This window comes from Streptomyces sp. NPDC051561, assembly GCF_044454195.1.
Classification (GTDB): domain Bacteria; phylum Actinomycetota; class Actinomycetes; order Streptomycetales; family Streptomycetaceae; genus Streptomyces.
This window is the reverse complement of record NZ_JBITDM010000005.1, coordinates 115,343-173,013: the sequence shown is the minus strand read 5'-3', so window position 1 is coordinate 173,013 and position 57,671 is coordinate 115,343. Positions and strand designations below refer to the sequence as shown.

At 69.8% G+C, this 57,671-nt stretch carries 55 protein-coding genes (2 of these 55 running past the window's edge); 50 read left to right on the top strand and 5 right to left on the bottom strand.

The annotated features are described in order from the left end of the window. Positions 1 to 783 carry the final stretch of a threonine--tRNA ligase gene (gene thrS / locus ACIA73_RS14215; protein WP_399438745.1) on the top strand. 1,194 nt of this gene lie to the left of the window's left edge, so the window shows 783 of its 1,977 coding nt (coding positions 1,195-1,977); its start codon lies beyond the left edge, outside the window; its stop codon occupies positions 781 to 783. Between the two features lie 96 nt (positions 784 to 879). Continuing rightward, positions 880 to 1,434: an HIT family protein gene (locus ACIA73_RS14210; RefSeq protein WP_399438744.1), complete on the top strand. Its 555-nt coding sequence runs from the start codon at positions 880 to 882 to the stop codon at positions 1,432 to 1,434. Between the two features lie 3 nt (positions 1,435 to 1,437). On the opposite strand, the gene ACIA73_RS14205 is transcribed toward ACIA73_RS14210, so the two are convergent. Both ACIA73_RS14205 and ACIA73_RS14200 read right to left on the bottom strand, forming a co-directional pair. Further along, a complete protein-coding gene (locus ACIA73_RS14205; protein WP_399438743.1) occupies positions 1,438 to 3,093 on the bottom strand; it encodes a hypothetical protein in 1,656 nt (551 codons plus the stop codon). Between the two features lie 217 nt (positions 3,094 to 3,310). Further along, positions 3,311 to 5,515: an elongation factor G-like protein EF-G2 gene (locus ACIA73_RS14200; RefSeq protein ID WP_399438742.1), complete on the bottom strand. Its 2,205-nt coding sequence runs from the start codon at positions 5,513 to 5,515 to the stop codon at positions 3,311 to 3,313. 316 nt (positions 5,516 to 5,831) lie between these two features. Here ACIA73_RS14200 and pgsA point away from each other — a divergent pair, with 316 nt between their 5' ends. The 15 genes from pgsA to ACIA73_RS14125 all read left to right on the top strand — a co-directional run bounded on the left by pgsA (position 5,832) and on the right by ACIA73_RS14125 (position 21,106). Further along, positions 5,832 to 6,485: a phosphatidylinositol phosphate synthase gene (gene pgsA, locus ACIA73_RS14195; RefSeq protein ID WP_399438741.1), complete on the top strand. Its 654-nt coding sequence runs from the start codon at positions 5,832 to 5,834 to the stop codon at positions 6,483 to 6,485. Next, complete coding sequence (locus tag ACIA73_RS14190; protein ID WP_399438740.1) at positions 6,485 to 7,462, top strand: phosphatidylinositol mannoside acyltransferase; 978 nt, start codon at positions 6,485 to 6,487, stop codon at positions 7,460 to 7,462. The genes pgsA and ACIA73_RS14190 overlap by 1 nt, the downstream gene beginning before the upstream one ends. Beyond that, positions 7,459 to 8,634 (top strand): glycosyltransferase family 4 protein, encoded by a 1,176-nt coding sequence (locus tag ACIA73_RS14185; RefSeq protein ID WP_399438739.1) that lies wholly within the window; start codon positions 7,459 to 7,461, stop codon positions 8,632 to 8,634. The genes ACIA73_RS14190 and ACIA73_RS14185 overlap by 4 nt, the downstream gene beginning before the upstream one ends. Positions 8,635 to 8,721: 87 nt before the next feature. Then, positions 8,722 to 9,267: a hypothetical protein gene (locus tag ACIA73_RS14180; protein WP_399438738.1), complete on the top strand. Its 546-nt coding sequence runs from the start codon at positions 8,722 to 8,724 to the stop codon at positions 9,265 to 9,267. 149 nt (positions 9,268 to 9,416) lie between these two features. Next, positions 9,417 to 10,325, top strand: a complete 909-nt coding sequence (gene pdxS, locus ACIA73_RS14175; RefSeq protein ID WP_399438737.1) for a pyridoxal 5'-phosphate synthase lyase subunit PdxS — start codon at positions 9,417 to 9,419, stop codon at positions 10,323 to 10,325. Positions 10,326 to 10,330: 5 nt separating this feature from the next. Then, positions 10,331 to 10,924, top strand: coding sequence for a pyridoxal 5'-phosphate synthase glutaminase subunit PdxT (gene pdxT / locus ACIA73_RS14170; RefSeq protein WP_399438736.1), 594 nt, complete (start codon positions 10,331 to 10,333; stop codon positions 10,922 to 10,924). Positions 10,925 to 10,986: 62 nt separating this feature from the next. Beyond that, a complete protein-coding gene (locus ACIA73_RS14165; RefSeq protein WP_399438735.1) occupies positions 10,987 to 11,742 on the top strand; it encodes a YebC/PmpR family DNA-binding transcriptional regulator in 756 nt (251 codons plus the stop codon). Positions 11,743 to 11,873: 131 nt separating this feature from the next. Continuing rightward, positions 11,874 to 12,452, top strand: a complete 579-nt coding sequence (ruvC, locus tag ACIA73_RS14160) for a crossover junction endodeoxyribonuclease RuvC (RefSeq protein WP_399438734.1) — start codon at positions 11,874 to 11,876, stop codon at positions 12,450 to 12,452. Next, positions 12,449 to 13,078 carry a Holliday junction branch migration protein RuvA gene (gene ruvA / locus ACIA73_RS14155; RefSeq protein ID WP_399438733.1) on the top strand — a complete coding sequence of 210 codons (630 nt, stop codon included), beginning with the start codon at positions 12,449 to 12,451 and terminating at the stop codon, positions 13,076 to 13,078. Before ruvC ends, ruvA begins: the two co-directional genes overlap by 4 nt. A 91-nt stretch (positions 13,079 to 13,169) precedes the next feature. Next, positions 13,170 to 14,240 carry a Holliday junction branch migration DNA helicase RuvB gene (gene ruvB / locus ACIA73_RS14150; RefSeq protein ID WP_399438732.1) on the top strand — a complete coding sequence of 357 codons (1,071 nt, stop codon included), beginning with the start codon at positions 13,170 to 13,172 and terminating at the stop codon, positions 14,238 to 14,240. Between the two features lie 164 nt (positions 14,241 to 14,404). After that, on the top strand, positions 14,405 to 14,878 hold the full coding sequence (gene yajC, locus ACIA73_RS14145; protein ID WP_399438731.1) for a preprotein translocase subunit YajC: 474 nt from the start codon (positions 14,405 to 14,407) through the stop codon (positions 14,876 to 14,878). A 153-nt stretch (positions 14,879 to 15,031) separates the two neighbouring features. Next, positions 15,032 to 16,789, top strand: a complete 1,758-nt coding sequence (gene secD, locus ACIA73_RS14140; protein ID WP_399438730.1) for a protein translocase subunit SecD — start codon at positions 15,032 to 15,034, stop codon at positions 16,787 to 16,789. Position 16,790: 1 nt separating this feature from the next. Beyond that, positions 16,791 to 17,897, top strand: a complete 1,107-nt coding sequence (gene secF, locus ACIA73_RS14135; RefSeq protein ID WP_399438729.1) for a protein translocase subunit SecF — start codon at positions 16,791 to 16,793, stop codon at positions 17,895 to 17,897. Further along, on the top strand, positions 17,894 to 18,436 hold the full coding sequence (locus ACIA73_RS14130) for an adenine phosphoribosyltransferase (protein ID WP_399438728.1): 543 nt from the start codon (positions 17,894 to 17,896) through the stop codon (positions 18,434 to 18,436). Before secF ends, ACIA73_RS14130 begins: the two co-directional genes overlap by 4 nt. 198 nt (positions 18,437 to 18,634) lie before the next feature. Then, positions 18,635 to 21,106 (top strand): RelA/SpoT family protein, encoded by a 2,472-nt coding sequence (locus tag ACIA73_RS14125; RefSeq protein ID WP_399438727.1) that lies wholly within the window; start codon positions 18,635 to 18,637, stop codon positions 21,104 to 21,106. Positions 21,107 to 21,176: 70 nt separating this feature from the next. Here the strand turns inward: ACIA73_RS14125 and ACIA73_RS14120 are convergent, their stop codons facing one another. Then, a complete protein-coding gene (locus tag ACIA73_RS14120; RefSeq protein ID WP_399438725.1) occupies positions 21,177 to 22,406 on the bottom strand; it encodes a DUF349 domain-containing protein in 1,230 nt (409 codons plus the stop codon). A 159-nt stretch (positions 22,407 to 22,565) separates the two neighbouring features. Further along, positions 22,566 to 23,375, bottom strand: a complete 810-nt coding sequence (locus ACIA73_RS14115) for a peptidylprolyl isomerase (RefSeq protein ID WP_399438723.1) — start codon at positions 23,373 to 23,375, stop codon at positions 22,566 to 22,568. Between the two features lie 182 nt (positions 23,376 to 23,557). On the opposite strand from ACIA73_RS14115, the gene ACIA73_RS14110 reads away from it, so the two are divergent. The 21 genes from ACIA73_RS14110 to nusB all read left to right on the top strand — a co-directional run bounded on the left by ACIA73_RS14110 (position 23,558) and on the right by nusB (position 43,834). Next, a complete protein-coding gene (locus ACIA73_RS14110) occupies positions 23,558 to 24,253 on the top strand; it encodes an MBL fold metallo-hydrolase (RefSeq protein WP_399438722.1) in 696 nt (231 codons plus the stop codon). 6 nt (positions 24,254 to 24,259) lie between these two features. Beyond that, the gene (gene hisS, locus ACIA73_RS14105) at positions 24,260 to 25,522 is read left to right on the top strand and encodes a histidine--tRNA ligase (RefSeq protein WP_399438721.1); all 1,263 of its coding nucleotides are present in this window, start codon (positions 24,260 to 24,262) and stop codon (positions 25,520 to 25,522) included. Positions 25,523 to 25,845: 323 nt separating this feature from the next. Further along, entirely contained in the window at positions 25,846 to 26,127 is a 282-nt protein-coding gene (locus tag ACIA73_RS14100) for a hypothetical protein (RefSeq protein WP_399438719.1), read from the top strand. 131 nt (positions 26,128 to 26,258) lie between these two features. Beyond that, a complete protein-coding gene (locus ACIA73_RS14095) occupies positions 26,259 to 26,915 on the top strand; it encodes a vitamin K epoxide reductase family protein (protein WP_399438718.1) in 657 nt (218 codons plus the stop codon). 60 nt (positions 26,916 to 26,975) lie between these two features. Beyond that, positions 26,976 to 28,328 (top strand): replication-associated recombination protein A, encoded by a 1,353-nt coding sequence (locus ACIA73_RS14090; RefSeq protein ID WP_399438717.1) that lies wholly within the window; start codon positions 26,976 to 26,978, stop codon positions 28,326 to 28,328. A 52-nt stretch (positions 28,329 to 28,380) separates the two neighbouring features. Continuing rightward, positions 28,381 to 29,109 (top strand): HNH endonuclease family protein, encoded by a 729-nt coding sequence (locus ACIA73_RS14085; RefSeq protein ID WP_399438716.1) that lies wholly within the window; start codon positions 28,381 to 28,383, stop codon positions 29,107 to 29,109. Between the two features lie 355 nt (positions 29,110 to 29,464). Continuing rightward, the gene (gene rpsD / locus ACIA73_RS14080) at positions 29,465 to 30,079 is read left to right on the top strand and encodes a 30S ribosomal protein S4 (RefSeq protein WP_345224933.1); all 615 of its coding nucleotides are present in this window, start codon (positions 29,465 to 29,467) and stop codon (positions 30,077 to 30,079) included. 226 nt (positions 30,080 to 30,305) lie between these two features. Next, positions 30,306 to 30,746 carry a DUF948 domain-containing protein gene (locus ACIA73_RS14075; RefSeq protein WP_399439033.1) on the top strand — a complete coding sequence of 147 codons (441 nt, stop codon included), beginning with the start codon at positions 30,306 to 30,308 and terminating at the stop codon, positions 30,744 to 30,746. 6 nt (positions 30,747 to 30,752) lie between these two features. Next, positions 30,753 to 31,121 (top strand): DUF6167 family protein, encoded by a 369-nt coding sequence (locus ACIA73_RS14070; RefSeq protein WP_399438715.1) that lies wholly within the window; start codon positions 30,753 to 30,755, stop codon positions 31,119 to 31,121. Further along, positions 31,121 to 33,790, top strand: coding sequence for an alanine--tRNA ligase (gene alaS / locus ACIA73_RS14065; protein WP_399438714.1), 2,670 nt, complete (start codon positions 31,121 to 31,123; stop codon positions 33,788 to 33,790). Before ACIA73_RS14070 ends, alaS begins: the two co-directional genes overlap by 1 nt. Continuing rightward, positions 33,790 to 34,254, top strand: a complete 465-nt coding sequence (ruvX, locus tag ACIA73_RS14060; protein WP_399438713.1) for a Holliday junction resolvase RuvX — start codon at positions 33,790 to 33,792, stop codon at positions 34,252 to 34,254. The genes alaS and ruvX overlap by 1 nt, the downstream gene beginning before the upstream one ends. Before the next feature lie 125 nt (positions 34,255 to 34,379). Further along, positions 34,380 to 36,164: an endolytic transglycosylase MltG gene (gene mltG, locus ACIA73_RS14055; RefSeq protein WP_399438712.1), complete on the top strand. Its 1,785-nt coding sequence runs from the start codon at positions 34,380 to 34,382 to the stop codon at positions 36,162 to 36,164. Beyond that, entirely contained in the window at positions 36,161 to 36,997 is an 837-nt protein-coding gene (locus ACIA73_RS14050; RefSeq protein WP_399438711.1) for a shikimate dehydrogenase, read from the top strand. The genes mltG and ACIA73_RS14050 overlap by 4 nt, the downstream gene beginning before the upstream one ends. Positions 36,998 to 37,131: 134 nt before the next feature. Beyond that, entirely contained in the window at positions 37,132 to 38,316 is a 1,185-nt protein-coding gene (gene aroC / locus ACIA73_RS14045) for a chorismate synthase (RefSeq protein WP_399438710.1), read from the top strand. Positions 38,317 to 38,345: 29 nt separating this feature from the next. Further along, a complete protein-coding gene (locus tag ACIA73_RS14040; protein ID WP_399439032.1) occupies positions 38,346 to 38,828 on the top strand; it encodes a shikimate kinase in 483 nt (160 codons plus the stop codon). Further along, the gene (gene aroB, locus ACIA73_RS14035; RefSeq protein ID WP_399438709.1) at positions 38,825 to 39,928 is read left to right on the top strand and encodes a 3-dehydroquinate synthase; all 1,104 of its coding nucleotides are present in this window, start codon (positions 38,825 to 38,827) and stop codon (positions 39,926 to 39,928) included. The genes ACIA73_RS14040 and aroB overlap by 4 nt, the downstream gene beginning before the upstream one ends. A gap of 5 nt (positions 39,929 to 39,933) precedes the next feature. Further along, positions 39,934 to 40,371: a type II 3-dehydroquinate dehydratase gene (aroQ, locus tag ACIA73_RS14030; protein ID WP_399438708.1), complete on the top strand. Its 438-nt coding sequence runs from the start codon at positions 39,934 to 39,936 to the stop codon at positions 40,369 to 40,371. Between the two features lie 188 nt (positions 40,372 to 40,559). After that, on the top strand, positions 40,560 to 41,516 hold the full coding sequence (locus tag ACIA73_RS14025; protein WP_399438707.1) for an AAA family ATPase: 957 nt from the start codon (positions 40,560 to 40,562) through the stop codon (positions 41,514 to 41,516). A gap of 137 nt (positions 41,517 to 41,653) precedes the next feature. Then, positions 41,654 to 42,769, top strand: a complete 1,116-nt coding sequence (locus ACIA73_RS14020) for an aminopeptidase P family protein (protein ID WP_399438706.1) — start codon at positions 41,654 to 41,656, stop codon at positions 42,767 to 42,769. A 61-nt stretch (positions 42,770 to 42,830) separates the two neighbouring features. Next, on the top strand, positions 42,831 to 43,397 hold the full coding sequence (efp, locus tag ACIA73_RS14015; RefSeq protein ID WP_399438705.1) for an elongation factor P: 567 nt from the start codon (positions 42,831 to 42,833) through the stop codon (positions 43,395 to 43,397). Between the two features lie 2 nt (positions 43,398 to 43,399). Beyond that, the gene (nusB, locus tag ACIA73_RS14010; protein ID WP_399438704.1) at positions 43,400 to 43,834 is read left to right on the top strand and encodes a transcription antitermination factor NusB; all 435 of its coding nucleotides are present in this window, start codon (positions 43,400 to 43,402) and stop codon (positions 43,832 to 43,834) included. Between the two features lie 230 nt (positions 43,835 to 44,064). Here nusB and bldD read toward each other — a convergent pair whose 3' ends face one another. Next, the gene (gene bldD, locus ACIA73_RS14005; RefSeq protein ID WP_185030598.1) at positions 44,065 to 44,565 is read right to left on the bottom strand and encodes a transcriptional regulator BldD; all 501 of its coding nucleotides are present in this window, start codon (positions 44,563 to 44,565) and stop codon (positions 44,065 to 44,067) included. Between the two features lie 262 nt (positions 44,566 to 44,827). On the opposite strand from bldD, the gene pyrR reads away from it, so the two are divergent. The 12 genes from pyrR to coaBC form a co-directional block, all read left to right on the top strand. Then, positions 44,828 to 45,415, top strand: a complete 588-nt coding sequence (pyrR, locus tag ACIA73_RS14000) for a bifunctional pyr operon transcriptional regulator/uracil phosphoribosyltransferase PyrR (protein WP_399438703.1) — start codon at positions 44,828 to 44,830, stop codon at positions 45,413 to 45,415. A gap of 95 nt (positions 45,416 to 45,510) precedes the next feature. Next, entirely contained in the window at positions 45,511 to 46,494 is a 984-nt protein-coding gene (locus ACIA73_RS13995; RefSeq protein WP_399439031.1) for an aspartate carbamoyltransferase catalytic subunit, read from the top strand. 2 nt (positions 46,495 to 46,496) lie between these two features. Then, entirely contained in the window at positions 46,497 to 47,783 is a 1,287-nt protein-coding gene (locus ACIA73_RS13990) for a dihydroorotase (RefSeq protein ID WP_399438702.1), read from the top strand. Continuing rightward, positions 47,780 to 48,364, top strand: a complete 585-nt coding sequence (locus tag ACIA73_RS13985; protein WP_399438700.1) for a hypothetical protein — start codon at positions 47,780 to 47,782, stop codon at positions 48,362 to 48,364. The genes ACIA73_RS13990 and ACIA73_RS13985 overlap by 4 nt, the downstream gene beginning before the upstream one ends. Further along, positions 48,361 to 49,497 carry a glutamine-hydrolyzing carbamoyl-phosphate synthase small subunit gene (carA, locus tag ACIA73_RS13980; protein WP_399438699.1) on the top strand — a complete coding sequence of 379 codons (1,137 nt, stop codon included), beginning with the start codon at positions 48,361 to 48,363 and terminating at the stop codon, positions 49,495 to 49,497. The genes ACIA73_RS13985 and carA overlap by 4 nt, the downstream gene beginning before the upstream one ends. Beyond that, on the top strand, positions 49,490 to 52,804 hold the full coding sequence (carB, locus tag ACIA73_RS13975) for a carbamoyl-phosphate synthase large subunit (protein ID WP_399438698.1): 3,315 nt from the start codon (positions 49,490 to 49,492) through the stop codon (positions 52,802 to 52,804). The genes carA and carB overlap by 8 nt, the downstream gene beginning before the upstream one ends. 76 nt (positions 52,805 to 52,880) lie before the next feature. Then, positions 52,881 to 53,993 (top strand): quinone-dependent dihydroorotate dehydrogenase, encoded by a 1,113-nt coding sequence (locus ACIA73_RS13970; RefSeq protein WP_399438697.1) that lies wholly within the window; start codon positions 52,881 to 52,883, stop codon positions 53,991 to 53,993. Then, complete coding sequence (pyrF, locus tag ACIA73_RS13965; protein WP_399438696.1) at positions 53,990 to 54,826, top strand: orotidine-5'-phosphate decarboxylase; 837 nt, start codon at positions 53,990 to 53,992, stop codon at positions 54,824 to 54,826. Before ACIA73_RS13970 ends, pyrF begins: the two co-directional genes overlap by 4 nt. Positions 54,827 to 55,128: 302 nt before the next feature. Next, positions 55,129 to 55,452, top strand: coding sequence for an integration host factor (locus ACIA73_RS13960; RefSeq protein ID WP_014157387.1), 324 nt, complete (start codon positions 55,129 to 55,131; stop codon positions 55,450 to 55,452). A gap of 59 nt (positions 55,453 to 55,511) precedes the next feature. Beyond that, complete coding sequence (gmk, locus tag ACIA73_RS13955) at positions 55,512 to 56,105, top strand: guanylate kinase (RefSeq protein ID WP_399438695.1); 594 nt, start codon at positions 55,512 to 55,514, stop codon at positions 56,103 to 56,105. Positions 56,106 to 56,186: 81 nt separating this feature from the next. Then, the gene (gene rpoZ, locus ACIA73_RS13950; RefSeq protein ID WP_028814064.1) at positions 56,187 to 56,459 is read left to right on the top strand and encodes a DNA-directed RNA polymerase subunit omega; all 273 of its coding nucleotides are present in this window, start codon (positions 56,187 to 56,189) and stop codon (positions 56,457 to 56,459) included. A 126-nt stretch (positions 56,460 to 56,585) separates the two neighbouring features. Beyond that, a protein-coding gene (gene coaBC / locus ACIA73_RS13945; RefSeq protein ID WP_399438694.1) for a bifunctional phosphopantothenoylcysteine decarboxylase/phosphopantothenate--cysteine ligase CoaBC crosses the window boundary here: on the top strand, positions 56,586 to 57,671 show its 5' portion. Its footprint extends 144 nt past the window's final position; only the first 1,086 of its 1,230 coding nucleotides appear in the window; the start codon lies at positions 56,586 to 56,588; its stop codon lies beyond the right edge, outside the window.

The following is a 57,671-nucleotide window of genomic DNA, read 5'->3' as shown; positions in this document are numbered from 1 at the left end:
ACGCAGGACGACGCGCACATCTACTGCACCAAGGAGCAGATGGCGGAGGAGCTCGACAGGACTCTCACCTTCGTCCTGGGGCTGCTGCGCGACTACGGTCTGACCGACTTCTACCTGGAGCTCTCGACCAAGGACCCGGAGAAGTTCGTCGGCTCGGACGAGATCTGGGAAGAGGCCACCGAGACCCTGCGTCAGGTCGCCGAGAAGCAGGGGCTGCCGCTGGTTCCGGACCCGGGTGGGGCCGCGTTCTACGGGCCGAAGATCTCGGTGCAGTGCAAGGACGCCATCGGCCGCACCTGGCAGATGTCGACCGTGCAGCTGGACTTCAACCTGCCGGAGCGCTTCAACCTGGAGTACACCGGTCCGGACGGCACCAAGCAGCAGCCGGTCATGATCCACCGCGCGCTGTTCGGTTCGATCGAGCGCTTCTTCGCCGTGCTCCTTGAGCACTACGCGGGTGCGTTCCCGGCGTGGCTGGCGCCCGTGCAGGCGGTCGGCATCCCGATCGGTGACAGCCACATCCCGTACCTCCAGGAATTCGCCGCCGAGGCGAAGAAGAAGGGGCTGCGGGTGGAGGTGGACGCATCGTCCGACCGGATGCAGAAGAAGATCCGCAACCAGCAGAAGCAGAAGGTCCCGTTCATGGTCATCGTCGGTGACGAGGACATGGCCGCCGGTACGGTCTCTTTCCGCTACCGCGACGGGTCGCAGGAGAACGGCATCCCGAAGGCCGACGCGATCGCCAAGCTGGTCGATGTCGTGGAGCGTCGGGTCCAGGTCTGAGCATCGCGGATCGGCTGAAGGGGCGGCTCCTCGTGGGGCCGCCCTTTTCGCTGACCTCCCCACTGTCCGCCCAGCTCGTCCGCCTATGCTTTGTCCATGACGACTGAGCCGGAGCAGCAGAGTGGACCGGTGGGTGAGCCGGACGGGTTCGGGCGGCTGTGGACGCCCCACCGGATCGCGTACATCCAGGGTGAGAACAAGCCGACCGGGCCCGGGTCCGAGGACGGCTGCCCCTTCTGCGTGGCTCCCGCGCACAGCGACGAGGAAGCGCTGATCGTCGCACGCGGTACGAGTGTGTACGCGATCCTCAATCTCTACCCGTACAACGGCGGCCACATGATGGTCCTCCCGTACCGGCACGTCGCCGACTACACCGGGCTCGACGACGCCGAGACCGCCGAGCTCGCCGACTTCACCAAGCGGGCGATGACCGCGTTGCGCAAGGCCTCCGGGGCGCACGGCTTCAACATCGGGATGAACCAGGGCGGTGCGGCGGGCGCCGGTATCGCCGCCCATCTGCACCAGCACGTGGTGCCCCGCTGGGGCGGCGACACCAACTTCATGCCGGTGATCGGGCACACCAAGGTGCTGCCGCAACTCCTCGCCGACACCCGCAAGATGCTCGCGGACGTGTGGCCCGAAAACCCGTAGTCCTTACGCGTCGTACACGTCGGCCCTGCGCGGGGCCGGGTCCTGGACCATGCCGCTGAGGAACGTCGAGCGCCCACTGAAGCGTTCGGTGTCGACCCCGTGGTCCTCCAGGACCTTGATGGCGGCGGTGTGCACGACCCGCAGCACCGGGGCGGCGGTGCGCATCGCGTCGTCCGCCATGAAGCGGTGCCGCCACGGCTTCTCCGCCCAGGCGTGCCGCAGGCCGAACGGCTCCGGCAGGGTGAGCTTGCCGCCGAGGAAGTCCAGGACGTTCGGGAACCAGGTCAGGGGCGCGCGGACACTCAGGCGTACCACCTCGGTGGTGTCGATCAGCGGCAGCGCACGGGACGTCGTCTCCCAGAACTTGACCGTCTTGTTGACCGTCACCGTCTTGGGAGCCGGCTTGGTGGTGAACAGCGCGTGCACCGGGCCGAGCGCGTGCCCGGTGACCTCGATGCGCAGGGTCTCGTACAGCACGGTCACCGTGATCAGCATGGTGATCACCAACTGGCCGTCCCAGAGCGTGAACTGGACGCCCAGGTAGTGCCGGTTGCCGGAGCCGAACTGCTGCTCGTTGCAGATCCGCTGTATCTCGTGGTTCTTGATCTGGTACGCGTCGACGTCCGCGCCCTCGGGGCGGCTGACCGAGCCCGCGTTCTCGCCGACCGGGGCGACGATCCAGTGCTTGACCGTGGGGGCGGGGAAGCCGCCGGTGTTGAGCGGGCCGCGCTTGAGCATGCGCAGCTGGTCGTGGATGGCGCGGATGACGTCCCAGCTGCGGAAGCCGTGGATCTCCTTGGTGGGATCCGCGCGGTTGAGTTCCTCGGCGAGCTGCCAGCTGCCCCAGCGGGTTCCCATGCCGAGTATGCCCTTGGGGCCGGCGTAGAAGACCGAGTTGGACTCCTGCTCGGCGGAGAGCCGGGCGAGGCCCTGGCGGAGGGTCTCGGCGGAGATCTCACCCGGGCTGCGCGGGACGGCCTCGGGGATCTTGGGGCCGACGCCGCCGCCGGAGAGCAGCGCGGACCAGCGCTCCCTCAGGTCCTTGGCGGTGGACTCGCAGATCTGCTTGGCCAGCACCCAGCCGATGACGGGGGCCACCAGCATCGCGCGCAGGTAGATGCCGAGGACACCTGTGAAGGGGAGCTTGATCATGAAGACGACGACCAGGCCGGCGACGGCGACCAGGAGGATCGTGGCGAGGGCTCCGGCCTTCTTGTCCTTCGACCCGGCGATGGTGCGGCGGAGCTGGAAGACCGCCATCCAGATCAGCAGGCCGGGCAGGAAGAGCACGCCGAAGACACCCATCACCACGGTGAGTTTGGTGTCGCGGGCCTTACGGATGTTGTTGGCCGCCAGGCAGTGCTCGACGACGGTCTGCGGCTCGGTGCCGAAGGACTGGATGAGCGCGGCGCGGGCGCCGCCGAGCATCCGGACCTGGACGGCGCGGGAGAACGCCTCGCCCAGATTGGGTTCGAAGAGGGAGAGCCTGCCCTTCTTCACGGTGGACTTGTGCCAGTCGTTGTTCGCGTCGAGGATCTGGGTCACCGGGCTGTCCCGGTACGCCGCCGAGGCCAGCGCATGGGTGGCCGCGGTCTGCCCGGCGGCACCCGTGAGCGGTACCTGTGCACCGGGTGAGAAGTCGAATCCCGAGTCCGCCACTACCGCCCCCATCGACCGTTCACTCAACTACCTTGCCCGGCGTCCGCGCCGCGCGCGCACTGCGCCCGCACTGCGGCCTGTGCCCAACTGCCGCGCCCCGCACACCTTCTGAGCTGCGATCACAGACTAGTCGGAGGTGGTCCTGCTCGTCATGGGAGCGCGGAATGCCGCCCACCGCAAGGGAATTGGGTGGGCGGCATTACCGCAAATCGGTCAACTAGCCTCCGTTTTGCTCCCGTTCGCGGAATTTGCCCGCCAGTTGGAGGGGCATTGCCTCGTGCCGGGCGTACGTACGGCTGAAGCGTCCGGTGCCGTGCGACACGGAGCGCAGATCGATCGCGTACCGCCCGATCTCGATCTCGGGCACCTCGGCCCGGATCAGGGTGCGGCCGTGGCCCGCCTGTTCGGTGCCGATGACGCGTCCGCGCCGTCCGGAGAGGTCGCTCATCACCGGGCCCACGTAACCGTCGGGGACCAGCACGGTGACCGCGGCGACCGGCTCCAGCAGGTCGATACGGGCGTCCGCGGCGGCCTCGCGCAGGGCGAGGGCGCCCGCGGTCTGGAAGGCGGCGTCGGAGGAGTCCACCGAGTGTGCCTTGCCGTCGCGCAGCGTGATCCGCACGTCCACCAGCGGGTACCCGCCCGCCAGTCCGCGTGCCGCCTGTGCCCGCACGCCCTTCTCCACCGACGGGATGAACTGGCGCGGCACCGCCCCGCCCACCACCTTGTCCACGAACTCGATGCCCCCGCCCGGCGGCAGCGGTTCCACGTCGATCTCGCAGATGGCGTACTGGCCGTGCCCGCCGGACTGCTTGACGTGCCGGCCGCGCCCCGCGGTCCGCTCGCCGAAGGTCTCCCGCAGCGACACCTTGTGGTCGACCGCGTCGACCTGGACCCCGTACCGCGAACGCAGCCGTTCCAGGGCCACCTCTCGGTGGGCCTCGCCCAGGCACCACAGGACCAGTTGCCGGGTGGCCTGGTTCTGCTCCAGGCGCATCGTAGGGTCCTCGGCGACGAGCCGGGCCAGCCCCTGGGAGAGCTTGTCCTCGTCCGCCTTGCTGTGCGCCTCGATGGCGAGCGGAAGGAGCGGGTCGGGCATCGACCAGGACTCCATCAGCAGCGGGTTGTCCTTGGCGGAGAGGGTGTCACCGGTCTCGGCGCGGGTGAGTTTCGCCACGCAGGCCAGGTCTCCGGCGACGGCGTGCGCGAGGGGGCGCTGCTGCTTGCCGAAGGGGGCGGAGAGTGCTCCGACCCGTTCGTCGAGGTCGTGGTCCTCGTGGCCGCGGTCGGCCAGACCGTGCCCGGAGACATGGACGGTCTCGTCGGGGCGCAGAGTCCCGGAGAAGACCCTGACCAGGGAGATCCGTCCGACGTACGGGTCGGAGGCGGTCTTGACCACCTCGGCGACCAGCGGGCCCGAAGGGTCGCAGGTGATCGGCGGGCAGGGCCGGCCCTGGGGGGTGGTGACGAGGGGCAGTTCGTGCTCGGCGGGGGTCGGGAAGCCGCCGGTGATCAGCTCCAGGATCTCCACGGTGCCCAGGCCCTGACGGCTGCCCTCGGGGGCGGGCGCCGCGGCGAGCACGGGGTGGAACCTGCCGCGGGCGACGGCCCGTTCGAGATCCCCGACCAGGGTCTTGAGGTCGATCTCCTCACCGTCGAGGTAGCGGTCCATCAGGGACTCGTCCTCGCTCTCCGCGATGATCCCCTCGATCAGCCGGTTGCGGGCCTCCTCGATGCGCGGCAACTGGGTCGGGTCGGGGCTGAGTTCCTTGCGCCCGCCCGAGGAGTAGTCGTAGATCTTCTGCGAGAGCAGGCCGAGGAGACCGGCCACCGGGGCGTGCCCGTCGGCCCCGTGCTCCCCGTACAGCGGGAGATAGAGCGGGAGTACGGCGTCCGGGTCGTCGTGCCCGAAGGCCTCGGCGCAGAAGTCGGTCATCGACTCGAAGTTGGCGCGGGCCGCCTCCAGATGGGTCACCACGATCGCCCGCGGCATCCCGACCGCCGCGCACTCCTCCCACACCATGCGGGTCGCGCCGTCCACCCCGTCCGAGGCCGAAACGACGAAGAGGGCCGCGTCCGCAGCCCGCAGACCGGCCCTCAACTCCCCGACGAAATCGGCGTATCCGGGGGTGTCCAGGAGGTTGATCTTGATGCCGTCCCAGGCGACCGGCACCAGGGACAGCTGGATGGACCGCTGTTGCCGGTGCTCCATCTCATCGTGGTCGGAGACGGTGGTGCCGTCCTCGACGCGCCCCGCCCGGTTCACCGCACCTGCGGCCAGCGCGAGGGCTTCCACCAGTGTGGTCTTGCCCGATCCGCTGTGGCCGACCAGCACCACGTTCCGTACGGATGAGGGGTGGTCGGCCGTAGCTGCCCTGCCGGCGGCTCCGGGGTGTGCGCTCGTGTGTGTCTTGTCGCCCATGGTTCTGGCCTCCCGGGGAACGTGCACGGTGAGGAGAAGGGGCGCGGGACATGAGGAGCCGCAGCGGCGTGGCGGCACCGATGACGCCCGCGGTCATTCGAGCTTTCCACTCGGGTCACTGTGCGTCCATACCCCGGTGCACGCTGTGTGTGGTGGGGGCGGCGGGTACGGCTCCCGTACGGGGCCGGGTGCCGCCATCCGTCGTACGACACGGCGTCGGGCCGGGTGCCCGACGCTGGAGCGGGGCCGCCGTGGCTACGATGGGCCAGCCGGTGGCCGTAGGGGCCGCTCGGCCCACCGACCCCTCGGGAAGGCCATGCTGAACAAGTACGCGCGTGCATTCTTCACGCGTGTCCTCACACCGTTTGCCGCATTTCTGCTCCGACGCGGAGTCAGCCCCGATGCGGTCACGCTCATCGGTACGGCCGGAGTGATGGCGGGTGCGCTGGTCTTCTTCCCTCGCGGGGAGTTCTTCTGGGGCACCATCGTCATCACCTTCTTCGTCTTCTCCGACCTCGTCGACGGCAACATGGCCCGGCAGGCCGGAGTCTCCAGCAGGTGGGGCGCGTTCCTCGACTCCACGCTGGACCGGGTCGCCGACGCGGGCATCTTCGGCGGACTCGCCCTCTGGTACGCGGGCACCGGCAACGACAACACGCTGTGCGCGGTCGCCATCTTCTGTCTGGCGAGCGGTCAGGTCGTGTCGTACACCAAGGCCCGCGGCGAGGCGATCGGACTGCCGGTGGCGGTCAACGGTCTCGTCGAGCGGGCCGAACGACTGGTGATCACGCTGGTCGCGGCCGGTGTCGCGGGACTGCACACGTTCGGGCTGCCGGGCGTTGAGGTGCTGCTGCCGATCGCGCTGTGGGTGGTCGCCGCGGGCTCCCTGGTAACGCTCGGCCAGCGGGTGGTGACGGTACGAAGGGAATCGGCGGAAGCGGACGCCGCGACCGGGAACGGGGCGGCGTAATGAGCGACGCGAAGAGCACCGACAAGAGCACCGACAAGAGCACCACCACCAGCCCGGACGCCCGGCCCAGCGCCAAGGACAAGCTGGTCGACGGCCTGTACGGGCTCGGCTGGGGCGGCGTGAAGCTGCTGCCCGAGCCGGTCGCCGCGGGCCTCGGCCGCACCCTGGCCGACCAGGTGTGGAAGCGACGCGGCAAGAGCGTGCTGCGGCTGGAGTCCAACCTCGCCCGGGTGGTGCCCGACGCGAGCCCCGAGCGCCTCGCCGCCCTGTCCAAGGCCGGCATGCGCTCGTACATGCGGTACTGGATGGAGTCCTTCCGGCTGCCCACCTGGACCCCGGAGCGGATCGCCGCCGACGTCCGCATCAAGGACGGACAGCGGATAACGGAGGCCCTCGACGCGGGACGCGGAGTCGTCCTCGCGCTGCCGCACATGGCCAACTGGGACCTCGCAGGCGCCTGGGTCACCGGCCACCTCGGCCATCCCTTCACCACGGTCGCCGAACGCCTCAAGCCCGAGACGCTGTACGACCGCTTCGTCGCCTACCGCGAGAGCCTCGGCATGGAGGTCGTACCGCACACCGGAGGCTCCGCCTTCGGCACCCTCGCCCGCCGGCTGCGCGGCGGCGGACTGGTCTGTCTCGTCGCCGACCGGGACCTCTCCGCCTCCGGCGTCGAGGTCAAGTTCTTCGGCGAGAGCGCCCGGATGCCCGCCGGACCGGCGATCCTGGCGCAGCAGACCGGGGCGCTGCTGATGCCGGTGACGCTCTGGTACGAGGGTCCGCGCGCGATGGGCGGGCAGATCCATCCGCCGGTCGACGTGCCCGGGACAGGTACCCGGAGCGAAAAGACGTCAGAGATGACGCAGGCGCTGGCGGACGCCTTCGCCAACGGGATCGCCGAGCACCCGGAGGACTGGCACATGCTGCAACGACTGTGGCTGGCTGACCTGGAGACGCGTCCGGAGGGGCAGGAGTGAAGGTCGGGATCGTCTGCCCGTACTCCTGGGACGTGCCGGGCGGCGTCCAGTTCCACATCCGGGACCTCGCCGAGCATCTGATCCGGTGGGGGCACGAGGTGTCCGTGCTGGCCCCGGCCGACGACGAGACTCCGCTGCCGCCCTACGTGGTGTCGGCGGGGCGGGCGGTTCCGGTTCCCTACAACGGGTCGGTGGCGCGGCTGAGCTTCGGTTTCCTCTCGGCGGCGCGGGTCCGCCGATGGCTGCACGACGGTGAGTTCGACGTCGTACACATCCATGAACCCGCTTCCCCCTCGCTCGGCCTGCTCACCTGCTGGGCGGCGCAGGGCCCGGTCGTCGCCACCTTCCACACCTCCACCGCCCGCTCCCGGGCGATGATCGCGGCGTACCCGATCCTGCAGCCCGCGCTGGAGAAGATCAGCGCCCGGATCGCGGTCAGCGAATACGCGCGGCGCACCCTGGTCGAGCACCTGGGCGGCGACGCGGTGGTCATTCCCAACGGTGTCGACGTGGACTTCTTCGCGCGGGCCGAGCCCAGGCCGGAGTGGCAGGGCGGCACCCTGGGCTTCATCGGCCGGATCGACGAACCCCGCAAGGGGCTGCCGGTGCTGATGCGCGCGCTGCCGAAGATCTTCGCCGAGTTCCCGGACGCCAGGCTGCTGGTGGCGGGGCGGGGCGACGAGGAGGAGGCGGTCGCGACGCTGCCCGCCGAACTGCGCGCGCGCGTCGAGTTCCTGGGCATGGTCAGCGACGAGGACAAGGCGCGGCTGCTGCGCAGTGTCGATGTGTACGTCGCTCCCAACACCGGTGGCGAGAGCTTCGGCATCATCCTGGTCGAGGCGCTGTCGGCGGGGGCACCGGTGCTGGCGAGTGATCTGGACGCGTTCGTGCAGGTGCTGGACCAGGGCGCGGCGGGGGAGATCTTCGCCAATGAGGACGCGGACGCGCTGGCTTCGGCGGCGGTGCGGCTGCTCGGGGACGAGGACCGGCGCAAGGAGCTGAGCGGGCGGGGCACCGCCCATGTGCGCCGCTTCGACTGGGCGACCGTGGGTGCGGACATCCTGGCGGTGTACGAGACGGTGGCGGACGGGGCGGCCTCGGTGGCGTCGGTTCCGGCGGGCGAGGGCGGCCGGACGGGGCGGCGGGGACGGTTCGGGCTCGGGCGGGAGTAGCGGGGCCTGGGCTCGGGCGGGAGTGGCGGGGGCGGTGGCTCCGCCCGCCGCTCCGGGCGTCGGCGTCGGCACCGGTAGCCTCGGCGGGTGACCGTAACTCTCATTTGGATCATCGTCGTCCTGGTGGCGATCGGCCTCTACCTCAGCTGGACGGCAGGGCGCCTGGACCGGCTGCACGCCCGTCTCGACGCCTCCCGTGCGGCACTGGACGCACAACTGCTCCGGCGGGCCTCGGTCGCACAGGAGCTGGCCACCTCCGGACTGCTCGACCCGGCCGCGTCGATCGTGCTGTACCAGGCGGCGCACGCGGCCCGGCAGGCCGAGGAGGAGCAGCGCGAGGTCGCCGAGAGCGAGCTCAGCCAGGCGCTGCGGGCGGTGTTCGGGGAGCCGGAGCAGGTGGAGGAGCTGAAGGCGGTGCCGGGCGGCGACGAGGCCGCGGCGGAACTGGCCGCGGCGGTCCGGCGGGCGCCGATGGCGCGTCGCTTCCACAACGACTCGGTACGGGCGGTGCGCGCGCTGCGCAGGCACCGCAAGGTGCGGTGGTTCCGGCTGGCCGGGCACGCCCCGTTCCCGCTGACCTTCGAAATGGACGACGAGCCTCCGGTGGCACTTGCCGACCGGCCCGGGACGTAACCCCAGGACGGGCCCGGGACGTCACCCCAGGCGAAAAATGAGCCACCGGCTACCCATTGGCCCTTGCTGTGGACTGGTCGAAGGGGGTTTTCTCGGCGGTGCGGCAACGCGGTAGCGCGTCACCCTCTTCTCCGAGCGAGGTCGATCTGATGTCCAGCACCCCCACTTCCCAGTCCCCGGCGACCGGCACCGACCGCGTCAAGCGCGGCATGGCCGAGCAGCTCAAGGGCGGCGTGATCATGGACGTCGTCAACGCCGAGCAGGCGAAGATCGCCGAGGACGCGGGCGCCGTCGCCGTCATGGCGCTGGAGCGGGTCCCCGCCGACATCCGCAAGGACGGCGGCGTGGCCCGGATGTCCGACCCCAACATGATCGAAGAGATCATCGAGGCCGTCTCCATCCCCGTCATGGCGAAGTCCCGGATCGGCCACTTCGTCGAGGCCCAGGTCCTCCAGTCGCTCGGCGTCGACTACATCGACGAGTCCGAGGTGCTGACCCCGGCCGACGAGGTCAACCACTCGGACAAGTGGGCCTTCACCACCCCCTTCGTCTGTGGTGCCACCAACCTGGGCGAGGCCCTGCGCCGCATCGCCGAGGGCGCGGCCATGATCCGCTCCAAGGGCGAGGCCGGCACCGGCAACGTCGTCGAGGCGGTCCGCCACCTGCGCCAGATCAAGAACGAGATCGCCAAGCTGCGCGGCTACGACAACAACGAGCTGTTCGCCGCCGCCAAGGACCTGCGCGCCCCCTACGAGCTGGTCAAGGAGGTCGCCGAGCTCGGCAAGCTCCCGGTGGTGCTGTTCTCCGCCGGTGGCGTCGCCACCCCCGCCGACGCCGCCCTGATGCGCCAGCTCGGCGCCGAGGGCGTCTTCGTCGGCTCCGGCATCTTCAAGTCCGGCGACCCGGCCAAGCGCGCCGCCGCCATCGTCCGCGCCACCACCTTCTTCGACGACCCGAAGATCATCGCGGACGCGTCGCGCAACCTCGGCGAGGCCATGGTCGGCATCAACTGCGACACCCTCCCCGAGTCCGAGCGCTACGCCAACCGGGGCTGGTAACTCCCGTGAAGAGCAACCCCGTTGTCGGTGTCCTGGCCCTCCAGGGCGACGTACGGGAGCACCTGATCGCCCTGGCCGTGGCCGACGCCACGGCCCGGGAGGTCCGGCGTCCCGAGGAACTCGCCGAGGTCGACGGCCTGGTCATCCCCGGCGGCGAGTCCACCACCATGTCCAAACTGGCCTCGCTCTTCGGCATGCTGGAGCCGCTGCGCGAGCACATCGCGGCCGGCCTGCCGGTCTACGGAACCTGCGCCGGACTGATCCTCCTCGCCGACAAGATCCTCGACCCGCGCTCGGGCCAGGAGACGCTCGGCGGCATCGACATGATCGTGCGCCGCAACGCCTTCGGGCGGCAGAACGAGTCCTTCGAAACCACTGTCGACGTCCGGGGGATCGAGGGCGACCCGGTCGAGGGCGTCTTCATCCGCGCCCCGTGGGTGGAGTCCGTCGGGGCCGAGGTGGAGGTGCTCGCCGAGCACGAGGGCCACATCGTCGCCGTACGGCAGAACAACGCGCTCGCCACGTCCTTCCACCCGGAACTCACCGGCGACCACCGGGTGCACGCGATGTTTGTGGAGATGGTGCGCGCCGCGAGCTGACTCGCTCCCGGTAGGATCTCTGCCGAACGCAGCAGAATTGGTTACGCGAAGGAGACAGGCAGATGTCCGGCCACTCTAAATGGGCTACGACGAAGCACAAGAAGGCCGTGATTGACGCCAAGCGCGGCAAGCTCTTCGCGAAGCTGATCAAGAACATCGAAGTCGCGGCCCGCACGGGCGGCATCGACCCCGAGGGCAACCCCACGCTGGTCGACGCCATCCAGAAGGCGAAGAAGAGCTCCGTCCCCAACAAGAACATCGACTCCGCGGTCAAGCGCGGCGGCGGTCTTGAGGCGGGCGGCGCCGACTACGAGACGATCATGTACGAGGGGTACGGCCCGAACGGTGTCGCGGTGCTCATCGAGTGCCTCACCGACAACCGCAACCGTGCCGCCTCGGACGTGCGCGTCGCGATGACCCGCAACGGCGGCTCGATGGCCGACCCGGGTTCCGTCTCGTACCTCTTCAACCGCAAGGGCGTCGTCATCGTCCCCAAGGGCGAGCTCTCCGAGGACGACGTGCTGGGCGCGGTGCTCGACGCGGGTGCCGAAGAGGTCAACGACCTCGGCGACACCTTCGAGGTGATCAGCGAGGCCACCGACCTGGTCGCGGTCCGCACGGCGCTCCAGGCGGCCGGCATCGACTACGACTCGGCCGACGCCAACTTCGTCCCGACCATGCAGGTCGAGCTGGAGGAAGAGGGCGCGCGCAAGATCTTCAAGCTGATCGACGCACTGGAGGACAGCGACGACGTGCAGAACGTCTTCGCCAACTTCGACGTCAGCGACAAGGTCATGGCCGCGCTCGACGAGGAGTAGTCAGCAGTTGCCAGTACGACGACGGGCCGACGGGGACACACTCCCGTCGGCCCGTCGCGTTGCCGGACCTGATTGTCAGTGCGAGCCGATAGCCTGCACAAACAGGTGAGCGAAGGCGAGAGGGGGCGGCGTTGAGGGTACTGGGCGTGGACCCGGGGCTGACCCGGTGCGGTGTCGGCGTGGTTGAGGGAGTGGCCGGGCGTCCGCTGACGATGTGCGGAGTCGGCGTCGTGCGGACGCCGCCCGACGCCGAGTTGGGGCTCAGGCTGGTCGCCATCGAGCAGGGCATCGAGCAGTGGCTCGACGACTACCGGCCCGAAGTCCTCGCCGTGGAAAGGGTGTTCAGCCAGCACAACGTGAGCACGGTGATGGGTACCGCCCAGGCCAGTGCGGTCGCCATGCTGTGCGCCTCCCGTCGCGGCATCCCCGTCGCCCTGCACACCCCCAGTGAGGTCAAGGCCGCCGTCAGTGGCAGCGGCCGGGCCGACAAGGCACAGGTGGGTGCGATGGTGACCCGGCTGCTGCGCCTGGACGCCCCACCGAAACCCGCCGACGCGGCCGACGCCCTGGCCCTCGCCATCTGCCACATCTGGCGGGCCCCCGCACAGAACCGGCTCCAGCAGGCGGTGGCCGCGCACAAGTCCCGCAACGCACCACAGGTGCGTACCCCGAGCACCGCAAGCACCGTCAGGAAGGGCCGTACCTCATGATCGCCTTCGTCAGTGGCCCGGTGGCCGCACTCGCCCCGACCACCGCCGTCATCGAGGTCGGTGGCGTCGGCATGGCCGTCCAGTGCACGCCGAACACGCTGTCCACGCTCCGGATGGGCCAGGAAGCCAAGCTCGCCACCTCCCTCGTCGTGCGGGAGGACTCGCTCACGCTGTACGGCTTCGCGGACGACGACGAGCGGCAGGTGTTCGAGCTGCTCCAGACCGCCAGCGGCGTCGGCCCGCGTCTCGCCCAGGCCATGCTCGCCGTGCACAGCCCCGACGCGCTCCGGCTCGCGGTGTCCACGGGGGACGAGAAGGCCCTCACCGCGGTTTCCGGTATCGGGAAGAAGGGCGCGCAGAAGCTGCTGCTCGAACTGAAGGACCGGCTCGGCGTCCCCCTCGGCAGCAGCGGCCAGCTCGGCGCCCAGCGCGTCGCCTCCGGCCCGGCCCCCTGGACCGAGCAGCTGAACGCCGCGCTGATCGGGCTCGGATATGCCTCCCGCGAGGCGGAGGAAGCCGTGACCGCGGTCACCCCGCAGGCCGAGGCCGCCCTCGCCGAGGGCACCCAGCCGCCGGTGCCGCAGCTGCTGCGGGCCGCCCTGCAGACCCTCAACCGGGCCCGCTGACCGCCGGCCCGCCACCCCGTTCCCGCAGGCCACTCCCGTAGGCCCCTCCCGAACGCCACGACTACGTCACCCGACCCGAGAGAATCCGCACATGAACTGGGACGAGACCGGACCCGACAGCGACCCGAGGGTCGTCGACTCCGCCGCCGACGGCGAGGACCAGGCGGTCGAGGCCGCGCTGCGCCCCAAGGATCTGGACGAGTTCGTCGGTCAGGAGAAGGTACGGGAGCAGCTCGACCTGGTGCTGCGGGCGGCCCGCGCACGCGGCGCCACCGCCGACCACGTCCTGCTGTCCGGCGCCCCCGGCCTCGGCAAGACCACTCTTTCGATGATCATCGCTGCGGAGATGAACGCGCCGATCCGGATCACCTCGGGCCCCGCCATCCAGCACGCCGGTGACCTCGCCGCGATCCTCTCCTCCCTCCAGGAGGGCGAGGTCCTCTTCCTCGACGAGATCCACCGGATGTCCCGCCCGGCGGAGGAAATGCTCTACATGGCGATGGAGGACTTCCGGGTCGACGTCATCGTCGGCAAGGGCCCCGGCGCCACCGCGATCCCGCTGGAACTTCCCCCCTTCACCCTGGTCGGCGCCACCACCAGGGCCGGACTGCTGCCGCCGCCGCTCCGCGACCGCTTCGGCTTCACCGGGCACATGGAGTTCTACGAGCCGGCCGAGCTGGAGCGCGTCATCCACCGCTCCGCCCGCCTCCTCGACGTCGAGATCGGCGCCGACGGGGCCGCGGAGATCGCCGGACGCTCCCGGGGCACCCCCCGCATCGCCAACCGGCTGCTGCGCCGCGTCCGCGACTACTCCCAGGTCAAGACCGAGGGCGGGCTCATCGACAAGGAGATCGCCGCCGCGGCCCTGAAGGTGTACGAGGTGGATGCGCGCGGCCTGGACCGGCTCGACCGGGCGGTCCTGGGCGCACTCCTCAAGCTCTTCGGCGGCGGCCCGGTCGGCCTGTCCACCCTCGCGGTCGCGGTGGGGGAGGAGCGGGAGACCGTCGAGGAGGTCGCCGAACCGTTTCTCGTACGGGAAGGTCTTCTGGCCAGAACCCCACGTGGACGGGTTGCCACCCCCGCAGCCTGGGCCCACCTCGGTCTCGTACCGCCGCAGCAGGGCGGCGGGAAAGCCGGACAAGGGGGTTTGTTCGGGACGTGACGGTGCGGAAGCTCGCACGGTCAGGAACCTCGGTGCGATGCTGGGCGTTGTTCCCAGTAGGCGGACTCGCTTAGACTCCGCCGATGCCGACCTTCCCGTCGGCGTGCCCACCCCCGTATATACAGGCCGCCATCGACGCGGTCGTGCGAAGGAAGTTCCGTCCCGTGAGTCTCATGACCTTCCTCCCCTTCATCGTGCTCATCGGGGCCATGTTCCTGATGACCCGGTCCGCCAAGAAGAAGCAGGCGGCGGCTGCGCAGATGCGCAACGACATGCAGCCCGGTACCGGTGTCCGGACGATCGGCGGCATGTACGCGACGGTCAAGGAGGTTCACGACGACACGGTCCTTCTTGAGGTCGCCCCGGGCGTCCACGCCGTCTACGCGAAGAACGCCATCGGTGCCGTCCTCGACGACTCCGAGTACAACCGCATCGTGCACGGTGAGGAAGCCGCCGCGCTCGACACCGACAGCCCCGTCGTCCCTGACGACGCCTCGTCGCTGACCGGCACCGACGCCTCCCACGACGACACCCGCATCGACCTCGGCAAGAAGCCCGAGGCCGAGGAGCCGGCCGTCGCGGACACCGAGGCGGAGCCGAAGGACAAGAAGGCCGACGGCGAGGGCGACGCGAAGTAGTCACTTCCGCGGACCGCGGCGTTGCTCCACCGGGCGCACCGCGGTCCGCGGGCCGTGCCGACCTCTGTGGGGGCCGGCGCCTCCACAACACTTCGTGGCCGCATCGGCGCGGGCAAACCCGGCGCGTGCGGTTGGACAGGGAGAAACGAGAAGGTGGCAGCACCGAAGAAGGGCCGCAGGCAGGCGGGGGCCCCGGGCAGGCCGGGGCGCGCCCTGGCCCTGATCACGATCGTGATCCTCGCCCTCGCGGGCGGGATGTTCGCATCCGGTCACACGACCCCACGTCTGGGCATCGACCTGGCCGGCGGCACGAGCATCACGCTCAAGGCGCAGAACGAGCCGGGCCAGCCGAACGCGATCAACAAGACCAACATGGACACCGCGGTCGGCATCATGGAGCGCCGTGTCAACGGCATGGGCGTCTCCGAGGCCGAGGTCCAGACCCAGGGCAACGACAACATCATTGTCAACATCCCCAAGGGCACGGACTCCAACCAGGCCCGTGAGCAGGTCGGTACGACCGCCAAGCTCTACTTCCGGCCCGTACTGACGGTCACGCAGGGCTCGCCGCTGCCGGACCCGTCCAAGACCCCGAAGCCGACCCCGTCGGCCACCGGCAAGGACGCGGCCGGCAAGGACAAGCCCACCGCCAAGGACCCGAAGGGCACGCCGACCCCGTCGGCCACCACTCAGGGCCGTGCCGTCACCGACGCGCTGAAGGCCCCGACCCCGACCCCCTCGGCCACCGGCTCCAAGGCTCCGGCCCCGAAGACGACGCCGCCGCCCGCCGCGGACCCGGCCACCCAGAAGCTCGAAAAGGCGTTCGCCGCCCTCGACTGCAACAACACCAAGCAGCGCGAGGCGGCCGGCCGGGGCATCAAGCCGAGCGAGCCGACCATCGCCTGTGGCCTGGCCACGGACAACAAGACCTGGGAGAAGTACATCCTGGGTCCGGCCGAGCTCGAAGGCACCGACGTCAAGAAGGCCGGCGCCCAGTTCGACCAGCAGCGCGCCATGTGGATCGTGAACATGGAGTTCACCAAGGCGGGCTCCGACAAGTTCTCCAAGACCACCAGCAAGCTGATGAGCCAGCAGCCGCCGATGAACCAGTTCGGCATCATCCTGGACGGCAACGTCGTCTCGGCGCCCTCGGTCCGCACCGTGCTCTCCGGCAGCGCCGAGATCTCCGGCAGCTTCACCCAGGAGTCCGCGCAGGAGCTCGGCAACATCCTGTCGTACGGCTCCCTGCCGCTGAGCTTCAACGAAGAGGCCGTCGACACGGTCACCCCGGCGCTCGGCAGCGACCAGCTCGAAGCGGGTCTCATCGCCGGTGCCATCGGTCTGGCGCTGGTCGTCATCTACCTGGTGCTCTACTACCGCGGTCTGTCGTTCGTCGCACTCCTGAGCCTTCTGGTCTCCGGCATCCTGACGTACACGATCATGGCGCTGCTCGGCCCGATCCTCGGCTTCGCACTGAACCTCCCCGCCGTCTGTGGTGCGATCGTCGCGATCGGTATCACCGCGGACTCCTTCATCGTGTACTTCGAACGCATCCGGGACGAGATCCGCGAGGGGCGCACCCTGCGTCCCGCCGTGGAACGCGCCTGGCCGCGCGCCCGGCGCACCATCCTGGTCTCCGACTTCGTGTCGCTGCTCTCGGCCGTGGTGCTGTACGCGGTGACCGTCGGCAAGGTGCAGGGCTTCGCGTTCACACTGGGCCTCACCACCCTGCTCGACGTCGTCGTGGTGTTCCTCTTCACCAAGCCGCTGATGACGCTGCTCGCCTCGAAGACCAAGTTCTTCGGCAACGGCCACAAGTGGTCCGGACTCGACCCGAAGCGGCTCGGCGTCCAGCCCCCGCTGCGCCGTACCCGCCGTGTGTCCGTCCCCACCGAACCGAAGGAGGCGTGAGATGTCGCGACTCGGCAACATCGGCGCCAAGCTTTACCGCGGCGAGGTCGGCTACGACTTCGTGGCGAAGCGGATGCTCTGGTACGGCATCTCCATCCTGATCACCGTGGTCGCCATCGCGGGGCTCGGCTTCAAGGGCCTCCACATGGGCATCGAGTTCCAGGGCGGCGCGCTCTTCACCACGCCCCCCACCTCGGTCTCCGTCGAGCAGGCCAAGGAGGACGCGAAGGCGGCCTCCGGCGGCCACGAGGCGATCGTCCAGCAGCTCGGCAACGGCAGCCTGCGCATCCAGGTCGGCGGCCTGGACACCGCGTCCGCGACCCCGGTCACCGAGAAGCTTGCCCAGGACCTCGGCGTTCCGGCCGAGAAGATCAACACCCAGCTGGTCGGCCCCAGCTGGGGCCAGGACATCGCCGACAAGGCGTGGACCGGACTCGCGGTCTTCATGGTCCTGGTGGTGATCTATCTGGCCATCGCCTTCGAGTGGCGGATGGCCGTTGCCGCCCTCATCGCGCTGATCCACGACCTCACCATCACCGTGGGCATCTACGCCCTGGTGGGCTTCGAGGTCACCCCGGGCACGGTGATCGGTCTGCTGACCATCCTCGGTTACTCCCTCTACGACACCGTCGTCGTCTTCGACGGTCTCAAGGACGGCGCCAAGGACATCACCAAGCAGACCAAGTACACCTACAGCGAGATCGCCAACCGCAGCCTCAACGCCACGCTGGTGCGTTCCATCAACACCACGGTCGTCGCCCTGCTGCCGGTCGCCGGTCTGCTGTTCATCGGTGGCGGTGTGCTGGGCGCGGGCATGCTCAACGACATCTCGCTGTCGCTGTTCGTCGGCCTCGCGGCCGGTGCCTACTCCTCGATCTTCATCGCCACCCCGCTGGTCGCCGACCTGAAGGAACGCGAGCCGCAGATGAAGGCCCTGAAGAAGCGCATCCTCGCCAAGCGGGCCGCCGAGGCCGCCAAGGGCGACGCGGGCCAGGGTGACGCGGGCCAGGGCGCGGACGCTCCCGAGGACGCCGTTGCGGCAGCCGCCCAGGGCGTCGTGAGCCCCCGTCCGGGCCGCGGCCGCAGCACCCAGGGGAAGCGTCGATGAACGACACCACCCTTGAGCTGCTGCTCAGCCGCATCGCGGATGTGCAGGACTACCCGAAGCCGGGTGTCGTCTTCAAGGACATCACCCCGCTGCTGGCGGACCCGAAGGCGTTCACGGCCCTCACCGACGCCCTCGCGGAACTGTGCGTCAAGCACGGCGCCACCAAGGTCGTCGGCCTGGAGGCCCGCGGCTTCATCCTGGCCGCACCGGTCGCCGTCCGCGCGCAGCTGGGCTTCATCCCGATGCGCAAGGCCGGCAAGCTCCCCGGCGCGACGCTCTCGCAGCGTTACGAGCTGGAGTACGGCACCGCCGAGATCGAGGTGCACGCCGAGGACCTGGGCGCGGGAGACCGCGTCCTGGTCATCGACGACGTACTGGCCACCGGTGGTACGGCCGAGGCGTCGCTGGAGCTGATCCGGCGGGCCGGGGCCGAGGTCGCCGGCGTCGCCGTCCTGATGGAGCTGAGCTTCCTTCACGGCCGCGCCAAGCTGGAGCCCGCCCTCGCGGGCGCCCCGCTGGAGGCGCTGATCACGGTCTGACTGGCCGCGTGAGCAGGGGGGAGGCGGGCCGCCGGGGCAACCCGGGGCCCGCCTTTCCCATGTCTTGACTCCTTGCCCAGGAAGAACGCGGAGCCAAGGGTCGATACCATGGGCGTTCCGGACCCGACCGGGAAGCACCTGAACCGGGCGGGCCCCGCCGAGGGCCCCCGGACTCCAGGACCCGTACGAGGAGCGCTCTTGCCTGACGAGGCCCAGCCAGTCGCCACCCCGCAGCCGGACAAGGCTGCGGCGGGCGCCACGCCCCCGAAGCCCCCGGTCGACAAGCCCGAGCCGGCGGTGGCCCCCGAGCGCGCCAACGGCTCCGCCACCACCCCCGCGGTCCGCCCGGCCGCTCCCGCGGGCGCCACGGCCCGTACCGGCGGCGGCTCCTCCAACCGCGTCCGCGCCCGGCTCGCCCGCCTCGGCGTGCAGCGCCAGTCCCCGTACAACCCGGTCCTGGAGCCGCTGCTGCGGATAGTGCGCAGCAACGACCCCAAGATCGAGACCGCGACCCTGCGCACCATCGAGCGCGCCTACCAGGTCGCCGAGCGCTGGCACCGCGGCCAGAAGCGCAAGAGCGGCGACCCGTACATCACGCACCCGCTCGCCGTCACGACCATCCTGGCCGAGCTGGGCATGGACCCGGCGACGCTGATGGCCGGTCTGCTGCACGACACCGTCGAGGACACCGAGTACGGCCTGGACACCCTGCGCCGCGACTTCGGTGACCAGGTGGCGCTGCTGGTCGACGGCGTGACCAAGCTGGACAAGGTCAAGTTCGGCGAGGCGGCGCAGGCCGAGACCGTACGCAAGATGGTCGTCGCCATGGCCAAGGACCCCCGGGTGCTGGTCATCAAGCTCGCCGACCGCCTGCACAACATGCGCACCATGCGTTACCTCAAGCGGGAGAAGCAGGAGAAGAAGGCCCGCGAGACGCTGGAGATCTACGCCCCGCTCGCCCACCGTCTGGGCATGAACACCATCAAGTGGGAGCTGGAGGACCTCGCCTTCGCGATCCTCTACCCCAAGATGTACGACGAGATCGTGCGTCTGGTGGCCGAGCGCGCCCCGAAGCGGGACGAGTACCTCGCCATAGTGACCGACGAGGTCCAGTCCGACCTGCGCTCCGCCCGGATCAAGGCGACCGTCACCGGCCGCCCCAAGCACTACTACAGCGTCTACCAGAAGATGATCGTCCGCGGCCGTGACTTCGCGGAGATCTACGACCTGGTGGGCATCCGCGTCCTGGTCGACACCGTCCGGGACTGCTACGCCGCACTCGGCACCGTGCACGCGCGATGGAATCCGGTCCCCGGCCGGTTCAAGGACTACATCGCGATGCCGAAGTTCAACATGTACCAGTCGCTGCACACCACGGTCATCGGCCCCAACGGCAAGCCCGTCGAGCTCCAGATCCGCACCTTCGACATGCATCGCCGCGCCGAGTACGGCATCGCCGCGCACTGGAAGTACAAGCAGGAGCCGTCCGCCGGCGCCTCCAAGGTCCGCACCGACGTGCCGCGGCACAAGGACGACGCGGTCAACGACATGGCGTGGCTGCGGCAGTTGCTGGACTGGCAGAAGGAGACCGAGGACCCCAGCGAGTTCCTGGAGTCGCTGCGCTTCGACCTCTCCCGCAACGAGGTCTTCGTCTTCACCCCGAAGGGTGACGTCATCGCGCTGCCGGCCGGGGCCACCCCGGTGGACTTCTCCTACGCGGTGCACACCGAGGTCGGCCACCGGACCATAGGAGCGCGGGTCAACGGGCGGCTCGTACCGCTCGAATCGACCCTGGACAACGGCGATCTGGTCGAGGTCTTCACCTCGAAGGCCGACGGGGCGGGACCCTCACGGGACTGGCTCGGCTTCGTGAAGTCGCCGCGCGCCCGCAACAAGATCCGCGCCTGGTTCTCCAAGGAGCGCCGCGACGAGGCCATCGAGCAGGGCAAGGACGCCATCGCGCGCGCCATGCGCAAGCAGAACCTGCCGATCCAGCGGATCCTGACCGGCGATTCCCTGGTCACCCTCGCGCACGAGATGCGCTACCCGGACATCTCCTCGCTGTACGCGGCGATCGGCGAGAGCCATGTCACCGCGCAGTCCGTGGTGCAGAAGCTGGTGCAGGCGCTCGGCGGCGAGGACGCCGCGAACGAGGACATCGCGGAGAGCTCACCGCCCTCGCACGGCCGCAACAAACGCCGGGCCAACGCCGACCCGGGTGTGGTCGTCAAGGGCGTCGACGATGTGTGGGTCAAGCTGGCGCGGTGCTGTACGCCGGTGCCCGGCGACCCCATCATCGGGTTCGTGACGCGGGGCAGCGGCGTCTCCGTGCACCGTGCGGACTGCGTCAACGTCGACTCGCTGTCCCAGCAGCCCGAGCGGATCCTCGAAGTCGAGTGGGCGCCCACCCAGTCGTCGGTCTTCCTGGTGGCCATCCAGGTGGAGGCCCTCGACCGGTCCCGGCTGCTGTCCGACGTCACCCGGGTCCTGTCCGACCAGCACGTCAACATCCTGTCGGCGGCCGTCCAGACCTCCCGCGACCGGGTGGCCACCTCGCGCTTCACCTTCGAGATGGGCGACCCCAAGCACCTGGGCCATGTGCTCAAGGCGGTCAGGGGAGTCGAGGGCGTGTACGACGTCTACCGGGTGACGTCGGCGCGCAGGCCGTAGCAATTCCCGGCGGTACGTGAGTGGGGCCCCCGGCAGCGCGCCGGGGGCCCCACTCACGTACCGGAACTGCTCAGCCGCCGAACTCCTCCAGGCCCTTCATGGCCTGGTCGAGCAGCGCCTGACGGCCCTCAAGCTCGCGGGCGAGCTTGTCGGCCTTGGAGTTGTTGCCCGCGGCGCGCGCCGTGTCGATCTGCTTCTGGAGCTTCTCGACGGCGTCCTGGAGCTGGCCGGTCAGACCCGCGGCACGCGCACGCGCCTCCGGGTTCGTCCGCTTCCACTCGTTCTCCTCGGACTCCTGGAGCGCCCGCTCGATGGCCTGCATGCGGCCCTCGACCTTCGGCCGTGCGTCCCTCGGTACGTGGCCGACGGCCTCCCAGCGCTCGTTCAGGGCCCGGAACGCGGCGCGCGCGCTCTTGAGGTCCTTCACCGGCACCAACTTCTCGGCCTCGGTGGCGAGTTCCTCCTTGAGCTTGAGGTTCTCGCCCTGCTCGGCGTCCCGCTCGGCGAAGGTCTCACCCCGGGCGGCGAAGAAGACGTCCTGGGCGCCGCGGAAGCGGTTCCACAGATCGTCCTCGAACTCGCGCTGGGCGCGGCCCGCGGCCTTCCACTCCGTCATCAGATCGCGGTAACGCGCCGCCGTGCCGCCCCAGTCGGTCGACTTCGACAGCGACTCGGCCTCGGTGACCAGCTTCTCCTTGGCCTTGCGGGCGTCCTCGCGCTGCGCGTCCAGCGAAGCGAAGTGCGCCTTGCGCCGCTTGGAGAACGCCGAGCGGGCGTGCGAGAACCGGTGCCACAGCTCGTCGTCGGCCTTGCGGTCCAGGCGGGGCAGACCCTTCCAGATGTCCACCAGCGCCCGCAGCCGCTCACCGGCCGAGCGCCACTGCTCGCTCTGGGCCAGCTCCTCGGCCTCGACGACCAGCTTCTCCTTGGCGACCTTCGCCTCGTCGGCCTGCTTGGCCTTCTCGGCCTTGCGCTCCTCGCGGCGCAGTTCGACCGTCTTGACGAGCGCGTCGAGGCGCGTCGTCAGCGCGGCGAGATCGCCGACCGCGTGGTGCTCGTCGACCTGCGTACGCAGGTGGTCGATCGCGGTCTGGGCGTCCTTCGCCGACAGGTCGGTGGTCTTCACCCGCTTTTCGAGGAGGCCGATCTCGACCTTCAGGCCCTCGTACTTGCGCTCGAAGTAGGCCAGAGCCTCCTCCGGAGAGCCCGCCTGCCAGGATCCGACGACCTTCTCGCCCTCGGCCGTACGCACGTACACGGTGCCCGTCTCATCGACGCGGCCCCACGGGTCGCTGCTCACAGCGCCTCCTCCACATGATGCCTGCGAGGGTTCGTGGCCCCCGGGCATCGTCCACACGTTTTTCAACGTCCACAGTCTGATCGCGGGGCCGAAGACGCCCTGCACACCGCCAACATAGGCGACGCGCAGGGCGGCTGTCCGCTTCCCGCACATCTGGGTTTACTTGCTGACGGTCGCCTTGTCGATGACCACGGTGGCGTTCGGTGCGCCATCGCCCTGCCCAGTTTGCTCACCCGCACCAGCGATCTTCTTCAGCACCTCCATGCCGGCCTTGTCGATGGTGCCGAACGGGGTGTAGTTGGCGGGCAGCGGGCTGTTGTCGTAGACCAGGAAGAACTGGCTGCCGCCGGTGTTCGCGCCCGCGTTGGCCATCGCGACGGTGCCCGCCGGGTAGGTGCCGCCCGCGACCCTCGCGTCCTTGAGATTCTCGTCGGGCAGCTTGTAGCCGGGGTTGCCGGTGCCGGCCGCGGTCGGGTCGCCGCACTGCAGGACGTAGATGCCCTGGGTGGTCAGGCGGTGGCACTTGGTGTGGTCGAAGTAGCCCTTGTTCGCCAGGAAGTTGAAGGAGTTCACCGTGCGCGGTGCCTTCTTGGCGTCCAGGTCCAGGGCGATGTCGCCGCAGGTGGTCTGCAGGTTCATCCGGTACTTCGCCGACTTGTCGACAGAGAGTGCGGGCTCCTTGTCGAAGGAGAGCTTGGCGACCTCGCCCGCGGCGGGCTGCTTGCAGGGGTCGCTCTTCTTCTTCGGGGCGCTGTCGGCGCTGCCCGCCCGGGTGGCCTTGTCGTCCTTCTTGCCGTCGAAGAGACCGGCCGAGGCGGCGCCGACGGTGCCCGCGACGAGTACGGCCGCGACGGCGCCGATCACCGCTGCCCTCCGCCGGTTCCTGCGCTTCCTCTCGGCGCGGCGCTGCTGCTGGCGCTCGAACTTCTCGCGGGCGAGCTGGCGCCGCCGCTGATCGCTGGTGACCACCGGAATGTTCTCCTCGTACGTGTCGACTGGGTGCCGGACGAGTGTCCGAGCGGACGATTAAGGCCGTACCGTATATGGGTTCGCTGTGCGATGAGCAGCGCCGGTAGGCTCTCGTCTATTGCGGATGCAAGAGAAAAAGCGCCGCAGCAAGCTCCCGCCGGACGAAAGACCTGAGGACGATCGTGCTTATTGCCGGGTTCCCCGCCGGGGCCTGGGGGACCAACTGCTACCTGGTCGCCCCCGCCGCAGGCGAGGAGTGCGTGATCATCGACCCGGGCCACGAGGCCACCCAGGGTGTCGAGGAGACGCTGAAGAAGCATCGGCTGAAGCCCGTCGCCGTGGTGCTCACCCACGGACACATCGACCACGTCGCCTCCGTCGTCCCGGTCTGCGGGACCAAGGACGTACCCGCGTGGATCCACCCCGAGGACCGCTTCATGCTGAGCGACCCGGAGAAGGCCCTCGGCCGCTCCCTGGGCGCGCAGCTGATGGGCGAGCTGACGGTGGGCGAACCGGCCGATCTCAAGGAACTGCACGACGGGGCGGAGCTCAGGCTCGCCGGTCTGGACCTCACGGTGTCGCACGCGCCCGGCCATACCAGGGGGTCGGTGACCTTCGGGCTGCCCGAGGCGGCGGACATTCCGCAGATCCTCTTCTCGGGCGACCTGCTGTTCGCCGGCTCCGTAGGACGCACCGACTTCCCCGGTGGCTCCCACGAGGAACTGCTGCGGTCACTCGCCCGCGTGTGCCTGCCGCTGGACGACTCGACCGTGGTGCTGTCCGGGCACGGCCCCCAGACGACCATCGGCCAGGAGCGCGCCACCAACCCGTATCTGAGGGACCTGGGCAGCGCGCCCGCCCCCCGACGAGGAATGTGAACTTCCGTGAGCACCTTTCAGGCCCCCAAGGGCACGTACGACCTGCTTCCCCCCGTCTCCGCGACCTATCTCGCGGTGCGTGACGCCATTTCCGCGCCGCTGAGGAACTCCGGTTACGGCTACATCGAGACACCCGGCTTCGAGAACGTCGAGCTGTTCGCGCGCGGTGTCGGCGAGTCCACCGACATCGTGACCAAGGAGATGTACACCCTCACCACCAAGGGCGGGGACGAGCTCGCGCTGCGTCCCGAGGGCACCGCCTCCGTGCTGCGCGCGGCACTGGAGGCCAACCTCCACAAGATCGGCAACCTGCCCGTCAAGCTCTGGTACTCCGGCTCGTACTACCGCTACGAGCGCCCGCAGAAGGGCCGCTACCGCCACTTCTCGCAGGTCGGTGCCGAGGCGATCGGCGCCGAGGATCCGGCCCTGGACGCCGAGATGATCATCCTGGCGGACCAGGCGTACCGCTCGCTCGGTCTGCGGAACTTCCGCATCCTGCTGAACTCGCTCGGCGACAAGGAGTGCCGTCCCGTCTACCGGGAGGCCCTCCAGTCGTTCCTGCGCGGCCTGGACCTCGACGCGGAGACCGTCCGCCGCGCCGAGATCAACCCGCTGCGCGTGCTGGACGACAAGCGCGCCGACGTACAGAAGCAGCTGGTCGGCGCCCCGGCGCTGCGCGATTACCTGTGCGACGCGTGCAAGGCGTACCACGAGGAGGTGCGCGCGCTGATCACCGCCGCGGGCGTCGTCTTTGAGGACGACGAGAAGCTGGTGCGCGGCCTGGACTACTACACCCGCACCACCTTCGAGTTCGTCCACGACGGTCTCGGCTCGCAGTCCGCGGTGGGCGGCGGCGGCCGTTACGACGGTCTGTCCGAGATGATCGGCGGCCCCGCGCTGCCGTCCGTCGGCTGGGCGCTCGGCGTCGACCGAACGGTGCTCGCGCTGGAGGCCGAGGGAGTCGTCCTCGACATCCCCTCGGCGACGGCCGTGTACGCGGTGCCGCTCGGCGAGGAGGCCCGCCGGGTGCTGTTCGGCAAGGTCACCGAGCTGCGCAAGGCCGGCATCGCGACCGACTTCTCCTTCACCGGTCGCGGTCTGAAGTCCGCCATGAAGAACGCCCACCGCACGGGTGCCCGCTACGTGATCATCACGGGCGAGCGCGACCTCGCCGAGGGTCAGGTCCAGATCAAGGACATGGAGTCCGGCGAGCAGGAACCGGTCGCCCTGGACACGGTCGTCGCGGAGCTCCAGCGCCGCCTGGGCTGAGCAGCGCGCCACGAGGGGCCCGGAATCACCGATTCCGAGCCCCTTCCGCGTACCCCCACCCCCTCCGTACCCCTATCCGTCCGGGCGGCACGGGAGGCCGGCCCGCACATGGCCTGCGAGCACCCTTCACGCCCCCGGGGCCCGGGTCTAACGTCGAGGCCAGGAAATCCGCATACGCCCCGTTGGGGGGAACGATGCTCCCGTCACGTGAGCTGTTCGACAGCCTGGCTTCCCGGGTGGACCACCTCGACAGTCAGCTCCTCGCCACGACCGCCGACGCCCTCCTGGAGTGCGAATAGGCGGTCACCGCCTGCGCGACCGGAATGCTCGGGGAGAAGGAGAACGACGAACTCCGCCTCGCCATCAACCGCGACCTGGACTGCGCCGACGTGGTGGCCGCCGCCAGGCGGATACTGACGCGGGGGACCGACGCGGATCACGTACTGCTGACCGTGCAGTTGCAGGCGAGTGCCATTGCCTGCGAACTGAGTTACGAGCTGTGCAGCCAGCACGCGAGGCACCACGAGCACTGCCGCATCTCCGCACAGGCAACTCAGCGCGCCATGGGGGCGTGCCGAGAGCTTCTCCAGGTGCTGCGGCCCTGACCCCGACCGGGCGCGCGCCCCCGGCGCGCGCCCCCGGACGTGCCCCCTTATCCCCGCCCGACAGCGTTCGCCGTCCCCCGTGCGGCACAATGAGCTGCCCAACAAGGCCACGGCAGCGACGGAACGGCGATATGACGACGACAGAGGTTGACGACGTGTCAGAGGGCGTGTCGGAGGGGGCGTCCGCGACGGACGGGCGGGACGGCACCGGCCTCATCGGCGCGGGGAAGGCCTTCGCCTGGATGCTGATCATCACCGGCGCGGCCGGACTGCTCGCCGCCTGGGTGATCACCATCGACAAGTTCAAGCTGCTGGAGGACCCGAACTTCACCCCCGGGTGCAGCCTCAACCCCGTCGTCGCCTGCGGCAACATCATGAAGAGCGACCAGGCGTCGTTCTTCGGGTTCCCCAACCCGATGCTCGGCCTCGTCACGTACGGCATGGTCATCGCCATCGGTGTCGCCCTGCTCGCCGGGGCCCGCTACAAGCGCTGGTACTGGCTCGGGCTCAACGCCGGAACCCTCTTCGGCGTCGCCTTCTGCACGTACCTCCAGTACCAGTCGCTGTACACGATCCGCTCGCTGTGCCTGTGGTGCTGCCTGGCCTGGGTCGCCACCATCTTCATGTTCTGCTACGTGACGATCCACAACCTCAAGCACCGCGTCCTGCCCGCCCCGCGCGCGCTGCGCAACGCCCTCGTCGAGTTCCACTGGGTGCCGCCGGTGCTCTGGATCGGCGTCATCGGCATCCTGATCCTCACCAACTGGTGGAGCTTCTGGACCAGCTGAGGCCTGTCCCGGTCCCGGCCGCCGACCGCATTGTCAGTGGGCTGACCTAGGCTTCTCGGTGTGGAGCCCGATCTCTTTACCGCAGCCGCAGAAGACCGCCAGGAAAAGGACCCGTCCAGCAGCCCCCTGGCCGTCCGGATGCGCCCGCGCACCCTGGACGAGGTCTTCGGACAGAAACACCTGCTCAAGCCGGGCTCGCCGCTGCGCCGCCTGGTGGGGGAGGGCGGCGGCGGCCCGGCCGGGGCGTCGTCGGTGATCCTCTGGGGTCCACCGGGCACCGGCAAGACGACCCTGGCGTACGTCGTCAGCCAGGCGACCCAGAAGCGCTTCGTCGAACTCTCCGCGATCACCGCGGGAGTCAAGGAAGTCCGGGCCGTCATCGAGGGCGCCCGCCGGGCCTCAGGCGGGTACGGCAAGGAGACCGTCCTCTTCCTGGACGAGATCCACCGCTTCAGCAAGGCCCAGCAGGACTCCCTGCTGCCCGCCGTGGAGAACCGCTGGGTGACGCTGATCGCGGCGACCACCGAGAACCCGTACTTCTCGATCATCTCCCCGCTGCTCTCCCGCTCCCTGCTGCTCACCCTCGAATCCCTCACCGACGAGGACCTGCGCGGACTGATCCGCCGGGCCCTCATCGAGGAGCGCGGCCTCGGCGGCGCCCTCGCCCTGCCCGAGGACGCCGAGGACCATCTGCTGCGGATCGCCGGCGGCGACGCCCGGCGCGCGCTGACCGCCCTGGAGGCGGCGGCCGGAGCGGCCCTCGCCAAGGGCGACGCGGAGATCACCCTGGAGACGGTCGAGGAGACCGTCGACCGGGCCGCCGTGAAGTACGACCGCGACGGCGACCAGCACTACGACGTCGCCAGCGCCCTCATCAAGTCCATCCGGGGCTCGGACGTGGACGCCGCCCTGCACTATCTGGCCCGCATGATCGAGGCGGGCGAGGACCCCCGCTTCATCGCGCGGCGCCTGATGATCTCCGCCAGCGAGGACATCGGCCTCGCCGACCCGACCGCACTGCCCACCGCGGTCGCCGCCGCCCAGGCCGTCGCCATGATCGGCTTCCCCGAAGCGGCCCTGACCCTGAGCCACGCCACCATCGCCCTCGCCCTGGCCCCCAAGTCGAACGCGGCGACCCTGGCGATCTCCGCCGCCCGGGCCGACGTGCGCAACGGACTCGCCGGAGCCGTCCCCGCGCACCTGCGCGACGGGCACTACAAGGGCGCCGCCAAGCTCGGCCACGCCCAGGGATACGTCTACCCGCACGACGTGCCCGGCGGGATCGCCGCCCAGCAGTACGCCCCTGACGAGGTGCACGGCCGCCAGTACTACACCCCCACCCGGTACGGGGCGGAGGCACGGTACGCGGACGTGGTGGAGAAGGTGCGCGAGAGGCTGAACGGGAAGGGGTGACAGGGAGGAACCGGGCAGGCGGGAAGACCCGCGGAGGCCTAGGCTCCGGACCATGGTCCGAAATCCGGTGGCGCGTCCGGTGGTGCTGCTGGTGTGCCTCACCGCGGCGGCCGGATCCACCCTGACCAGCTGCCACCACGCACAGCGGCCCGCCGCAGAGCCCTCCGCGCAGACCGCCACCAGGGTCCCGCTCGTCAGCCCGGGCTTCCCGCCCTCCGCCGCCGACGCCCGTTCCCGCCTGGCCAAGCTCACCGTCGCCTGGGGCAAGAACTGGGAGACGTACAAGAGGGCCGAGTTCGGCGAGACCTGGTCGGACGAGACCGACGCCCCGGGCGGGCGCAACGGCTGCGACACCCGCGACGACGTCCTCAACCGGGACCTGACCGTCATCAAGCAGGGGGACCGCGACGCGTGCGTGCCCCTGTCCGGTGTGCTCCACGACCCGTACACCGGCAGGGAACTCCCGTACTCCTACCGCCGTGCCTCACAGATCCAGACCGACCACGTCGTCCCGCTCGGCGCGGCCTGGAGGGCCGGTGCCTGGGCCTGGCCTCCGGTCAGGCGGCTCACGTACGCCAACGACCTCGACGTACTCCTCGCCGTCGACAAGCAGGCCAACTACGACAAGAGCAGCAAGACGCCCGACAAGTGGAAACCGCGCCGTGAGTACTGGTGCGAGTACGCCCGCCGCTGGACCGGCATCAAGGTGAAGTACGCGCTGACCGTGACCCCGCCGGAAAAGACCGCACTCCAGGAGATGCTGGCCACCTGCCCGCCGTGAGCCACCCGGTCCGCACCATCCCGGCCGGCCTAGTACAATCGACCGAAGCGCTGCGTCCCGTGTCCGGTTCCGTACCGGCATCACCAGAACGGGACATGCAGCCGGAGCGCCTCCCGCAAGGGAATCAAGGAGTTCCAGGAGCGTCGCGCACCGTTCAGGTGTCGCGGGCAGCCCATCACCCCAGCAATGGAGCGATGGGTTATTCGCGTGCTGCACATTGTGCCCAGACCAGAGAGCGGCTGCCCGTACCGAGCCTGCCGGAGACGGCGGAAAACGGTGGGGTTTCCCTGGCTGCGGATGCGACCTCCCTTAACCCTGGTGAAGCCGTATTCGAAACAGATAGAGAGGTTGGTTCGTGCCGAACCAGTCCCGCCCCAAGGTCAAGAAGAGCCGCGCGCTCGGCATTGCGCTGACGCCGAAGGCCGTCAAGTACTTCGAGTCGCGCCCCTACCCGCCGGGCGAGCACGGCCGTGGCCGCAAGCAGAACTCGGACTACAAGGTCCGTCTGCTGGAGAAGCAGCGTCTGCGTGCCCAGTACGACATCAGCGAGCGCCAGATGGCGCGCGCCTACGACCGCGCCAAGAAGGCCGAAGGCAAGACGGGCGAGGCGCTGGTCGTCGAGCTCGAGCGTCGCCTCGACGCCCTGGTCCTGCGTTCGGGCATCGCCCGCACCATCTACCAGGCCCGCCAGATGGTCGTTCACGGCCACATCGAGGTCAACGGTGGCAAGGTCGACAAGCCGTCGTTCCGTGTCCGTCCCGACGACGTCGTGATGGTCCGCGAGCGCAGCCGCGAGAAGGTCCCCTTCCAGGTCGCCCGTGAGGGTGGCTACGACACGGAGGGCGAGACCCCGCGCTACCTCCAGGTCAACCTGAAGGCCCTGGCCTTCCGCCTGGACCGTGACCCGAACCGCAAGGAAATCCCGGTCATCTGCGACGAGCAGCTGGTCGTCGAGTACTACGCCCGCTGATTTCGGCGTAGCTCTGGGCACCTCGCGTGCACTGCCCGTCGTCTTCCCGCCTCCTTGCGAGGCGGGGAGCGGCGGGTTTGCGCATTCCAGGGCTCCCGAGGCAGCGGGATCGCGGGCGCGCGATATGCGGTACGGGGTCGCAGCCCTGGCGCGATAGGCTCGCGGAACGACTTTTCGTACGCAGATATCTCGACGCAACAGGGAGCGCAACGTGTCCGGTGGAGAGGTGGCCGGCATTCTGGTGGCCGTCTTCTGGGCGATTCTGGTCTCCTTCCTCGCCGTGGTTCTGGTGAGGCTGGCGCAGACGCTCAGGGCGACGACCCGGATGGTGGCCGAGGTGACGGAGCAGGCAGTTCCGCTGCTGTCGGACGCCTCCGCGACCGTACGGTCCGCGCAGACCCAACTGGACCGGGTCGACGCGATCGCCTCCGACGTACAGGAAGTCACTTCCAACGCGTCCGCGCTCTCCTCCACCGTCGCCTCCACCTTCGGCGGACCGCTGGTCAAGGTCGCCGCCTTCGGTTACGGCGTGCGCCAGGCGATCGGCCGCAAGAAGAACCCGGAGCCGCCGGCTCCGGACCGCCGCACCGTGATCGTCGGCCGGACCCTCCCGTCCGCGCGACGGTCGAAGCGAAGCGGCCGGAGTTCCCGCGGATCTAAGGACTGAGCAGCGATGTTCCGCCGTACGTTCTGGTTCACCGCCGGCGCCGCAGCCGGAGTGTGGGCCACCCAGAAGGTCAACCGCAAGATCAAGGCGCTCACCCCCGAGAGCCTCGCCGCGCAGGCCGCAGACAAGGCGGTCGAAGCGGGCCACAGGCTCAGGGACTTCGCGCTCGACGTGCGGGCCGGCATGGTTCAGCGCGAGGCCGAACTCGGCGACGCGCTCGGCCTGGACACGGCCCCCGACGACGCGCGAGCGCTTGGGCCGCAGCGTTACGTTGCGGCGATCGACCAGCCTTCGCGTCACACCGAGCCTTCGCACCACACCACCAACTCCCCGCCCGAACGCGGGAATTCGTCTCACCGGAATGAGGACCACTGATGGAGTCGGCAGAAATTCGTCGCCGCTGGCTGAGCTTCTTCGAGGAGCGCGGTCACACCGTTGTCCCTTCGGCGTCGCTCATCGCGGACGACCCGACTCTGCTGCTGGTCCCGGCCGGCATGGTGCCCTTCAAGCCGTACTTCCTCGGTGAGGTCAAGGCCCCCTGGCAGCGCGCCACCAGCGTCCAGAAGTGCGTCCGCACGCCGGACATCGAAGAGGTCGGCAAGACCACCCGGCACGGCACGTTCTTCCAGATGTGCGGCAACTTCTCCTTCGGGGACTACTTCAAGGAAGGGGCCATCCGCTTCGCCTGGGACATCCTCACCAAGTCCCTGGACGACGGCGGTTACGGTCTCGACCCGGAGAAGCTCTGGATCACCGTCTACCTCGACGACGACGAGGCCGAGGAGATCTGGCGGGAGAAGATCGGCGTCCCCGCCGAGCGCATCCAGCGCCTGGGCAAGAAGGACAACTACTGGTCGATGGGCGTCCCCGGCCCCTGCGGCCCGTGCTCGGAGATCAACTACGACCGCGGTCCCGAGTTCGGCGTCGAAGGCGGCCCCGCCGTCAACGACGAGCGCTACGTGGAGATCTGGAACCTGGTCTTCATGCAGTACGAGCGCGGCGCCGGGCTCGGCAAGGAGGACTTCGAGATCCTCGGCGAGCTCCCGTCGAAGAACATCGACACGGGCCTCGGCCTGGAGCGCCTCGCCATGATCCTCCAGGGCGTACAGAACATGTACGAGACCGACACCCTGCGCGTCGTCATGGACAAGGCCACCGAGCTGACCGGTGTGCGTTACGGCGCCGCCCGGAACAGCGACGTCTCGATGCGCGTGGTCGCCGACCATATGCGCACCTCCGTGATGCTCATCGGCGACGGTGTCACCCCCGGCAACGAGGGCCGCGGCTACGTGCTGCGCCGCATCATGCGCCGCGCCGTCCGTAACATGCGCCTCATGGGTGCCACCGGCCCCGTCGTCCAGGAACTCGTGGACACGGTCATCGACACGATGGGCCAGCAGTACCCGGAGCTCATCACCGACCGCCAGCGCATCCTGGGCGTCGCCCTCGCCGAGGAAGCCGCCTTCCTCAAGGCCATCAAGGGCGGCACCAACATCCTGGACACCGCCGTCACCGAGACCAAGGCCGCCGGTGGCCAGGTCCTCTCCGGCGACAAGGCGTTCCTGCTCCACGACACCTGGGGCTTCCCGATCGACCTCACCCTCGAAATGGCCCAGGAGCAGGGCCTTTCGGTGGACGAGGACGGCTTCCGCCGCCTCATGAAGGAGCAGCGGGACCGCGCCAAGGCCGACGCCCAGGCCAAGAAGCACGGCCACGCCGACATGTCCGGCTACCGCGAGATCGCGGACGCCGCCGGCGAGACCGACTTCATCGGCTACACCAGCACCGTCGGTGAGTCGCGAGTGGTCGGCATCCTGGTCGACGGGGTCCCCTCCCCGGCCGCCACCGAGGGCGACGACGTCGAGATCGTCCTGGACCGCACCCCCTTCTACGCCGAGGGAGGCGGCCAGATCGGCGACACCGGCCGCATCAAGCTGGACAACGGCGCCATCGTGGAGATCCGCGACTGCCAGAAGCCCGTCCCGGGTGTGTACGTCCACAAGGGCGTCGTCCAGGTCGGCGAGGTCACCGTCGGCGCTCCGGCCCAGGCGATCATCGATGTACACCGTCGCAACGCCATCGCCCGCGCCCACAGCGCCACCCACCTCACCCACCAGGCGCTGCGCGACGCTCTCGGCCCGACGGCCGCCCAGGCCGGTTCGGAGAACCAGCCCGGCCGCTTCCGCTTCGACTTCGGCTCCCCGGCCGCCGTTCCCGGCGCCGTCCTGACCGACGTCGAGCAGAAGATCAACGAGGTCCTCAGCCACGAACTCGACGTGCAGGCCGAGGTCATGTCGATCGACGAGGCCAAGAAGCAGGGCGCCATCGCCGAGTTCGGCGAGAAGTACGGCGAGCGCGTCCGGGTGGTCACCATCGGCGACTTCTCCAAGGAACTGTGCGGCGGCACGCACGTGCACAACACCGCCCAGCTGGGTCTGGTGAAGCTGCTCGGCGAGTCCTCGATCGGCTCGGGTGTGCGACGTATCGAAGCCCTGGTCGGCGTCGACGCGTACAAGTTCCTGGCCCGTGAGCACACGGTCGTCGCCCAGCTCCAGGAACTGGTCAAGGGGCGTCCCGAGGAGCTGCCGGAGAAGATCTCCTCGATGCTCGGCAAGCTGAAGGACGCCGAGAAGGAGATCGAGAAGTTCCGCGCGGAGAAGGTGCTGCAGGCCGCCGCCGGGCTGGTCGCGGGCGCCAAGGACATCAAGGGCGTCGCCCTGGTCACCGGGCAGGTGCCGGACGGCACCACGGCCGACGACCTGCGCAAGCTGGTCCTCGACGTCCGTGGCCGCATCCAGGGCGACCGCGCCGCCGTGGTGGCCCTGTTCACCACCGCCAACGGCCGCCCGCTCACCGTCATCGCCACCAACGAGGCCGCCCGCCAGCGCGGTCTCAAGGCCGGCGACCTGGTCCGTACCGCCGCCAAGACCCTCGGTGGTGGCGGCGGCGGCAAGCCGGACGTCGCCCAGGGCGGCGGCACCAGCGTCGAGGCCATCGGCGACGCCATCGACGCCGTCGAGCGCCTCGTCGGGGAAACGGCCTGATGCGACGCGGACGCCGACTCGCGATCGACGTCGGGGACGCCCGGATCGGGGTCGCCTCGTGCGACCCCGACGGGGTCCTCGCCACCCCGGTGGAGACCGTGCCGGGACGTGATGTCCCGGCCGCCCACCGGCGGCTGAAGCAGTTGGTCGAGGAGTACGAACCCCTCGAAGTGGTCGTCGGTCTCCCTCGCTCCCTCAACGGGGGCGAGGGGCCGGCCGCGGCCAAGGTCAGGGCCTTCGTCCAGGAGCTCGCCAAGGGCATCGCGCCCATCGGCGTCCGGCTCGTGGACGAGAGGATGACCACAGTGACGGCCACTCAGGGGCTGCGCGCCTCGGGCGTGAAGTCCAAAAAGGGCCGGTCTGTCATCGACCAGGCCGCCGCGATTGTCATTCTTCAGAACGCGCTTGAGGCCGAACGGGTGTCTGGAGAGCTTCCCGGCGAAGCCGTCGAAGTGGTTGTCTGATCGCGATACGGTAACGTTCCGCGCCGTGGCGGCGTTTCGAACAGCTGCCGCACAGGAAATTGAGGCGGGACGTCTGCCGTGCCCCACGCGCGCCGGTCCCGCCGCCCAGCGGCTCTAGGGGACCGATGACTGAGTATGGCCGGGGTCAGGGCTCCGAACCGTGGCATCCAGAGGACCCGTTGTACGGGGACCAGGGTGGCCAGGGTTGGGGCGGGCAGCAGCAGGCCGCGCAGGGCCAGTCGGCGTACGGTCAGGACCCGTACGCCGACGGCCAGTCGCCGCAGCAGTACCCGCAGCAGGGCCAGCCCCAGCAGCCGTACTACGACGGTCAGCAGTACCCCCAGCAGCAACAGCATCCCCAGCAGCAACAACACCCCCAGCAGCAGTACCCGCAGCAGCAGGGTTACGGGCCGCAGGGCCAGCAGCAGGGTTACGGCCAGCAGGGCAACCAGGGTTACCAGGAGAACTGGGACACCGGTCAGGGCCAGGCCATTCCGTACGGGATGAACCCGGCCGACCCGTACAGCGGTCAGCAGCCCGGCTACGACACCGGCCAGCACGACTACTACCAAACCCCGCAGGCGTACCCCCCGCCGCAGCCCCCCACTCAGCGGCAGAACCCGCCGGAACCCGTCACCGACTGGGACGCGGACATGCCCGCCGAGGAGGAGCACCCCTTCTTCACGGGCGCCGACGACCGCCGCAAGGACCAGCGGGACGCCGACGGTGCGGACGACGGGTACGACGAGTACGACGACGACCCGCGTTCCTCGCGCCGGGGCGGCGGCAAGGGCGGCAAGTCCGGCAAGGGCAAGAAGAAGGGCCGCAGCGGCGCCGCGTGCCTGGTGGTTTCGCTGGTTCTCGTGGGGGGACTCGGCACGGTTGGCTACTTCGGCTACCAGTTCTGGCAGGCCCGGTTCGGGCCGGTGGAGGACTTTTCGGGCGAGGGCACCGATTCGGTGGAGATCGAGGTCAAGAAGGGCTTCGTCGGCAGTGACATCGGCGCCGTCCTCAAGCAGAAGGGCGTGGTCAAGAGCATCGACGCCTTCCGGGCCGCGCTCGCCAAGAACCCCGAGGGCAACTCCCTGCAGGCGGGTGTCTACACCCTGAAGAAGGAGATGTCCGCGGAGAGCGCGCTCAAGCTGATGCTCAGCCCGGCGAGCCGGAACAACTACAACCTGCCTCCGGGCACCCGCAACGCCGCCGTCTACGCGGAGCTCGACAAGAGGCTCAATCTCGCGGCCGGTTCGACCAAGAAGGTCGCCAAGGACCAGATCAAGAACCTGGGTCTGCCCACCTGGGTGCCCGAGGACAAGGACATCCTCGATCGGCTCGAAGGCTTCCTCTACCCGGCCACCTACTCGGTCGCCAAGGGCACCAAGCCCGAGGACGTACTCAAGAAGATGGTCGCCGAGGCGAACCAGCACTACGAGAACCAGAACCTGGCGGGCACGGCCCAGAAGCTCGGCCTCAACTCGCCGTACGAACTGCTCACCGTGGCGAGCCTGGTGCAGGCCGAGGGCAAGTACCCGCACGACTTCGACAAGGTCGCACGTGTCGTCTACAACCGCCTCAAGCCGAACCAGCAGGAGACCCATGGTCGCCTCCAGTTCGACTCGACGGTCAACTACCTGAAGTCGACGAGCACGCTGGACATCGGCGACACGAACAAGTTGGCCACCTTCGACGACCCGTACAACACGTACTACCTGAAGCGGAAGGGCCTGCCGCCCGGCCCGATCAGCAACCCGGGTGAGGACGCCCTGAAGTCGGCGCTGGAACCGAAGCCCGGCCCCTGGTTCTACTTCGTCTCCCTCTCCTCGGAGAAGACCGTCTTCACGAACACCTACGCGGAGCACCAGCGCTACGTGGACCAGTACAACGCGGAACGGAAGAAGTCCAAGCAGTGAGCAGCCCCCGCACCCGGGCCGCCGTCCTCGGCTCGCCCATCGCCCACTCGCTCTCCCCGGTCCTGCACCGTGCCGCCTACGCGGAGCTCGGCCTCGACGGCTGGACGTACGGTCGCTACGAGGTCGGCGAGGCCCAACTCCCCGCGTTCATGGGGGAGTTGGGGCAGGAGTGGGCGGGGCTCTCGCTCACCATGCCGCTCAAGCGGGCGATCATCGGGCTGCTCGACGAGGTCAGCGCGACCGCTGCCTCGGTCGAGGCGGTCAACACGGTCGTCCTCACCCGGGACGGGCGGCGGCTCGGCGACAACACCGACATCCCCGGGATGATCTCCGCCCTGCGCGAGCGCGGAGTCGAGAAGGTCGAGTCCGCGGCGATCCTCGGGGCCGGTGCTACCGCCTCCTCGGCGTTGGCGGCGCTGGCGCGGATATGCGCCGGCCCGGTGACCGCGTACGTACGGAGCGATGCGCGCGCGGTGGAGATGCGGACCTGGGGCGAGCGCCTCGGAGTGGATGTGCGGACCGCCGACTGGGCCGATGCCCGGGAGGCGTTCGCGGCGCCACTGGTGATCGCTACCACACCGGCCGGGACCACCGACGCGCTGGCCGCGGACGTACCGCAAGCCGTCGGCACGCTTTTCGACGTGCTGTACGACCCGTGGCCCACCGCCCTCGCGGCGGCCTGGTCCGCGCGTGGGGGAGCAGTGGTCGGAGGACTTGATCTCCTGGTGCACCAGGCGGTGTTGCAGGTCGAGCAGATGACGGGCGTCACCGAGGCGCCGCTCGCCGTGATGCGGGCCGCGGGGATGCGGGCGCTGGCGGGCACTGTCCGGTAGCCGGGCGGTTCGTCCGAGTGCTGGACCTGGGGCAAGGGCGCACCCCTGGCCGTGGGAGGATCGGGGTCGGCGGGTCCGGGCCGCGCATCCGGGCTGCGTCGTCGCAGATCCAGGCGCGAGCATGAGGAGCACCGTTGAGCAGGTTGCGCTGGCTGACCGCGGGAGAATCCCACGGACCCGCACTCGTCGCGACGCTGGAGGGCCTTCCCGCCGGCGTGCCGATCACCACGGAGATGGTGGCGGACGCGCTGGCACGACGCAGGCTCGGTTATGGGCGCGGCGCTCGGATGAAGTTCGAGAAGGACGCGGTCACCTTCCTCGGTGGCGTGCGGCACGGCCTGACCATGGGCGGCCCCGTCGCGATCATGGTGGGCAACACCGAGTGGCCCAAGTGGGAACAGGTCATGTCGGCCGACCCGGTGGACCCCGAGGTGCTGGCCAAGCTGGCGCGCAACGCGCCGCTGACCCGCCCCCGCCCCGGCCACGCGGACCTCGCGGGCATGCAGAAGTACGCGCTGGACGAGGCGCGTCCGGTGCTGGAGCGGGCCAGTGCGCGGGAGACCGCGGCGCGGGTCGCGCTGGGCACGGTGGCCAGGTCGTACCTGAAGCAGACCACCGGCATCGAGATCGTCTCGCACGTGGTGGAGCTGGCCGCGGCCAAGGCTCCGTACGGTGTGCTGCCCGTCCCCGCCGACGAGGCGAAGCTGGACGAGGACCCGGTGCGCTGCCTGGACGCGGACGCGTCGAAGGCGATGGTCGCGGAGATCGACCAGGCCCACAAGGACGGCGACACCCTGGGCGGAGTGGTCGAGGTCCTGGCGTACAACGTGCCGGTCGGGCTCGGCTCCTTCACGCACTGGGACCGGCGGCTGGACTCGCGGCTCGCGGGCGCCCTCATGGGCATCCAGGCGATCAAGGGCGTCGAGGTCGGCGACGGTTTCGACCTGGCGCGGGTGCCGGGCTCCAAGGCGCACGACGAGATCGTGCCGACGGCGGACGGTGTGAAGCGCACCACCGGGCGGGCCGGTGGCACCGAGGGCGGCATGTCCACGGGTGAACTGCTGCGGGTACGGGCCGCGATGAAGCCGATCGCGACGGTGCCGCGGGCACTGGCCACGATCGACGTGGCGACCGGCGATGTCGCCGCCGCGCACCACCAGCGCTCCGATGTCTGCGCCGTTCCGGCGGCGGGCATCGTGGCCGAGGCCATGGTGGCGCTGGTGCTCGCGGACGCTGTCGCCGAGAAGTTCGGTGGCGACAGCGTGGGCGAGACGCGGCGCAATGTGCAGTCGTTCCTCGACAACCTCCAGATCCGGTGACCGGCCCCCGGATCGTTCTGGTCGGCCCGATGGGGGTCGGCAAGACCACGGTGGGCGCGCTGCTCGCGGACCGGCTGGGGATCGCCCACCGGGACACCGACGCGGACATCGTCGCGGCTCAGGGGCGTGCGATCGCCGACATCTTCGTGGATGAGGGCGAGCCGTACTTCCGTGATCTGGAGCGGGCGGCCGTCCGTACGGCCGTCGAGCAGCACACGGGTGTGCTGGCGCTCGGCGGTGGCGCGATCCTCGACGGCGAGACCCGGGAGCTGCTCTGCGCGCACCCGGTCGTCTATCTGTCGATGGATGTGGAGGAGGCGGTCAGACGCACCGGTCTCAACCAGGCGCGCCCGCTGCTCGCCGTCAATCCGCGCAAGCAGTGGCGTGAGCTGATGGAGGCCCGCCGCAGTCTGTACACCGAGGTCGCCCGGGTGGTCGTCGCCACCGACGGACGCACCCCCGAAGAGGTCGCCCAGGCGGTCCTCGACGCACTGGAGTTGAAGGACGCATGACCAGCGAGCAGGCAGTAGCACCCACCCGGATCACCGTCGGGGGCACCGACGGCACCGAGGCGTACGACGTGCTGGTGGGGCGGCAGTTGCTGGGCGAGCTTCCCGGGCTGATCGGGAAGAAGGCCAAGCGGGTCGCCGTACTGCACCCCGAGGCACTCGCCGAGACCGGTGAGGCGGTACGGGAGGACCTGGCCGCACAGGGGTACGACGTCATCGCCATCCAGCTCCCGAACGCGGAGGAGGCCAAGACCGTCGAGGTCGCGGCGTACTGCTGGAAGGCGCTCGGCCAGACCAACTTCACCCGCACCGACGTGATCGTCGGCGTCGGGGGAGGGGCCACCACCGATGTGGCCGGTTTCGTGGCGGCCACCTGGCTGCGCGGGGTGCGCTGGATCGCCGTTCCCACGACCGTGCTCGGCATGGTGGACGCGGCGGTCGGCGGCAAGACCGGCATCAACACCGCCGAGGGCAAGAACCTCGTCGGCGCCTTCCACCCGCCGGCCGGGGTGCTCTGCGACCTCGCGGCGCTGGACTCGCTGCCGGTCAACGACTTCGTGAGCGGTCTCGCCGAGGTGATCAAGGCCGGCTTCATCGCCGACCCGGTGATCCTCGACCTGATCGAGGAGGACCCGCAGGCGGCGCGCACCCCCGAGGGCCCGCACACCGCCGAGCTGATCGTCCGCTCGATCAAGGTCAAGGCGGAGGTGGTGTCCGGGGACCTCAAGGAGGCCGGACGCCGCGAGATCCTCAACTACGGGCACACCCTGGGCCACGCCATCGAGAAGAACGAGCGCTACAACTGGCGGCACGGGGCGGCCGTGTCTGTGGGCATGGTCTTCGCCGCCGAACTGGGCCGGATCGCCGGCCGGCTGGACGACGCCACGGCCGACCGGCACCGCTCCGTCCTGGGGTCCGTCGGGCTGCCGCTCACCTACCGGGGCGACCAGTGGCCCAAGCTGGTGGAGAACATGAAGGTCGACAAGAAGTCGCGCGGTGACCTGCTGCGTTTCATCGTGCTCGACGGTCTGGCCAAGCCGACCGTGCTGGAGGGCCCGGACCCGGCGATGCTGCTGGCGGCACACGCCGAGATCGCAGCGTGAGCCGCATGAGCCGGGTCCTGGTACTCAACGGTCCGAACCTCGGGCGGCTCGGCTCGCGGGAGCCCGATGTGTACGGGGCGACCTCGTACAAGGGGCTCGTGGAGGCGTGCCGGGGGCTGGGCAAGGAGCTCGGCTTCGACGTCGACGTACGCGAGACGAATGACGAGGGCGAGCTGATCCGCTGGCTGCACGAGGCGGCGGACGGTGCGATTCCGGTCGTGCTCAATCCGGGGGCCTTCACGCACTACTCGTACGGGATGCGGGACGCGGCGGCCCAGCGCACCGCCCCGCTGATCGAGGTGCACATCTCGAATCCGTACACCCGGGAGGAATTCCGGCACACCTCGGTGGTGGCCGCCGTCGCCAGTGGCACCATCGCGGGCTTCGGGATCGGCTCGTACCTGTTGGCGCTCCGTGCGCTGGCGGAGCAACGCGACGCCTGAAACAACCGTCTTGTCGGGCAGGGCATTTAGGATCGCCTCCGTCCGTTCATCAGGTGAACGGACGGAGGCGGTACCGTGCGAGGGTTCGAGTGGGCCTTCGCGGGTCAGCATCAACACGATTCGGTTCATCGCTTCCGGTGGACCGTAGGCCCGGCAACAGTCGCCTGTACGAGACGGAGTGGCACCGGATGCAGCACGTAGTGGGGGCTCCGCTGCCACCTCCCCACGGACCCGGCGCGGCCTGGGCGGGCGCGGCCCCGCACCCGCAGGGCGCCCCGTTGCCGCCTGCGGGACCCCCGGCGCCCCAGGGCCCGCCCCAACCGCAGCACCCGGCACCGCATGCACACCGGCCCCCTGCGCCCCAGCAGCCCCACCCCCAGGCGCACCAGCCGCACCCGCAGCAGCCCCCGCACGCGCAACAGCAACCCCCCGCCCCCGGTTTCACCACGCACGGCCCCGGCAACGGCCCGCAGCCCCAGCAGGCCCCCGTGCCCCCCGGCGCCCGCGACACCACCGGGCACATCCAACTGCCCCCGGGCGGCCCCGTACCGCTGCCCGCGCCACCGGCCGCCGCCGCGCACACCGGGAACACCACCCTCGCGGTGCTGCTGATCGGCCCGGCCGGGGCGGGCAAGACGACGGTTGCCAAGTACTGGGCGCAGAGCCGCCGGGTGCCGACCGCGCACATCAGCCTGGACGACGTCCGCGAATGGGTCTGCTCCGGCTTCGCCGACCCGCAGGCCGGGTGGAACGACCACTCCGAGGCCCAGTACCGCCTCGCCCGCCGCACCTGCGGCTTCGCCGCCCGCAACTTCCTCGCCAACAACATCTCCTGCATCGTCGACGACGCGGTCTTCCCCGACCGGCCCGTGGTCGGCCTCGGCGGCTGGAAGCGGCACGTGGGCCCCGGACTGCTCCCCGTGGTCCTGCTGCCGGGCCTGGAGATAGTCCTGGAGCGCAACGCCAAGCGCAGCGGCAACAGGCGCCTCAGCGACGAGGAAGTGGCGCGCATCCACGGGCGGATGGCCGGCTGGTACGGCTCCGGGCTCCCGATCATCGACAACTCCCAGTACGACGTCGCCACCACCGCCCAGCTCCTCGACGAGACCCTGGCCCGCGCGATGGCGAGCCCGCCCACCTGGTAGCCCGCCCACCTGACAGCCCGCGCCCCCGGTGGCCCGCCCGCCTCGTGGTGGCCCGCCCGCCTCGTGGTCCGGCCCCGGCAGACCCGGTCGGACGCGCAGAAACGGCGCGCCCCCGCCTCCGTACCTACGCTCAAGGCATGTCAGAGGCCCATGGAATCCGCCGCGGGAGGCTGCGCGACCGAGCGGCCGCCGCGGGCAGCGACGCCGTACTCGTCTCCCGGCCCGCCAACGTCCGCTATCTCGCGGGCAGCGCCCCGGCCGGAGCGGTGGTGCTGCTCGGCCCCGGCGGCCCCGAGAACGACGTACTGCTGTGTCCGCGCACGCCCGAGGGCGTGTCCGTGGAGGGGCGCCCGGACGAGTACCTGCGGATCAGTGTCCTGCCGACGCCCGGCGCGGACGCGGCCGTCGCGGCGGCGGACCTCGCGGGAGCGGCCGGGGCGGCCCTGCTCGCCGTGGAGGAGCACCACCTGACGGTCGCCCGCTACCGGGCGCTCGGATCGGTGGCCCCCCGGCTGAAGCTCGCCGAACTGGGCTCCGCCGTCGAGCAGCAGCGCATCGTCAAGGACCAGGAGGAGATCTCCTGTCTGCGCACCGCGGCCGAGATCACCGACCAGGCACTGGGTGAGCTGCTGGAATCCATCCTGGTCGGCCGCACCGAACGCCATCTCGCCCTGGAGCTGGAGCGCCGCCTGGTCGACCACGGCGGCACCGCCCCCGCCTTCGCCACTTCCGTCGGCACCGGACCCAACTCCGGCCGGGGCGGCCACCGTCCGACCGACCGCCGGGTCGAGGAGGGCGACTTCCTCTCGGTGGGCCTGGGCGCCGAGTTCCGGGGATACCGTGTCGAGATCGGCCGTACGTTCGTCATCGGGACGACCCCGGCGGACTGGCAGATCGAGCTGTACGACCTGGTGTTCGCGGCCCAGCGGGCGGCCAGGGAGTCCCTCGCGCCCGGTGTCGAGTACCGCGAAGTGGACCGTGCGGCACGCCAGCCGCTGGAGGCGGCGGGGTACGGAGAGGCCCTTGTGGCGTCCGTCGGGCACGGTGTGGGACTCGAAATCGTGGAGGACCCGCAGTTGGCACCATCAGCCATGGGTAAACTGGACGCTTGTGTGCCGGTCACCGTCGAGCCGGGGGTTCACCTCCCAGGTCGGGGCGGAGTCCGGATCGATGACACTCTCGTCGTGCGCCCCGAGGCGGACGGCGGACCCGAGCTACTCACCATTACGACCAAGGAACTGCTCGCGCTCTAGCTTTTGCGCCTGCCGCGTGCGTTCCGTCGGTCGTTCCACCAGTCCAGGAGATTCCGCAACCGTGGCTTCCACGAACGACCTCAAGAACGGCATGGTGCTCAAGCTCGACGGAGGCCAGCTCTGGTCCGTCGTCGAGTTCCAGCACGTCAAGCCCGGCAAGGGCCCTGCCTTCGTGCGCACCAAGCTCAAGAGCGTGATGTCCGGCAAGGTCGTCGACAAGACGTTCAACGCCGGCACGAAGGTCGAGACGGCCACCATCGACCGCCGTGACATGCAGTTCTCGTACATGGACGGCGATTACTTCGTCTTCATGGACATGGACACGTACGACCAGCTCATGGTCGACCGCAAGTCCGTCGGCAACACCGCCAACTTCCTGATCGAGGGCTTCACCGCCTCGGTCGCCCAGCACGAGGGCGAGGTGCTCTACGTCGAGCTCCCGGCCGCCGTCGAGCTGACGATCAAGCACACCGACCCGGGTGTGCAGGGCGACCGCTCCACCGGTGGCACCAAGCCCGCCACCCTGGAGACCGATTACGAGATCGGCGTCCCGCTCTTCATCACGACCGGCGAGAAGATCAAGGTCGACACCCGCACGGGCGACTACCTCGGCCGGGTGAACAGCTAACCGTGGCCGCTCGCAACAACGCCCGCAAGCGCGCGTTCCAGATCCTCTTCGAGGCCGATCAGCGCGGCACGTCCGTGCAGAATGTCCTCGCGGACTGGGTCCGGCACTCGCGGAGCGACGAGCGACAGCCGCCGGTGACCGAATACACGATGGAACTCGTCGAGGGGTACGCGCAGTACGCGGCCCGGATCGACGAGCTCATCGCGACCTATGCCGAGGGCTGGGACCTCGACCGGATGCCGGTCGTGGACCGCAACATCGTTCGGCTCGGTACGTACGAGCTGGTGTGGGTGGACGGGACCCCGGACGCAGTGGTGATCGACGAGGCGATTCGACTCGCCAAGGAGTTCTCCACCGACGACTCCCCGTCGTTCGTGAACGGCCTGCTCGGCCGCTTCAAGGACCTGAAGCCGAACCTCCGCCGCGAGGACAGCTGACGCTGTCGCTCCGGCAGGGATGCCGCGAACGGAAGGGCCCGCAGCCGTGTGCTGCGGGCCCTTCCGCGTGCCGGGGCGGGTGCGTCGTACATGCGTGTTGTTCGTGCGTGCCGTACGCGTGTGTCGCACGGGCATGAAAAAACCGCCGGGGGCGGCAGCGGCATCAGCTGCCACCACCGCCCCCGACGGGACGTTTCTTCTCTTGCGGCACAAGGCGCGAGAGGTGCGGATCAGACCTCTTCGTGGCCGACCGCGCGACGCGCGTCCGCGTCCAGGACGCCCCAGCTGATGAGCTGTTCGGTCAGGACCGAGGGGGACTGGTCGTAGATCACGGCGAGGGTGCGCAGGTCGTCCTGACGGATCGACAGCACCTTGCCGTTGTAGTCGCCGCGCTGCGACTGGATGGTGGCCGCGTACCGCTGGAGCGGTCCTGCCTTCTCCGCGGGAACGTGCGCGAGACGCTCCAGGTCGAGACGGAGCTTGGGCGGCGGCTCGGCGGCACCGCCGGGCGTGGTGCCCGGCAGGAGCTCCTGGACCGGAACCCCGTAGAAGTCCGCGAGCTCGGCGAGACGCTGCACGGTCACCGCGCGGTCCCCGCGCTCGTACGAACCCACCACGACCGCCTTCCAGCGGCCCTGGGACTTCTCCTCGACACCGTGGAGGGAAAGGCCCTGCTGGGTGCGGATCGCGCGGAGCTTGGCCCCGAGCTGCTTGGCGTATTCGCTGGACATAAAGCTCCCCGGACGCTGGAACATTGCGGCTCCGCCGCGTGGCTGGTAACTCACTGTGAGGTTACGCAGCGTTACTTGGATGCGTCAAGCCGAATGGGTGGGAGCCCCGTGAGAGAAGGGATCCGAGCACTTCACCACCTTGCGGGCCGGTACTTCCGCACCCGGCCGAGAAGGGATCCGGAGGCCCTGGTACCGTGGAACACGCACATCTCGACGTCCTTTAAGAACCGTCCCGTGAGGCGGAGAAGGAGGTCCGTTTCATATGGACACCAGCAACACAGGTCTTACCAACAATTCCGATGCGCGGGCAGTTCTCGAAGGCCCCGACATCGCACGGGTTCTGACCCGTATCGCACACGAAATCGTCGAACGCGCCAAGGGCGCCGACGACTGCGTGCTTCTCGGCATTCCGACCCGCGGTGTTTTCCTCGCCCGCCGGCTCGCCGCCAAGCTCGAAGAGATCACCGGCCGCCCGATGCCGGTCGGCTCCCTCGACATCACCATGTACCGCGACGACCTGCGGATGCGCCCCGCGCGCGCCCTGGCCCGTACGGAAATCCCCGGCGACGGCCTCGACGGACGCCTGGTCGTCCTCGTCGACGACGTGCTCTTCTCCGGCCGCACCATCCGCGCCGCCCTGGACGCCCTCGGCGACCTCGGCCGCCCGCGCGCGGTCCAGCTGGCGGTCCTGGTCGACCGCGGCCACCGCGAACTCCCGATCCGTGCCGACTACGTCGGCAAGAACCTCCCCACGTCGTTGCGGGAGACGGTCAAGGTCCAGCTCGCCGAGGAGGACGGTCGCGACACCGTGCTGCTCGGTGTCAAGCAGACCGCCCCGGCCGACAAGTAGCGCCTGCCCGCTGCGCGGCCCGTGATCCGGGTCGTGCGGCGACTGCTGCCTGCTCGTACGCCTTCCCGCCCTCCGTGAACCTGGAGAGAACCCAGATGATGCGCCACCTCATCTCGGCCGCCGACCTCACCCGCGACGACGCCGTCCTGATCCTCGACACCGCCGAGGAGATGGCCCGGGTCGCCGACCGGCCGATCAAGAAGCTGCCCACCCTGCGCGGCCGCACGGTCGTCAACCTCTTCTTCGAGGACTCGACCCGCACCCGGATCTCCTTCGAGGCCGCCGAGAAGCGGCTCTCGGCGGACGTCATCAACTTCACCGCCAAGGGTTCCTCGGTCTCCAAGGGCGAGTCGCTGAAGGACACCGCGCAGACGCTGGAGGCGATGGGCGTGGACGCCGTCGTCATCCGGCACGGCGCGAGCGGGGCCCCCTACCGGCTCGCCACGTCCGACTGGATCGACGCGACCGTCATCAACGCCGGCGACGGGACCCACCAGCACCCCACCCAGGCCCTGCTCGACGCCTTCACCATGCGGCGCCGGCTGGTCGGCCGGGACGCGGGCCTCGGCCAGGACCTGGACGGCAAGCGGATCACGCTGGTCGGCGACGTCCTGCACAGCAGGGTCGCCCGGTCGAACGTCGACCTGCTGCACACCCTGGGCGCCGAGGTCACCCTCGTGGCACCGCCCACCCTGCTGCCGATCGGCGTCGAGCACTGGCCCGCCCACGTCTCGTACGACATCGACAGCGTCCTCGCCAAGTCCGACGCGGTGATGATGCTGCGCGTGCAGCGCGAGCGCATGAACGCGGCCTTCTTCCCGACCGAACGCGAGTACTCGCGGCGGTACGGACTGGACGGCGAGCGGATGGCGAAGATGCCCGAGCACGCCATCGTCATGCACCCCGGCCCGATGGTCCGCGGCATGGAGATCACCGCAGAGGTGGCCGACTCCGACCGGTGCACGGTCGTCGAGCAGGTCGCCAACGGGGTCTCCGTGCGGATGGCCGTCCTCTATCTGCTTCTCGGCGGCAACGAGTCCGCCGCCCACACCACCGCACGTACCGAGGAGAACAAGTAATCATGAGCAAGATCCTTATCCGCGGTGCGAAGGTGCTGGGCGGCGAGACCCAGGACGTACTGATCGACGGCGAGACCATCGAGGCGGTCGGCACCGGTCTGTCCGCCGAGGGCGCCGAGGTCATCGAGGCCGACGGCAAGGTCCTCCTGCCGGGCCTCGTCGACCTCCACACCCACCTGCGCGAGCCGGGCCGGGAGGACTCCGAGACGGTCCTCACCGGCACCCGCGCCGCCGCGTCCGGTGGCTTCACCGCCGTGTTCGCCATGGCCAACACCTTCCCGGTCGCCGACACCGCCGGCGTCGTCGAGCAGGTCTACCGGCTCGGCAAGGAGTCCGGCTACTGCGACGTGCAGCCGATCGGCGCCGTCACCGTCGGCCTGGAGGGCAAGAAGCTCGCCGAGCTGGGCGCGATGCACGACTCGGCCGCCGGGGTGAAGGTCTTCTCCGACGACGGCAAGTGCGTCGACGACGCGGTGATCATGCGTCGCGCGCTGGAGTACGTGAAGGCCTTCGGCGGCGTCGTGGCCCAGCACGCCCAGGAGCCCCGCCTCACCGAGGGCGCCCAGATGAACGAGGGCATCGTCTCCGCCGAGCTGGGTCTGGGCGGCTGGCCGGCCGTCGCCGAGGAGTCGGTCATCGCCCGCGACGTACTGCTCGCCGAGCACGTCGGCTCGCGGGTGCACATCTGCCACCTGTCGACCGCCGGTTCGGTCGAGATCGTACGGTGGGCCAAGTCGCGCGGTATCGACGTGACCGCCGAGGTCACCCCGCACCACCTGCTGCTCACCGACGAGCTGGTCCGCTCGTACAACCCGGTCTACAAGGTGAACCCGCCGCTGCGCACCGAGAAGGACGTCCTCGCGCTGCGCGAGGCGCTGGCCGACGGCACGATCGACATCGTCGCCACCGACCACGCCCCGCACCCGCACGAGGACAAGGACTGCGAGTGGGCCGCCGCCGCCATGGGCATGGTCGGCCTGGAGACCGCGCTGTCCGTGGTCCAGCAGACGATGGTCGAGACGGGGCTGCTCGACTGGGCGGGCGTCGCCGAGCGGATGTCGTACGCCCCGGCCGTCATCGGACGCCTGGAGAGCCACGGCCGCCCGGTCGCCGCGGGGGAGCCCGCGAACCTGACCCTCGTCGATGCCGCTTACCGTGGACAGGTGGACCCCGCGGGCTTCGCCTCCCGCAGCCGCAACACCCCCTACGAGGGTCGCGAGCTGCCGGGACGCGTCACCCACACCTTCCTGCGGGGCCGGGCAACGGTCGTGGACGGGAAACTCGCGTGACATCTCTTATCGCACTGGCGGCAGAAGCCGAGAAGAAGTCGGCGGAAGTGACCGACTGGGGCTCGCGCATCGCGTGGGTCGTCGGACTGGCCCTCTTCGTCGCCCTCGTGTACTGGCTGATGCGCCAGGGCTGGAAGTGGCGCGGGACCCTCCAGTCGGACCTGCCCGAGCTCCCCGAATCGCCGGAGCAGCCCGGTGCGGCGAAGCTGAGGATGAGTGGCCGGTACCACGGGTCCACCACGGCCGGGCAGTGGCTCGACCGGATCGTGGCCCACGGTCTGGGCACGCGCAGCAGGGCCGAGCTGACCCTCACCGACCAGGGGCTGGTCGTCGTACGCCCCGGGGCGGGCGACTTCTTCATCCCCGCGCCCCAGCTCCGCGAGGCCCGGCTCGACAAGGGCATCGCGGGCAAGGTCCTCGCGGAGGGCGGCCTGCTGGTCGTCACCTGGGAGCACGGCGGCAAGCTGCTCGACTCGGGCTTCAGGTCCGACAGGGCGGCCGAGCACACGGCCTGGGTCGAGGCCATCACCACCATGAACAGCACAGCAGTGGCAGTTACTACGGAAGGCACCGCACGATGACGATCTCCACCCGGGGAGCCGGCCAGGCTCCCGCCGTACTCGTCCTGGAGGACGGCCGCAGCTTCCGCGGCCGCGCCTACGGGGCCGTGGGGGAGACCTTCGGCGAGGCGGTGTTCAACACCGGCATGTCCGGCTACCAGGAGACCCTCACCGATCCCTCGTACCACCGTCAGGTCGTCGTGATGACCGCCCCGCACGTGGGCAACACCGGCATCAACGACGAGGACGACGAGTCGGCGAAGATCTGGGTCGCGGGCTATGTCGTCCGGGACCCCGCCCGCATCCCGTCCAACTGGCGTTCCCGCCGGTCCCTGGACGACGAACTGGTCAAGCAGGGCGTCGTCGGGATCTCCGGCATCGACACCCGCGCCCTCACCCGCCACCTGCGCGAGCGCGGTGCCATGCGGGTCGGCATCTTCTCCGGTGCGGCCCTGGCCGACGAGGCGACCCTGCTCGCCCGCGTCAAGGAAGCCCCGCAGATGAAGGGCGCGAACCTCTCCGCCGAGGTCGCCACCAAGGAGACGTACGTCGTCCCGGCGATCGGTGAGAAGAAGTTCACCGTCGCGGCGATCGACCTGGGCATCAAGGGCATGACCCCGGCGCTGATGGCCGAGCGCGGCATCGAGGTGCACGTGATGCCCGCGACCGCCACGGCCGACGACCTCTACGCGGTCGCCCCGGACGGTGTCTTCCTCTCCAACGGCCCCGGCGACCCGGCGACCGTCGACCTCACCGTCATCAAGGAGGTCCTCGCCAGGAAGACCCCCCTGTTCGGCATCTGCTTCGGCAACCAGATCCTCGGCCGTGCGCTCGGCTTCGGCACCTACAAGCTGAAGTACGGCCACCGCGGCATCAACCAGCCGGTGCAGGACCGCACCACCGGCAAGGTCGAGGTCACCGCGCACAACCACGGATTCGCCGTCGACGCCCCGCTCGACAAGGTCTCCGACACCCCCTTCGGGCGGGCCGAGGTCTCCCACGTCTGTCTCAACGACAACGTGGTCGAGGGCCTGCACCTGCTCGACCAGCCCGCGTTCAGCGTCCAGTACCACCCCGAGGCAGCAGCCGGACCGCACGACGCGGCCTACCTGTTCGACCGCTTCGTGAACCTCATGGAGGGCCAGCGTGCCTAAGCGCACCGATATCCAGTCCGTCCTGGTCATCGGCTCCGGCCCGATCGTCATCGGCCAGGCCGCGGAGTTCGACTACTCCGGCACCCAGGCCTGCCGCATCCTCAAGGCCGAGGGCCTGCGGGTCATCCTGGTGAACTCCAACCCGGCGACGATCATGACCGACCCGGAGATCGCCGACGCCACCTACGTCGAGCCGATCACCCCGGAGTACGTCGAGAAGATCATCGCCAAGGAGCGCCCCGACGCGCTCCTGCCCACCCTCGGCGGCCAGACCGCGCTCAACACCGCGATCTCCATGCACGAGCAGGGTGTGCTGGAGAAGTACGGCGTCGAGCTGATCGGCGCCAACGTCGAGGCGATCAACAAGGGCGAGGACCGCGAGCTCTTCAAGGGCGTCGTCGAGGCCGTCAACGCCAAGATCGGCCACGGCGAGTCCGCCCGCTCGGTCATCTGCCACTCGATGGACGACATCCTCAAGGGCGTCGACGAGCTCGGCGGCTACCCGGTCGTCGTCCGCCCCTCCTTCACCATGGGTGGCGCCGGCTCCGGCTTCGCGCACGACGAGGAGGAGCTGCGCCGCATCGCGGGCCAGGGCCTCATGCTCTCGCCGACCACCGAGGTGCTCCTGGAGGAGTCCATTCTCGGCTGGAAGGAGTACGAGCTGGAGCTGATGCGCGACAAGGCCGACAACGTCGTGGTCGTCTGCTCCATCGAGAACTTCGACCCGATGGGCGTCCACACCGGCGACTCCATCACGGTCGCCCCGGCGATGACCCTCACCGACCGCGAGTACCAGCGGCTGCGTGACATCGGCATCGCGATCATCCGCGAGGTCGGCGTCGACACCGGCGGCTGCAACATCCAGTTCGCGATCAACCCCGACGACGGCCGCGTCATCGTCATCGAGATGAACCCGCGCGTCTCCCGCTCCTCGGCGCTCGCCTCCAAGGCCACGGGCTTCCCGATCGCGAAGATCGCCGCCCGTCTCGCCGTCGGCTACACGCTGGACGAGATCCCCAACGACATCACCGAGAAGACCCCGGCCTCCTTCGAGCCGACTCTCGACTACGTCGTGGTCAAGGTCCCGCGCTTCGCCTTCGAGAAGTTCCCGGCCGCCGACGCCACCCTCACCACCACCATGAAGTCGGTGGGCGAGGCCATGGCCATCGGCCGCAACTTCACCGAGGCGCTCAACAAGGCGCTGCGCTCGCTGGAGAAGAAGGGCAGCCAGTTCACCTTCGTCGGCGAGACCGGTGACAAGGCCGAGCTGCTGGAGACCGCCAAGGTCCCCACCGACGGCCGCATCAACACCGTCATGCAGGCCATCCGGGCCGGCGCCACCCAGGAGGAGGTCTTCGACGCCACGAAGATCGACCCCTGGTTCGTCGACCAACTGTTCCTGATCAAGGAATACGCGGACGAGCTCGCGGCCGCCGAGAAGCTCGATCCCGAGCTGCTTGCGGAAGCAAAGCGCCACGGCTTCTCCGACGTCCAGATCGCCGAGATCCGCGGTCTGCGCGAGGACGTCGTCCGCGAGGTCCGCCACGCGCTGGGAGTGCGCCCGGTCTACAAGACGGTCGACACCTGCGCCGCCGAGTTCGCCGCGAAGACCCCGTACTTCTACTCCTCGTACGACGAGGAGTCCGAGGTCGCGCCGCGCGAGAAGCCCGCCGTGATCATCCTGGGCTCCGGCCCGAACCGCATCGGCCAGGGCATCGAGTTCGACTACTCCTGCGTCCACGCCTCCTTCGCGCTCAGCGACGCGGGCTACGAGACCGTGATGGTCAACTGCAACCCGGAGACCGTGTCCACCGACTACGACACCTCCGACCGCCTGTACTTCGAGCCGCTGACGCTCGAAGACGTGCTGGAGATCGTCCACGCGGAGTCCCTCGCGGGCCCGATCGCCGGTGTCATCGTCCAGCTCGGCGGCCAGACCCCGCTGGGTCTCGCCCAGGCGCTCAAGGACAACGGCGTCCCGGTCGTCGGCACCCCGCCGGAGGCCATCCACGCCGCCGAGGACCGTGGCGCCTTCGGCCGCGTGCTGGCCGAGGCCGGTCTCCCGGCCCCCAAGCACGGCACCGCGACCACCTTCGCCGAGGCCAAGGCCATCGCCGACGAGATCGGCTACCCCGTTCTGGTACGCCCCTCGTACGTCCTCGGCGGACGCGGCATGGAGATCGTCTACGACGAGACCCGCCTGTCCTCCTACATCGAGGAGTCCACCGAGATCAGCCCCTCGCGGCCGGTCCTGGTCGACCGCTTCCTCGACGACGCCATCGAGATCGACGTCGACGCCCTCTACGACGGCACCGAGCTCTACCTCGGCGGTGTCATGGAGCACATCGAGGAAGCCGGCATTCACTCCGGCGACTCCGCCTGCGCACTGCCCCCGATCACCCTCGGCGGCTACGACATAAAGCGTCTGCGGATCTCGACGGAGGCCATCGCCAAGGGCGTCGGCGTGCGCGGACTGATCAACATCCAGTTCGCCATGGCCGGGGACATCCTCTACGTCCTGGAAGCCAACCCGCGCGCCTCGCGCACCGTCCCCTTCACCTCGAAGGCGACCGCGGTGCCGCTGGCCAAGGCCGCCGCCCGCATCTCGCTGGGCGCCACCGTCGCCGAACTGCGCGCCGAGGGCATGCTGCCGAAGACCGGTGACGGCGGCACACTGCCGCCCGACGCGCCGATCTCCGTCAAGGAGGCCGTGATGCCGTGGAGCCGCTTCCGCGACATGCACGGACGCGGCGTCGACACGGTGCTGGGCCCGGAGATGCGTTCCACCGGTGAGGTCATGGGCATCGACTCGGTCTTCGGCACGGCGTACGCCAAGTCGCAGGCCGGCGCGTACGGCCCGCTGCCCACCAAGGGCCGCACCTTCATCTCGGTCGCCAACCGCGACAAGCGCTCCATGATCTTCCCGGCCCGTGAACTGGTCGCCCACGGCTTCGAGCTGCTCGCCACCTCCGGCACCGCCGAGGTCCTCAAGCGCAACGGCATCAACGCCACCGTCGTGCGCAAGCAGTCCGAGGGCGAGGGCCCCAACGGTGAGAAGACCATCGTCCAGCTGATCCACGACGGTGAGGTCGACCTCATCATCAACACCCCGTACGGCACCGGCGGCCGCCTCGACGGCTACGAGATCCGTACGGCGGCAGTGGCCCGCTCCGTCCCCTGCCTCACCACGGTCCAGGCGCTCGCCGCCGCCGTGCAGGGCATCGACGCGCTCAACCGCGGCGACGTGGGAGTGCGCTCCCTCCAGGAACACGCGGAACATCTGACCGCGGCCCGCGAGGACAGCTGAGAACGAGGGGGACACCGGAAACGGTGTCCCCCTCTTCGCGAGCCGACCCCCACGCACCTCCCGAAGGCAGTCACCCATGTACAAGCTCCTCTTCCGCCTCGTCTTCACGCGGATGGACCCCGAGAAGGCCCACTACCTGGCCTTCCGTTGGATCCGCCTGGCCGCCCGCGTCCCCGTCCTGCGCACATTCGTGGCCGCCGCCCTCGCACCCCGGTACAAGGAACTCCGCACCGAAGCCCTCGGCCTGCGGATGCACGGCCCCTTCGGCCTGGCCGCCGGCTTCGACAAGAACGCGGTCGCCATCGACGGCATGACCATGCTCGGCTTCGACCACATCGAGATCGGCACCGTCACCGCCCAGCCGCAGCCCGGCAACCCCAAGAAGCGCCTCTTCCGCCTGATCGCCGACCGCGCGCTGATCAACCGCATGGGGTTCAACAACGAGGGTTCCGAAGCGGTGGCCGCGCGCCTGGCCGCCCGCAACCCCGTCTTCCGGGCGACCGTCGGCGTCAACATCGGCAAGACCAAGGTCGTCCCCGAGGAAGAAGCGGTGGGCGACTACGTCACCTCCACCGAGCGCCTCGCCGCGCACGCCGACTACCTCGTGGTCAACGTCTCCTCGCCGAACACCCCCGGCCTGCGCAACCTCCAGGCCACCGAGTCGCTGCGCCCGCTGCTCACCGCCGTGCGCGAGGCCGCCGAGCGCACCGTCACCGGCCGCCGCGTCCCCCTGCTGGTCAAGATCGCCCCCGACCTCGCGGACGAGGACGTCGACGCGGTCGCCGACCTGGCCCTGGAACTCGGCCTCGACGGCATCATCGCCACCAACACCACCATCGCCCGCGAGAGCCTCGGCCTGAAGTCCTCCCCCGAGCTCTACAAGGAGACCGGCGGTCTCTCCGGCGCCCCGGTCAAGGAGCGCTCCCTGGAGGTCCTGCGCAGGCTGTACGCCCGCGTGGGCGGCGAACTCACCCTCATCGGGGTGGGCGGCATCGAGAACGCCGAGGACGCCTGGCAGCGCATCCTCGCCGGCGCCACCCTCGTCCAGGGCTACAGCGCCTTCATCTACGAGGGCCCGTGCTACGCCCGCGCCGTCCACAAGGGCCTGGCCGCGCGCCTCGCCGCCAGCCCGTACGAGACCCTCGCCGAGGCCGTCGGCGCAGACACCCGGAAGCAGGCCGCCGCATGACCACTCCCTTCGGAACCCGCCTCCGCACGGCCATGGACACCCGTGGCCCCCTCTGCGTCGGCATCGACCCGCACGCCTCGCTGCTGAACGCCTGGGGCCTGGACGACGACATCAAGGGCCTGGAGACTTTCACCCGCACCGTCGTCGACGCACTCGCCGACCGGGTCGCGGTCCTCAAGCCGCAGTCCGCGTTCTTCGAGCGCTTCGGCTCGCGCGGCATCGCCGTACTGGAGAAGGCCGTCGAGGAGTCGCGGGCCGCCGGTGCGCTGGTCCTGATGGACGCCAAGCGCGGCGACATCGGCTCCACCATGGGCGCGTACGCCGCCACCTACCTCGACCCGGCGTCCCCGCTCTTCTCGGACGCGGTCACCGTCTCCCCGTACCTCGGCTTCGGCTCGCTGCGTCCGGCGCTCGACCTGGCGAGGGAGAACGGCGCCGGCGTCTTCGTCCTCGCCCTCACCTCCAACCCCGAGGGCGCCGAGGTCCAGCGCGCCACCGCCGCCGACGGCCGCTCGCTGGCCCAGCTGATGCTCGACCACATGGCCGCCGAGAACGCGGGCGCCGCACCGATGGGCTCGGTCGGCGCGGTCGTCGGCGCGACCCTCGGCGACGCGGGCGCGGATCTCGCGATCAACGGGCCGCTGCTCGCCCCGGGCATCGGCGCCCAGGGCGCGACTCCGGCCGACCTTCCCGGAGTCTTCGGGTCCGCCGTCGGGAACGTCGTCCCGAGCGTGAGCCGCGGTGTTCTGCGTCACGGACCCGACCTGACCGGACTCCGGGATTCCGCCCAGCGGTTCGCCGACGAGGTGCGGGAAGCGGTTTCCGGCGCCTGAGAGCGGGCCGGAGGTGGTCTTCGGGGTGCCTTTGGGCGAGCCGGGAGGCGGTCGGCGGACGGGTCCGGGAGCGAAGTTGACGAATTAGTGACCCAAAACCCGGGTGTTACGCGGCAAATGTCCAGCTCGTCTGAGGCTGACCAGGACTTTTAGTCCGTTCTCACTGACGGGAGCGGCCATGCCCGCTAGTCTCCGACGAGAGCAAACACACAGCTCCACCGTGTGTCGCTCACCGCGTGCGGAAGGGACTGGTTTCCGCACCGGTCCGTATCCGACAGATCGACATCCGAGGTGACGTAGGCGTGGCTCTTCCGCCCCTTACCCCTGAACAGCGCGCAGCCGCGCTCGAAAAGGCCGCCGCGGCTCGCCGGGAGCGGGCCGAGGTCAAGAATCGACTCAAGCACTCCGGCGCTTCCCTCCACGAGGTCATCAAGCAGGGCCAGGAGAACGACGTCATCGGGAAGATGAAGGTCTCCGCCCTTCTTGAATCCCTGCCCGGCGTGGGCAAGGTCCGCGCCAAGCAGATCATGGAGCGGCTCGGCATTTCCGAGAGCCGCCGGGTGCGCGGTCTCGGCTCCAATCAGATCGCATCGCTGGAGCGTGAATTCGGCGGCAGCGCTGCCTGATCCCTGCCCATGGGCATCCGGCGTTCCGGGCACCCCCGGAAAGCTGGAATAATCGCTCCATGGCTGCAACATCCCGGGGGACGTCCCCCGCACCCCCGGACGTACGTCCGCGGCTGACCGTGCTCTCCGGCCCCTCAGGGGTCGGCAAGAGCACGGTCGTCGCGCATATGCGCAAGGTTCACCCCGAGGTCTGGCTCTCCGTGTCGGCCACCACGCGCAAGCCGCGGCCCGGCGAGCGCAACGGCGTGCATTACTTCTTCGTCACGGACGAGGAGTTCGAGAAGCTCGTCGCCAATGGCGAGCTGCTGGAGTGGGCCGAGTTCGCGGGCAACCGCTACGGCACCCCGCGCAACGCCGTCAGTGAGCGCCTGGAAGCGGGCGAGCCCGTTCTCCTGGAGATCGACCTCCAGGGTGCCCGCCAGGTCAAGGAGTCGATGTCCGACTCCCAGCTGGTCTTCCTGGCCCCGCCGAGCTGGGACGAACTGGTCCGCCGCCTCACCGGCCGCGGCACCGAGTCGCCCGAGGTCATCGAGCGCCGGCTGGCCGCTGCCAAGGTCGAGCTCGCCGCCGAGGCCGAGTTCGACACCACCCTTGTCAACACCTCCGTCGAGGACGTAGCGCGTGAGCTGCTAGCCTTGATGGAAGTTGTTTGATCTTTGTCCATTTTTTCGGGCGCCCCAGAAGACCGGTCCTCCGGGAAGCCGGGTATCCCGGAAGTTTTCGGAAGGTAGAGCGTGTCCTCTTCCATTTCCACGCCCGAGGGCATCATCAACCCGCCGATCGATGAGCTGCTCGAGGCCACGGACTCGAAGTACAGCCTCGTGATCTACGCGGCCAAGCGCGCGCGTCAGATCAACGCGTACTACTCCCAGCTGGGCGAAGGCCTGCTGGAGTACGTCGGTCCGCTGGTGGACACCCACGTCCACGAGAAGCCGCTCTCGATCGCCCTGCGTGAGATCAACGCGGGTCTGCTGACGTCCGAGGCCATCGAGGGCCCTGCGCAGTAGCCGGTAGGCGAATTAGGCAGCACCAGCACCTTCACCACAGGCCCGACGGGACTCCCGTCGGGCCTGTGGTGTGTGATGGGTCATGCAGATGTCGGTCGGGTCGGTACGAGTGCGGGAGCTGTGACTGTGGAGAAGCCGAAGGTCGTCCTGGGAGTCAGCGGGGGCATCGCCGCCTACAAGGCGTGCGAGCTGCTGCGCCGGCTGACCGAGTCGGGCCATGACGTGCGGGTCGTACCGACCGAGGCGTCGCTGCACTTCGTGGGCGCCGCCACCTGGTCGGCGCTGTCCGGCAACCCGGTCTCCACCGAGGTCTGGGACTCCGTCCACGAGGTCCCGCACGTCCGCATCGGCCAGCACGCCGATCTGGTCGTGGTCGCCCCGGCCACCGCCGACATGCTCGCCAAGGCTGCCCACGGCCTGGCGGACGACCTCCTCACCAACACCCTGCTCACCGCCCGCTGTCCGGTCCTCTTCGCCCCCGCGATGCACACCGAGATGTGGGAGCACCCGGCCACCCAGGAGAACGTGGCGACGCTGCGCCGCCGCGGCGCGGTGGTCCTGGAGCCCGCCGTCGGCCGGCTGACCGGCGTCGACACCGGCAAGGGGCGGTTCCCCGACCCGGTCGAGATCTTCGAGACGTGCCGGCTTGTCCTGAGGAGGCACAGCCTCGGGCGTAGTGTCACCGAGCCCGACCTCACCGGCCGCCATGTCGTCATCAGCGCGGGCGGGACGCGCGAGCCGCTGGACCCGGTCCGCTACCTGGGCAACCGGTCCTCCGGCAAGCAGGGGTACGCCCTCGTGCGCACCGCGCTGGCCCGGGGCGCCCGGGTCACGCTGATCGAGGCGAACACCGGGTTCACCGATCCGGCCGGCGCGGACGTGGTCCACATCGGGACCGCCGCCCAGCTGCGGGAAGCGGTGCTGAAGGCGGCCGAGGACGCCGACGTGGTGGTGATGGCCGCCGCCGTCGCGGACTTCAGGCCCGAGACGTACGCCGCCGGGAAGATCAAGAAGCAGGACGGTCAGGAGCCCGCGCCGCTCACCCTGGTCCGTAATCCGGACATTCTCGCCGAGGTCGCGGGTGCGGGCAGCGGTGCGCGGCTCCGGCCGGGCCAGGTCGTCGTCGGATTCGCCGCCGAGACCGACGACGTACTCGCCAACGGCCGCAAGAAGCTCCGGCGCAAGGGCTGTGACCTGCTCGTCGTCAATGAG

Bases quoted from the DNA above. Each gene is read 5' to 3' on its own strand.
- ACIA73_RS14210 (WP_399438744.1), top strand. From the start codon at position 880: ATGACGACTGAGCCGGAGCAGCAGAGTGGACCGGTGGGTGAGCCGGAC.
- ACIA73_RS14200 (WP_399438742.1), bottom strand. From the start codon at position 5,515: ATGGGCGACAAGACACACACGAGCGCACACCCCGGAGCCGCCGGCAGG.
- pgsA (WP_399438741.1), top strand. From the start codon at position 5,832: ATGCTGAACAAGTACGCGCGTGCATTCTTCACGCGTGTCCTCACACCG.
- ACIA73_RS14190 (WP_399438740.1), top strand. From the start codon at position 6,485: ATGAGCGACGCGAAGAGCACCGACAAGAGCACCGACAAGAGCACCACC.
- pdxS (WP_399438737.1), top strand. From the start codon at position 9,417: ATGTCCAGCACCCCCACTTCCCAGTCCCCGGCGACCGGCACCGACCGC.
- ACIA73_RS14165 (WP_399438735.1), top strand. From the start codon at position 10,987: ATGTCCGGCCACTCTAAATGGGCTACGACGAAGCACAAGAAGGCCGTG.
- ruvA (WP_399438733.1), top strand. From the start codon at position 12,449: ATGATCGCCTTCGTCAGTGGCCCGGTGGCCGCACTCGCCCCGACCACC.
- ruvB (WP_399438732.1), top strand. From the start codon at position 13,170: ATGAACTGGGACGAGACCGGACCCGACAGCGACCCGAGGGTCGTCGAC.
- secF (WP_399438729.1), top strand. From the start codon at position 16,791: ATGTCGCGACTCGGCAACATCGGCGCCAAGCTTTACCGCGGCGAGGTC.
- ACIA73_RS14130 (WP_399438728.1), top strand. From the start codon at position 17,894: ATGAACGACACCACCCTTGAGCTGCTGCTCAGCCGCATCGCGGATGTG.
- ACIA73_RS14100 (WP_399438719.1), top strand. From the start codon at position 25,846: ATGCTCGGGGAGAAGGAGAACGACGAACTCCGCCTCGCCATCAACCGC.
- ACIA73_RS14095 (WP_399438718.1), top strand. From the start codon at position 26,259: ATGACGACGACAGAGGTTGACGACGTGTCAGAGGGCGTGTCGGAGGGG.
- ACIA73_RS14085 (WP_399438716.1), top strand. From the start codon at position 28,381: ATGGTCCGAAATCCGGTGGCGCGTCCGGTGGTGCTGCTGGTGTGCCTC.
- ACIA73_RS14070 (WP_399438715.1), top strand. From the start codon at position 30,753: ATGTTCCGCCGTACGTTCTGGTTCACCGCCGGCGCCGCAGCCGGAGTG.
- alaS (WP_399438714.1), top strand. From the start codon at position 31,121: ATGGAGTCGGCAGAAATTCGTCGCCGCTGGCTGAGCTTCTTCGAGGAG.
- ruvX (WP_399438713.1), top strand. From the start codon at position 33,790: ATGCGACGCGGACGCCGACTCGCGATCGACGTCGGGGACGCCCGGATC.
- mltG (WP_399438712.1), top strand. From the start codon at position 34,380: ATGACTGAGTATGGCCGGGGTCAGGGCTCCGAACCGTGGCATCCAGAG.
- ACIA73_RS14040 (WP_399439032.1), top strand. From the start codon at position 38,346: ATGGGGGTCGGCAAGACCACGGTGGGCGCGCTGCTCGCGGACCGGCTG.
- aroB (WP_399438709.1), top strand. From the start codon at position 38,825: ATGACCAGCGAGCAGGCAGTAGCACCCACCCGGATCACCGTCGGGGGC.
- aroQ (WP_399438708.1), top strand. From the start codon at position 39,934: ATGAGCCGGGTCCTGGTACTCAACGGTCCGAACCTCGGGCGGCTCGGC.
- ACIA73_RS14025 (WP_399438707.1), top strand. From the start codon at position 40,560: ATGCAGCACGTAGTGGGGGCTCCGCTGCCACCTCCCCACGGACCCGGC.
- ACIA73_RS14020 (WP_399438706.1), top strand. From the start codon at position 41,654: ATGTCAGAGGCCCATGGAATCCGCCGCGGGAGGCTGCGCGACCGAGCG.
- bldD (WP_185030598.1), bottom strand. From the start codon at position 44,565: ATGTCCAGCGAATACGCCAAGCAGCTCGGGGCCAAGCTCCGCGCGATC.
- pyrR (WP_399438703.1), top strand. From the start codon at position 44,828: ATGGACACCAGCAACACAGGTCTTACCAACAATTCCGATGCGCGGGCA.
- ACIA73_RS13995 (WP_399439031.1), top strand. From the start codon at position 45,511: ATGATGCGCCACCTCATCTCGGCCGCCGACCTCACCCGCGACGACGCC.
- ACIA73_RS13990 (WP_399438702.1), top strand. From the start codon at position 46,497: ATGAGCAAGATCCTTATCCGCGGTGCGAAGGTGCTGGGCGGCGAGACC.
- carA (WP_399438699.1), top strand. From the start codon at position 48,361: ATGACGATCTCCACCCGGGGAGCCGGCCAGGCTCCCGCCGTACTCGTC.
- ACIA73_RS13970 (WP_399438697.1), top strand. From the start codon at position 52,881: ATGTACAAGCTCCTCTTCCGCCTCGTCTTCACGCGGATGGACCCCGAG.
- pyrF (WP_399438696.1), top strand. From the start codon at position 53,990: ATGACCACTCCCTTCGGAACCCGCCTCCGCACGGCCATGGACACCCGT.
- gmk (WP_399438695.1), top strand. From the start codon at position 55,512: ATGGCTGCAACATCCCGGGGGACGTCCCCCGCACCCCCGGACGTACGT.